The 56,490-nt window shown below is 59.2% G+C and carries 53 protein-coding genes (1 of these 53 running past the window's edge); 25 read left to right on the top strand and 28 right to left on the bottom strand.

The genetic code is table 11. From position 1 onward, the window contains the following. A protein-coding gene (locus E4631_RS17255; RefSeq protein WP_133657313.1) for an efflux RND transporter permease subunit crosses the window boundary here: on the top strand, nt 1-30 show its 3' end. Its footprint begins 3,225 nt before the window's first position; the window shows 30 of its 3,255 coding nt (coding positions 3,226-3,255); the start codon falls outside the window, past its left edge; it ends in the stop codon at nt 28-30. 47 nt (nt 31-77) lie between these two features. Continuing rightward, nucleotides 78-1,631 (top strand): efflux transporter outer membrane subunit, encoded by a 1,554-nt coding sequence (locus E4631_RS17250; protein WP_133657314.1) that lies wholly within the window; start codon nt 78-80, stop codon nt 1,629-1,631. A 5-nt stretch (nt 1,632-1,636) separates the two neighbouring features. Here E4631_RS17250 and E4631_RS17245 read toward each other — a convergent pair whose 3' ends face one another. From E4631_RS17245 to E4631_RS17220, 6 genes are all read right to left on the bottom strand, one after another. Beyond that, nucleotides 1,637-1,936 carry a type II toxin-antitoxin system RelE/ParE family toxin gene (locus tag E4631_RS17245; protein WP_133657315.1) on the bottom strand — a complete coding sequence of 100 codons (300 nt, stop codon included), beginning with the start codon at nt 1,934-1,936 and terminating at the stop codon, nt 1,637-1,639. After that, entirely contained in the window at nt 1,933-2,196 is a 264-nt protein-coding gene (locus E4631_RS17240; RefSeq protein ID WP_133657316.1) for an addiction module protein, read from the bottom strand. The genes E4631_RS17245 and E4631_RS17240 overlap by 4 nt, the downstream gene beginning before the upstream one ends. A gap of 59 nt (nt 2,197-2,255) precedes the next feature. Then, nucleotides 2,256-2,564, bottom strand: a complete 309-nt coding sequence (locus tag E4631_RS17235; RefSeq protein ID WP_133657317.1) for a SemiSWEET family sugar transporter — start codon at nt 2,562-2,564, stop codon at nt 2,256-2,258. 147 nt (nt 2,565-2,711) lie between these two features. Further along, nucleotides 2,712-3,326 (bottom strand): methyltransferase domain-containing protein, encoded by a 615-nt coding sequence (locus E4631_RS17230; protein ID WP_133657318.1) that lies wholly within the window; start codon nt 3,324-3,326, stop codon nt 2,712-2,714. A 79-nt stretch (nt 3,327-3,405) separates the two neighbouring features. Then, on the bottom strand, nt 3,406-3,861 hold the full coding sequence (locus E4631_RS17225; protein WP_133657319.1) for a peroxiredoxin: 456 nt from the start codon (nt 3,859-3,861) through the stop codon (nt 3,406-3,408). Nucleotides 3,862-3,952: 91 nt separating this feature from the next. Continuing rightward, nucleotides 3,953-4,903: an alpha/beta hydrolase gene (locus E4631_RS17220; protein WP_133657320.1), complete on the bottom strand. Its 951-nt coding sequence runs from the start codon at nt 4,901-4,903 to the stop codon at nt 3,953-3,955. A gap of 84 nt (nt 4,904-4,987) precedes the next feature. On the opposite strand from E4631_RS17220, the gene E4631_RS17215 reads away from it, so the two are divergent. Together E4631_RS17215 and E4631_RS17210 are read left to right on the top strand one after the other, a co-directional pair. After that, entirely contained in the window at nt 4,988-6,856 is a 1,869-nt protein-coding gene (locus E4631_RS17215) for a M2 family metallopeptidase (protein ID WP_133657321.1), read from the top strand. Between the two features lie 3 nt (nt 6,857-6,859). Beyond that, on the top strand, nt 6,860-7,732 hold the full coding sequence (locus tag E4631_RS17210; protein WP_133657322.1) for an alpha/beta hydrolase: 873 nt from the start codon (nt 6,860-6,862) through the stop codon (nt 7,730-7,732). A 7-nt stretch (nt 7,733-7,739) separates the two neighbouring features. Here the strand turns inward: E4631_RS17210 and E4631_RS17205 are convergent, their stop codons facing one another. Together E4631_RS17205 and E4631_RS17200 are read right to left on the bottom strand one after the other, a co-directional pair. Then, nucleotides 7,740-8,450: a GAF domain-containing protein gene (locus tag E4631_RS17205; protein ID WP_133657323.1), complete on the bottom strand. Its 711-nt coding sequence runs from the start codon at nt 8,448-8,450 to the stop codon at nt 7,740-7,742. Nucleotides 8,451-8,456: 6 nt separating this feature from the next. Beyond that, nucleotides 8,457-9,179: a pirin-like bicupin family protein gene (locus tag E4631_RS17200; protein WP_133657362.1), complete on the bottom strand. Its 723-nt coding sequence runs from the start codon at nt 9,177-9,179 to the stop codon at nt 8,457-8,459. A 356-nt stretch (nt 9,180-9,535) separates the two neighbouring features. Here E4631_RS17200 and aspA point away from each other — a divergent pair, with 356 nt between their 5' ends. Beyond that, on the top strand, nt 9,536-10,945 hold the full coding sequence (aspA, locus tag E4631_RS17195) for an aspartate ammonia-lyase (RefSeq protein WP_133657324.1): 1,410 nt from the start codon (nt 9,536-9,538) through the stop codon (nt 10,943-10,945). Between the two features lie 136 nt (nt 10,946-11,081). Here the strand turns inward: aspA and E4631_RS17190 are convergent, their stop codons facing one another. After that, on the bottom strand, nt 11,082-11,651 hold the full coding sequence (locus E4631_RS17190) for a DUF3109 family protein (protein WP_133657325.1): 570 nt from the start codon (nt 11,649-11,651) through the stop codon (nt 11,082-11,084). 228 nt (nt 11,652-11,879) lie between these two features. On the opposite strand from E4631_RS17190, the gene E4631_RS17185 reads away from it, so the two are divergent. From E4631_RS17185 to murA, 3 genes are all read left to right on the top strand, one after another. Further along, nucleotides 11,880-14,126 carry an ATP-dependent helicase gene (locus tag E4631_RS17185; protein WP_133657326.1) on the top strand — a complete coding sequence of 749 codons (2,247 nt, stop codon included), beginning with the start codon at nt 11,880-11,882 and terminating at the stop codon, nt 14,124-14,126. 101 nt (nt 14,127-14,227) lie between these two features. Next, nucleotides 14,228-14,983 (top strand): DUF4290 domain-containing protein, encoded by a 756-nt coding sequence (locus E4631_RS17180; RefSeq protein ID WP_133657327.1) that lies wholly within the window; start codon nt 14,228-14,230, stop codon nt 14,981-14,983. Between the two features lie 80 nt (nt 14,984-15,063). Beyond that, nucleotides 15,064-16,371, top strand: a complete 1,308-nt coding sequence (gene murA, locus E4631_RS17175) for a UDP-N-acetylglucosamine 1-carboxyvinyltransferase (RefSeq protein ID WP_133657328.1) — start codon at nt 15,064-15,066, stop codon at nt 16,369-16,371. Nucleotides 16,372-16,446: 75 nt separating this feature from the next. On the opposite strand, the gene E4631_RS17170 is transcribed toward murA, so the two are convergent. From E4631_RS17170 to E4631_RS17140, 7 genes are all read right to left on the bottom strand, one after another. Beyond that, nucleotides 16,447-16,785 carry a phage holin family protein gene (locus E4631_RS17170; RefSeq protein WP_133657329.1) on the bottom strand — a complete coding sequence of 113 codons (339 nt, stop codon included), beginning with the start codon at nt 16,783-16,785 and terminating at the stop codon, nt 16,447-16,449. Between the two features lie 53 nt (nt 16,786-16,838). Next, nucleotides 16,839-17,951, bottom strand: coding sequence for an agmatinase family protein (locus tag E4631_RS17165; protein WP_133657330.1), 1,113 nt, complete (start codon nt 17,949-17,951; stop codon nt 16,839-16,841). Between the two features lie 107 nt (nt 17,952-18,058). Then, entirely contained in the window at nt 18,059-18,685 is a 627-nt protein-coding gene (locus E4631_RS17160) for a chemotaxis protein CheC (protein WP_133657331.1), read from the bottom strand. An 84-nt stretch (nt 18,686-18,769) separates the two neighbouring features. After that, the gene (locus E4631_RS17155; RefSeq protein WP_133657332.1) at nt 18,770-20,425 is read right to left on the bottom strand and encodes a chemotaxis protein CheA; all 1,656 of its coding nucleotides are present in this window, start codon (nt 20,423-20,425) and stop codon (nt 18,770-18,772) included. Nucleotides 20,426-20,632: 207 nt separating this feature from the next. Then, nucleotides 20,633-21,013: a response regulator gene (locus E4631_RS17150; RefSeq protein ID WP_133657333.1), complete on the bottom strand. Its 381-nt coding sequence runs from the start codon at nt 21,011-21,013 to the stop codon at nt 20,633-20,635. Between the two features lie 62 nt (nt 21,014-21,075). Then, entirely contained in the window at nt 21,076-21,681 is a 606-nt protein-coding gene (locus E4631_RS17145) for a chemotaxis protein CheW (RefSeq protein ID WP_133657334.1), read from the bottom strand. Between the two features lie 76 nt (nt 21,682-21,757). Further along, on the bottom strand, nt 21,758-25,555 hold the full coding sequence (locus E4631_RS17140; RefSeq protein WP_133657335.1) for a HAMP domain-containing protein: 3,798 nt from the start codon (nt 25,553-25,555) through the stop codon (nt 21,758-21,760). A gap of 224 nt (nt 25,556-25,779) precedes the next feature. Between E4631_RS17140 and topA the strand changes: the two genes are divergently transcribed. Beyond that, nucleotides 25,780-28,263, top strand: coding sequence for a type I DNA topoisomerase (topA, locus tag E4631_RS17135; protein WP_133657336.1), 2,484 nt, complete (start codon nt 25,780-25,782; stop codon nt 28,261-28,263). A 289-nt stretch (nt 28,264-28,552) separates the two neighbouring features. Continuing rightward, complete coding sequence (locus tag E4631_RS17130; RefSeq protein WP_166648065.1) at nt 28,553-29,398, top strand: DUF4846 domain-containing protein; 846 nt, start codon at nt 28,553-28,555, stop codon at nt 29,396-29,398. Between the two features lie 14 nt (nt 29,399-29,412). On the opposite strand, the gene E4631_RS17125 is transcribed toward E4631_RS17130, so the two are convergent. Then, the gene (locus tag E4631_RS17125) at nt 29,413-30,075 is read right to left on the bottom strand and encodes an HAD family phosphatase (protein WP_133657363.1); all 663 of its coding nucleotides are present in this window, start codon (nt 30,073-30,075) and stop codon (nt 29,413-29,415) included. 108 nt (nt 30,076-30,183) lie between these two features. Between E4631_RS17125 and E4631_RS17120 the strand changes: the two genes are divergently transcribed. Genes E4631_RS17120 through E4631_RS17110 form a run of 3 tightly spaced genes read left to right on the top strand, consistent with a single transcriptional unit; the run spans nt 30,184 to nt 32,625 of the window. Further along, nucleotides 30,184-31,197 (top strand): VWA domain-containing protein, encoded by a 1,014-nt coding sequence (locus E4631_RS17120; RefSeq protein WP_133657338.1) that lies wholly within the window; start codon nt 30,184-30,186, stop codon nt 31,195-31,197. Nucleotides 31,198-31,252: 55 nt separating this feature from the next. Beyond that, nucleotides 31,253-31,921 (top strand): YggS family pyridoxal phosphate-dependent enzyme, encoded by a 669-nt coding sequence (locus E4631_RS17115; protein WP_133657339.1) that lies wholly within the window; start codon nt 31,253-31,255, stop codon nt 31,919-31,921. A 35-nt stretch (nt 31,922-31,956) separates the two neighbouring features. Further along, nucleotides 31,957-32,625 (top strand): alpha/beta hydrolase, encoded by a 669-nt coding sequence (locus E4631_RS17110; protein ID WP_133657340.1) that lies wholly within the window; start codon nt 31,957-31,959, stop codon nt 32,623-32,625. Between the two features lie 6 nt (nt 32,626-32,631). Here E4631_RS17110 and E4631_RS17105 read toward each other — a convergent pair whose 3' ends face one another. From E4631_RS17105 to E4631_RS17090, 4 genes are all read right to left on the bottom strand, one after another. Then, nucleotides 32,632-33,372, bottom strand: coding sequence for an SDR family NAD(P)-dependent oxidoreductase (locus E4631_RS17105; protein ID WP_133657341.1), 741 nt, complete (start codon nt 33,370-33,372; stop codon nt 32,632-32,634). A 46-nt stretch (nt 33,373-33,418) separates the two neighbouring features. Continuing rightward, on the bottom strand, nt 33,419-34,147 hold the full coding sequence (locus tag E4631_RS17100; protein ID WP_166648066.1) for a porin family protein: 729 nt from the start codon (nt 34,145-34,147) through the stop codon (nt 33,419-33,421). Nucleotides 34,148-34,194: 47 nt separating this feature from the next. Continuing rightward, entirely contained in the window at nt 34,195-34,923 is a 729-nt protein-coding gene (gene ubiE, locus E4631_RS17095) for a bifunctional demethylmenaquinone methyltransferase/2-methoxy-6-polyprenyl-1,4-benzoquinol methylase UbiE (protein WP_133657343.1), read from the bottom strand. A 138-nt stretch (nt 34,924-35,061) separates the two neighbouring features. Further along, the gene (locus tag E4631_RS17090; protein WP_166648067.1) at nt 35,062-37,296 is read right to left on the bottom strand and encodes an OmpA family protein; all 2,235 of its coding nucleotides are present in this window, start codon (nt 37,294-37,296) and stop codon (nt 35,062-35,064) included. Between the two features lie 413 nt (nt 37,297-37,709). Here E4631_RS17090 and yihA point away from each other — a divergent pair, with 413 nt between their 5' ends. The 3 genes from yihA (at nt 37,710) to E4631_RS17075 (ending at nt 39,430) form a co-directional block, all read left to right on the top strand. Then, nucleotides 37,710-38,327, top strand: coding sequence for a ribosome biogenesis GTP-binding protein YihA/YsxC (gene yihA / locus E4631_RS17085; RefSeq protein ID WP_133657344.1), 618 nt, complete (start codon nt 37,710-37,712; stop codon nt 38,325-38,327). Between the two features lie 64 nt (nt 38,328-38,391). Further along, complete coding sequence (locus tag E4631_RS17080; protein WP_240735009.1) at nt 38,392-38,844, top strand: energy transducer TonB; 453 nt, start codon at nt 38,392-38,394, stop codon at nt 38,842-38,844. Nucleotides 38,845-38,926: 82 nt separating this feature from the next. Next, entirely contained in the window at nt 38,927-39,430 is a 504-nt protein-coding gene (locus E4631_RS17075; protein WP_133657345.1) for a DUF5606 domain-containing protein, read from the top strand. Between the two features lie 106 nt (nt 39,431-39,536). Here E4631_RS17075 and fbp read toward each other — a convergent pair whose 3' ends face one another. Further along, the gene (fbp, locus tag E4631_RS17070) at nt 39,537-40,544 is read right to left on the bottom strand and encodes a class 1 fructose-bisphosphatase (RefSeq protein WP_133657346.1); all 1,008 of its coding nucleotides are present in this window, start codon (nt 40,542-40,544) and stop codon (nt 39,537-39,539) included. 91 nt (nt 40,545-40,635) lie between these two features. On the opposite strand from fbp, the gene E4631_RS17065 reads away from it, so the two are divergent. From E4631_RS17065 to E4631_RS17035, 7 genes are all read left to right on the top strand, one after another. Further along, on the top strand, nt 40,636-41,931 hold the full coding sequence (locus tag E4631_RS17065; RefSeq protein WP_133657347.1) for an aspartate kinase: 1,296 nt from the start codon (nt 40,636-40,638) through the stop codon (nt 41,929-41,931). 147 nt (nt 41,932-42,078) lie between these two features. Continuing rightward, nucleotides 42,079-42,660: a peroxiredoxin gene (locus E4631_RS17060; protein WP_133657348.1), complete on the top strand. Its 582-nt coding sequence runs from the start codon at nt 42,079-42,081 to the stop codon at nt 42,658-42,660. A 70-nt stretch (nt 42,661-42,730) separates the two neighbouring features. Continuing rightward, nucleotides 42,731-44,005 carry a 3-deoxy-D-manno-octulosonic acid transferase gene (locus tag E4631_RS17055; protein WP_133657349.1) on the top strand — a complete coding sequence of 425 codons (1,275 nt, stop codon included), beginning with the start codon at nt 42,731-42,733 and terminating at the stop codon, nt 44,003-44,005. Nucleotides 44,006-44,038: 33 nt separating this feature from the next. Next, complete coding sequence (gene rsgA, locus E4631_RS17050) at nt 44,039-44,965, top strand: ribosome small subunit-dependent GTPase A (RefSeq protein WP_133657350.1); 927 nt, start codon at nt 44,039-44,041, stop codon at nt 44,963-44,965. A 71-nt stretch (nt 44,966-45,036) separates the two neighbouring features. Continuing rightward, a complete protein-coding gene (locus E4631_RS17045; protein WP_133657351.1) occupies nt 45,037-45,813 on the top strand; it encodes an SDR family oxidoreductase in 777 nt (258 codons plus the stop codon). 111 nt (nt 45,814-45,924) lie between these two features. Further along, a complete protein-coding gene (locus E4631_RS17040; RefSeq protein ID WP_133657352.1) occupies nt 45,925-47,445 on the top strand; it encodes a hypothetical protein in 1,521 nt (506 codons plus the stop codon). 45 nt (nt 47,446-47,490) lie between these two features. After that, nucleotides 47,491-48,381, top strand: a complete 891-nt coding sequence (locus tag E4631_RS17035) for an NAD(P)-dependent oxidoreductase (RefSeq protein ID WP_133657353.1) — start codon at nt 47,491-47,493, stop codon at nt 48,379-48,381. Between the two features lie 86 nt (nt 48,382-48,467). Here the strand turns inward: E4631_RS17035 and E4631_RS17030 are convergent, their stop codons facing one another. Then, nucleotides 48,468-49,109, bottom strand: coding sequence for a fasciclin domain-containing protein (locus E4631_RS17030; protein WP_133657354.1), 642 nt, complete (start codon nt 49,107-49,109; stop codon nt 48,468-48,470). A gap of 167 nt (nt 49,110-49,276) precedes the next feature. On the opposite strand from E4631_RS17030, the gene E4631_RS17025 reads away from it, so the two are divergent. Continuing rightward, nucleotides 49,277-49,741 (top strand): peptidylprolyl isomerase, encoded by a 465-nt coding sequence (locus E4631_RS17025; RefSeq protein ID WP_133657355.1) that lies wholly within the window; start codon nt 49,277-49,279, stop codon nt 49,739-49,741. A gap of 59 nt (nt 49,742-49,800) precedes the next feature. Here E4631_RS17025 and E4631_RS17020 read toward each other — a convergent pair whose 3' ends face one another. The 3 genes from E4631_RS17020 to E4631_RS17010 form a co-directional block, all read right to left on the bottom strand. Next, a complete protein-coding gene (locus E4631_RS17020; protein WP_133657356.1) occupies nt 49,801-50,418 on the bottom strand; it encodes a hypothetical protein in 618 nt (205 codons plus the stop codon). Then, nucleotides 50,402-51,490: an ATP/GTP-binding protein gene (locus tag E4631_RS17015; protein WP_133657357.1), complete on the bottom strand. Its 1,089-nt coding sequence runs from the start codon at nt 51,488-51,490 to the stop codon at nt 50,402-50,404. Before E4631_RS17015 ends, E4631_RS17020 begins: the two co-directional genes overlap by 17 nt. A 73-nt stretch (nt 51,491-51,563) precedes the next feature. Continuing rightward, the gene (locus E4631_RS17010; RefSeq protein WP_133657358.1) at nt 51,564-53,081 is read right to left on the bottom strand and encodes a sigma 54-interacting transcriptional regulator; all 1,518 of its coding nucleotides are present in this window, start codon (nt 53,079-53,081) and stop codon (nt 51,564-51,566) included. 200 nt (nt 53,082-53,281) lie between these two features. Between E4631_RS17010 and E4631_RS17005 the strand changes: the two genes are divergently transcribed. Beyond that, nucleotides 53,282-54,235 carry a c-type cytochrome gene (locus tag E4631_RS17005; protein WP_133657359.1) on the top strand — a complete coding sequence of 318 codons (954 nt, stop codon included), beginning with the start codon at nt 53,282-53,284 and terminating at the stop codon, nt 54,233-54,235. Nucleotides 54,236-54,380: 145 nt separating this feature from the next. Here the strand turns inward: E4631_RS17005 and E4631_RS17000 are convergent, their stop codons facing one another. Both E4631_RS17000 and E4631_RS16995 read right to left on the bottom strand, forming a co-directional pair. Further along, complete coding sequence (locus tag E4631_RS17000; protein WP_133657360.1) at nt 54,381-55,490, bottom strand: VWA domain-containing protein; 1,110 nt, start codon at nt 55,488-55,490, stop codon at nt 54,381-54,383. A 112-nt stretch (nt 55,491-55,602) separates the two neighbouring features. Next, nucleotides 55,603-56,490: GNAT family N-acetyltransferase (locus tag E4631_RS16995; protein WP_167797036.1), on the bottom strand; the 888-nt coding region annotated here is incomplete at its 5' end.

Here is a 56,490-nt window from a genome sequence, read left to right as displayed (position 1 = left end):
GTAGAAGAATTGATAAATGAAAAGGCCTGAGGGTGGCCCTACCCCCACCACTGCGTACAAGCCTTAAAATTAGTGAGATGACCGCCAGCAACTTATCCCGATATTTCCTACCCCTGCTTTTGCTTGCGGCCGGCAGCGGCTGCGGCATTCTGCACCCCTACGGCCGACCCGATGCCACCACCACCGGCCTCTACCGCGACGTGGCGCCGACCGACACCACGACTCTGGCCACCCGCCCCTGGCAGCAGCTCTTCACCGACCCCTTCCTGCAAAAACTCATCGCCGAAGGCTTGGCCAACAACCGCAACCTGCAAGTAGCCGACGCCCGCATTGCCCAGGCGCAGGCCCTGCTGGCCCAGAGCCGAGCCGCTTTCTTGCCTAGCCTGAACGGACGCGCCACCACTACCCTCTCGCGGCAGGGCGGCACCCTCGTGAGCACCGGCACGGGTGGCAGCACCACTACTACCGGCACGGGCGGCACCACGGGTACCGGGGGGACGGGCACACCGGGCACGCCCACTACCCCTGGCACACCCACCGCGCCTGGCACCCCGGGCACGCCTACCACCGGTACCACCACCACCGACCAGTCGACCATCGTGACGGGGGGCGCGGCCCACCAGTACCTGCTGGGCCTGAGCAGCAGCTGGGAAGCCGACGTGTGGGGCAAGCTGCGTAGCACCCGGCGCGCCTATGCCGCCAACGTGCTGCAAAGCGAAGCCTACCGGCGCGTGGTGCAAACCCAGCTCATCGCCGATATTGCCGACAACTACTACGCGCTGCTGGCCCTGGATAACCAGCTCGCCATCACCCGCCAAACGGTGCAAAACCGCATCAAAGACGTGGAGGTGCTGAAGCTGCTGCTGGAAGGCGACGTGGTAAACGGCGCCGACGTGGCCCAGAGCGAGGCCCAGCGCTACGCGGTTGAAGTCACGATTCCGGACTTGCAGCGCAACATCCGGCAGGCCGAAAACCTGCTGGCTACGCTGCTCGGCCGCACGCCCGGCCCCATCGAGCGGAGCACGCTGGCGGCCCAGGCGCCGGCGCCGGCCCTGCTCACGGGCGTGCCCAGCCAGCTGCTGCGCAATCGCCCCGATGTGCAGCAGGCCGAGTACGTCTTTGCTACGGCCTTTGAGCAGAGCAACGCAGCCCGCACTTATTTTTACCCCAGCTTCACGGTCACGGCCAACGGCGGACTCACCAGCACCACAATTCAGAACCTGTTTTCGCCCACCGCCATTTTTGCCAGCGTGGTGGGCGGCCTCACCCAGCCCATCTTCAACCAGGGCCTCAACCGCCTGCGGCTGAACCGCTCGCTGGCCTTGCAGCAGGAATACCTCTACACCTACCAGCAAACCATGTTTACGGCCGGCCAGGAGGTGTCGAACGCGCTGTTCTCCTACCAGAGCGCCGCCGACAAAATGCAGATTCGGGCCCACCAGCTCGAAGCGCTGGAAAGAGCCGTTGACTATACCCACGAGCTGTTGCGCGCCGGCTTCGCTAACTACACCGACGTGCTCACGGCTCAGCAAAGCCTGCTGCAAGCCCAGCTCAACAGCGTGAACGACCAGCTCCAGCAGCGCCAGGCCGTGACCGACCTCTACCACGCGCTGGGCGGCGGCTGGCGGTAGGCGGCTTATGCGGGCAGGGCCAGCGAATCGGGGTCGCGCCGTACGTCAATTACGCCTACTATTTCGATGGCCGTAGGCTGCACGCGGTAGTAGAGGCTGACTGTGGCCAAAACCACGCAACGCCGTAGCATCGGGCGCAACGGGGCCACCGGATACATTTCCGGCATCTGTTCAATAAGCCGGACTTTGTCGGCAATGGCTACCAGCAAATTCGTGCGAGCTGCTGCTGAGTACTGACCGGCATGGGCAGCCAGCGCCTGAATATCGGCGGCGGCTTCGGGCAATACCACAATCGGCAAGCTCATACCGATTTCTTCGTTAGCGAGTCCATTACTTCGGCAAAAGGAATGTTTTTGGCAGGGTCGTATGCTGCCAGCCGGCGGTCCAACGCCTGTTGCCACGCCGGGCTAAGCTCTGGCTCGGGCGCTTCGAGGGCAGTTTGGGGCAGCAGCAACAGCAAGGCCGCCCGCAGCACGGCCTCGTCCTGAATCTGGTCGATAACTTGGTGCAGTTGGGCGCGGAAATCGCCCTCAACAAGCGAGGGGTAGGCAGAGATGGTTTCCATAAATCTAAAGTAAGCCCCAACCAGTAAATTACTTTCTCATTAAAACAGCTAGCCCACCATCATGTCTCTGGCGTGGGCGCCGGCTTTTCGGGCTCGCCCAACTGCTGAAAATGGTGCTTGAAAAACACCAGCAGCAGCGTAAAAAACAGGTTGACGCCGTTGCCAAACAGGATGGGCAGGTTGTGCTTATAAGCACCGTATACGAGCCACAGCACCATGCTACTGGCGCCCACCGCCAGCATGGGCCCGCTCAGGCCGTTGGACGAGCGGGTGCGCCACGTGTGCACCACCTGCGGAAAAAACGTGAGGGCTGATAGCGCGGCGGCTACCAGCCCAATGTCGCTGACGAGGCTCGGGGAGGGTTGCATAGCCAGCTGATACGCGGAAAAGTGCGGCCGGTAGCGCCTACCCCCTCTTAGCTGGGCCAACCCGCGCAGTACTTCTGGTGCTCATTCGCAAATTCGGCCTGCGGTTTCCTGACTTTAAAACGGCGCCGCCCTGCGCTATTGGGGCCGTTAGCGGTACATGAAGACAGTGAAATCGCCCTGCCAGTAGCCTTGCCGCAGCACTACTTTCGGGGCCAGCGTTTCGCAAAAAGCGACGATATCGGCCGGGTCGTAGGCGGCTAGCGGGCCACCGCCGGGCGGCTCCCAGTCGAGCAGGTTGAAGCCCAGGCCCAGGTGGCAGCTCGCAAACAGCAGTTCGATGGCTTGGTACACGAAGCGCGGCTCGCGGTGGCGGTAGCTGAGCGCGCCACTGGCCAGCACGTAGTCGCTGAGGGGTAGCGGCACGCTTAGGAAGTCGCCCTGGCTCAGGGTAATATCCGTGGCGTGGTAGTAGCGGGCCTGGGCTACGGCGAGCAGCTCGGCCATTTGCTCGATGCCGCTGTACCGCACACCGGCAAACCGTTGTTTAAGAAAAGGATACAGGTCGGAATAGCCGCTGCCCACGTCGAGCACCGAGCAGTGCGCGAGGTCGCCAATCTGGGCCAGAATCTGGAAGCGTACTTGCTGGCCTTCGGGGTGCCAGCCCAGCGCGCCAGGGCTACCGGCGCCGTACTCGGCAATGCGCGACCGATGGAAGCGGGAAACGGCAGCATTATCGAGCAGGCGCCCCAAACGTTTACGCATAAGAAATAGGGTGAACGAAAGTGGCCGGCTTTATCCACTCAGCCCAAAAGGAAATGTAAAAAAGAACGCCCTACCCCCCTTATTTCGCCAGCCCGCGCAATACCTCTTTCGTCTTACTGACGTGGTCAGTGGCACCGCTCATCGAATTGAAAATATAGGCGATTTTGCCATCCTTATCAATCACAAACGTGACGCGGCCGGGCAGCAGACCCAGAAACGCCCGCGGCACCTCGTACTGCTTGCGCAGCTGCCCGCTGGTGTCGGCCAGCAGCGGGAAGGGTAGGCGGTGCTTCTGGCTGAACTTCTGGTGCGACGCCTCGCTATCGGAGCTGACGCCCACTACCACCGCGCCCAGGTCCAGAAAATCAGCGTATTGGTCGCGGAAGGCGCAGGCCTCGGCGGTGCAGCCCGGCGTATCGTCCTTGGGGTAGAAGTAGAGCACCACGGGCTTGCCGTGCTGGTCGGCCAGGTGAAAGGTTTCGCCCTTATCGGTGGGCAAAGTAAAATCGGGGGCTTGGTCGCCGAGCTGAAGCACAGTTTTTAAGGACTAATGATGAATGACTAGTGACTAATGAACAGCTGGCGCCCCAATTGTTCATTAGTCACTAGTCATTCATCATTAGTCACTACTTCGTGAGCCAGCCGTTGGCATCCAGCCAATTCTGGAGGCGGTCCATCCACTGGTCCTTAGTGGTTTTGTTGTTTAGGCCGAAGCCGTGGCCGCCCTGGGGAAAAATGTGCATTTCGGCGGGCACGTGGTGGCGGTGCAGCGCCTGGTAAAAGACGAGGCTGTTTTGCACGGGCACGGTCTTGTCGTCTTCAGCGTGCACCAGGAAGGTGGGTGGCGTTTGGGCGCTCACTTGCAGCTCGTTGGAATACAGGCGGGTTTGCTCGGCCGAGGCCGACGTGCCGATGAGATTATCGCGCGAGCCCTTGTGCATAATACTGTCGGAGAAGCTGATAACCGGATACAGCAGCACCAGAAACGCCGGGCGCACCGAGGCCGGGCCAGGATTATCACCCACTGGCTGGGCAAAGTGCGTGCCCGCCGAAGAAGCCAGATGCCCGCCCGCCGAGAAGCCCATCATGCCAATGCGCTCGGGGTTGAGGCTGTACTTGGGCGCCAGCTGGCGCACCAGGCGCAGGGCCTGCTGGGCATCGAGCAGCGGCGCGATGGATTTATCGGTCTGGCTGCGGTCGTTGGGCAGGCGGTATTTGAGCACAAAGGCTGCCACACCCATTTCATTGAGGCGCTTGGCCACGTCGTAGCCCTCATGGTCGATAGCCAGCCGGGCGTAGCCGCCACCGGGGCAAATGATGACCGACGTACCATTGGCCTTGGCGCGGTCAGGCATAAAGACCGTGAGCGTGGGCTGAATGACGTTGGAGATGCGCACGCCGGCCGTTTCGGTCACGCTGCTTTCCTGCACCTGGCTGGGCTTGGAATCGGGGATGGCACCCGAATAGAGCGGTAGTACGGGCGCGGGCGTGCCGGCGGCCGTGGTTTGGGCGCGCAGGTGCGCGGGCAGGGCGAAGCTAAAAATTCCCAAGGCGAGCAGCAGGGTGGTTTTTTTCATAAATTGTAGGTTAACAGTAAAAGTAAGGGGTAGGGCAGCCGAAGGGCACGGCCGCACGGCCGGCGCGCCGCCTACCTTTCGGGCATGAAAACGCGCTATTCCGAATTTCGTTTTGCCCGGCCCTGGCCGGTGCTGGCCGCGCTGCTCACCGCCTGCGCCCCCACAGCTAAGGTGCCGGTGGCGACTACCCCCGCCCCGCCGGCCGCCGTAGTTGCCCCTACCCCTCCCAATTACCGCGCCCAGGCCGAGACCTTCCTGGCGCAGTATACCGCTGAATACGTGCGCCTCTACGCGCAGGCCAGCGAGGCCGAGTGGACCAGCAACACGCACATTGTGCCCGGCGACACTACCAACGCCGGCCGCACCGCCCGCGCCAATGAGCGCATGGCCGCCTTCGCCGGCTCGGCCCCCACCATTGCCCGGCTGCGCGAATTATTGGCCCACAAAGACCAGCTCACGCCGCTGCAAACCAAGCAATTGGAAACGGCGCTGTATAACGCCGCCAACTCGCCCCAGACCGTGGCCGACCTAGTGAAGCGCCGCATCAAGGCCGAGGCCGCGCAGACCGAGAAACTCTACGGCTTCGACTACAAGTACGCGGGCAAGAGCGTCACTACCAACGATATCGACGCGCTGCTGCGCACTGAGAACAACCCGCAGAAGCGCCAGCAAATCTGGGAGGCCAGCAAGGCCATTGGCCCCACCCTCAAGCCAGGCCTGCTGAACCTGCGCGACCTGCGCAACCAGACCGTGCAGGCGCTGGGCTACCCCGATTTTTTCTCGTACCAGGCCAGCGACTATGGCCTGACCCGCGAGGAGATGATGGCGCTGGTGCGCAAGCTCAACGACGAGCTGCGCCCGCTCTACCGCGAGCTGCACACCTACGCCCGCTATGAGTTGGCCAAGAAATACCACACTAAGCAGGTGCCCGACTACCTGCCTGCCTCTTGGCTGCCCAACCGCTGGGGCCAGGACTGGGGCAGCATGGTGACGGTAAAAGGCATCAACCTCGACGCGGCTATTGCCAAAAAAGGCCAGCAGTGGCCAGTGAAGCAAGCCGAGCGCTTCTACCAAAGCCTGGGCTTTCCGGCACTGCCCGCCAGCTTTTACGAAAAGAGCAGCCTCTACCCCCTACCCCCCGGCGCGGCTTACAAGAAGAACAACCACGCCTCGGCCTGGCACATGGACCTCGACCAGGACGTGCGCAGCCTGATGAGCGTGGAGCCCAACACCGAGTGGTACGAAACCACCCACCACGAACTGGGCCACATCTACTACTACCTCACCTACACCAACCCCGACGTGCCGCCGCTGCTGCGCCAGGGCGCCAACCGCGCCTACCACGAGGCCATCGGCAGCATGATGGGCCTGGCCGCGCAGCAAAAGCCCTTTTTGGTGGGCCTGGGGCTGGTTGACGCCAAAACCCAGACCGACCAGACCCAGCAATTATTGAAAGAAGCGCTACAGTACGTGCCATTCATCCCCTTCGCCTCGGGTGTGATGAGCGAGTGGGAAAACGCGTTTTATGCCGACAACCTGCCCGCCGACCAGCTCAACGCCAAGTGGTGGGCGCTCTGCAAGCAATACCAGGGCATGGTGCCCCCTACCCCCCGCGGCGAGGCTTACCTCGACCCGGCCACCAAAACCCACATCAACGACGACCCCGCGCAGTACTACGACTATGCTCTGAGCTACGTGCTGCTATTTCAATTGCACGACCACATCGCCCGCCACATTCTGCACCAGGACCCGCACGCCACCAACTACTACGGCAGCCACGAGGTTGGCCAGTTTTTGCAGGATATCATGCGCCCCGGCAGCAGCCGCGACTGGCGCGTGGTGCTAAAAGAAAAGACCGGCGAAGACCTCTCGGCCCGCGCGATGGTCGATTATTTTCAGCCGCTGATGACCTATCTGCAAGCCCAGAACAAGGGGCACAAATACACGATGTGAGGTATGCTAATTTCCTTATCCGGTCTGCTACGCGCCTGGCAGCAAGCATGTTTGGGCGCGTTGCTGCTACTCCTCGTTGCGCACGGCGCCCGCGCCCAAACGGTACTCAGCCCTACCCCCCTCTGCATCGGCGAAACGTTCACCATCGAGTCGAAGGTGCTGCATGAAACCCGGCGTATCAACGTGTATGCGCCGCCGGGCTACGGCGGCAATGCCAGCCAGCCGCTGCCCGTGCTCTACATGCCCGACGGCGGAATAAAGGAAGATTTTCTGCATGTAGCGGGGCTGGTGGAGGTGCTGGTGGGCGATGAGGCTATGCGGCCCTTCTTGCTGGTCGGCATCGAAAACACCGAGCGCCGGCGCGACCTCACCGGCCCTACCACCAACGAAGAGGACCGCAAAATAGCCCCGCGCGTGGGCGGCTCGGCGGCCTTTCGCGCCTTCCTGCGCACCGAACTGATGCCGGCCATCCGGGAGCGCTACCGCACCACCCCCGAAACGGCCATTGTGGGCGAGTCGCTGGCGGGCCTTTTTGTGGTTGAAACGCTCTTGCTGGAACCCGATTTATTCACCACTTACCTAGCATTCGACCCCAGCCTATGGTGGAATAACAACTACCTGACCAAGCAGGCCGACCACCTGCTGCGCGCCTACGCCGGCCCCGCCAAAACGCTGTACCTCGCGGCCAGCAGCCAGCCCGATATTGCCGAAGCCACGCGCCACCTGGCGGCTAGCCTGCGCACGGTAGCCCCGCCGGCCATTACGTGGCACTACGCCCCACTGCCCGCCGAAACGCACCAGACTATCTACCACCCGGCGGCACTGCAGGCGCTCAGAACGGTCTTCAAACTACCCCAGGTGCCGGCCAGCAAGTAAGCACACGCTACTTCAGCCGCCGCTCCAGCACCTGCGCCACGCTGGCGAGCCGCCGGATAATGGGCTGCATCACTTCCTCTTTGCTGAAATCGATGCCCTGACTGCGGGAAGCGAGGTAGCGGGCCAGGGCCGAGTTCTCGTCCAGGGCTTTCGTGAGTTCCTGCTGGGCGTCGTCCCACTCCGTGGCCTGCTTGGTGGCTAGGTAGTGGTAGCGTAGCTCAATGGTCTGGCTCACCAGGTAGGCCAGGCGCGTGAGCAGGTGTGCCTCGGCCGCCGTGAAGCCGCGCACCTCGCGGGCAATGATAGCCAGCATACCTAGGCGGGCGCCGTCTTTGGCAATGAGCGCCGCCCCAGCATAAAAATTAAGGCCAATAGCCTGCGCTACATCGGGCTTAATGAGGCGGCAGCTCTCAGGCTTGTAATCAGATAGTACGACTTGCTCGCCCACCAGAATGGCGGCCGAGCACATGCTTTCGTTGCGCGTCAGGCCCGGAATACCCGAAGCCCCGGCCAATGCCTTAAACCACACATAATCAGCATCAACGAGCGAAATAAGCGAGATGGGCACCCCAAAAAGCTGCGCTGACCAGGCCACGTAGTCGTCAAAAATCTGCTCCGGCGTGGTGTTCACAATCTGGTAGTGATGCAGCGTGCGCAGCCGGGCCGCATCGTGCGGCGGTATCAGTGAATCAGGAAAGCTGGTAGTCGTACTGGTCATCAATACTTAATAATTTGCCTCGCTGCCGGGCAGGTCTATTAAAATAAACTGGGCGTCCTTGGTGGCTTCTATCTCCAGCACATTTTCGGCGTCGATGCGGGCCTGGTCATTGGCATTCAGCTCCGTGCCGTTCACCGTAATGCTGCCCTGCTTCACATAAATAAAGGTAAGTCTGATTGGGAAAGTTTTGAACGTCAGCCCCTTACCACAGTCCAGATTACTCCAGTATACGGTGCTGTTCGAGTTCATATAGACTACGTCTTCCAGCACGCGCTGGCCGGTCACAAGGGGCACCAGCTCATTGCTTTTGCCTTTCAAAAAGCCCAAATCTTTTTGCTCATAGCTCGGGGCCAGGCCCTTTTGGCTGGGCATAAACCAGAGCTGGTAGAGGTGCAGGGGCTTATCCTGGCGGTTCATCTCGCTGTGAGCCACGCCGGTACCGGCCGTCATGCGCTGCACCTCACCGGCCGTGATGGCGGTGCGGTTGCCAAGGGTGTCTTCGTGGCTCACTTCGCCTTCGAGCACCAGCGTCACAATCTCCATCTCGGAGTGCGGGTGCTGTGGAAAGCCGTTTTGCGGCGCCACTGTGTCGTCGTTAAACACCCGCAATGGCCCGAAGTGCATGTTGTGCTTGTCGTAATAATCGGCAAACGAGAATAGAAAATACGAGCTAAGCCAGGCGGTAGGGGCGGCGTGGTGGCGGGCGGCGGCAGGAATGTGGGCGAGCATGTGGAACGAGAGATTAGAGAAAGAAGCGAGGGCCAGGATAGCCGGCAAGGTACAGCTAGTAAAACTGTAAATTGACCATTGGGGTTACTTCATAACGAAGGATTGGCCACCTGGCAGGGGTAGCAAGTACCGTTCAAAAGCCTGGGTATTATTCAGTAATTGACCAACTGCAATCCGCTACCCGTAGCCGACACCTGGCACCAACCGCGCCGATAGCTTCCGCGCCTTCCGAGGGCAACTTCGTTCGCGTCGACCGCAACGCCTGCTGCTAACCCCGGCGGGCTTTTTTGCGCTAAAACTCTCCCTATCGCAGTTGGCGCCGTAAGATTAAGCTCGCTTATTTTTCCCTACCCCCCATGCCAACTCCCACCCGCCTCGAACACGATTTCCTGGGCGAATTGTCCATTCCGAATGACGCTTATTACGGTATCCAGACCCTGCGGGCGCTGGAAAACTTCCACATTACGGGCATTCCAATTAAGGTCGAGCCGCTGTTTGTGCAGGCGCTGGCCTTTGTAAAAAAGGGCGCGGCGCTGGCCAACAAGGAGTTGGGCGTGCTCGACCCCACCATTGCCGACTACATTATGCAGGCCTGCGACCGCGTGGCCAGCGGCGAGTTCGACAATCAGTTTTTAACCGATATGATTCAGGGCGGGGCCGGCACGTCGGTGAATATGAACGCCAACGAGGTGATTGCCAACGTGGCCCTGGAGCTGATGGGCCACCAGAAAGGCGAGTACCAGTTCTGCCACCCCAACAACCACGTCAACTGCTCGCAAAGCACCAACGACGCCTACCCCACCGCGTTCCGCATTGCGCTGAATAACAAGCTGGCCGGCTACCGCGACACACTGTCGCAACTGGCCGACGCGTTTTTTGCCAAGGGCGAGGAGTTCCAGAACGTGCTCAAGATGGGCCGCACCCAGCTCCAGGACGCCGTGCCGATGAGCATGGGCGACGAGTTCAACGCCTTCGCCACTAACCTACGCGAGGAGCTGCTACGCATCGACGATTCGCGCCGCCTCATTGCCGAAATCAACATGGGCGCCACGGCCATTGGCACCGGCATCAACGCGCCTTCCGGCTACGCGGGTCTTGTTACCAAGCACTTGCGCACCATCACGGGCCTCGACCTGAGCCTGGCCGGCGACCTCATCGAGGCCACCTACGACACCGGGGCCTACGTGCAGCTTTCGGGCGTGCTCAAGCGCACGGCCGTGAAGCTGAGCAAGATATGCAACGACCTGCGCCTGCTTTCGTCGGGCCCGCGCTGCGGCATCAACGAAATCAACTTGCCCGCATTGCAACCGGGTAGCAGCATTATGCCCGGCAAGGTGAACCCCGTCATCCCGGAAGTGGTGAACCAGACGGCCTTCTACGTCATCGGTGCCGACCTCACCGTGACGATGGCCGCCGAGGCCGGCCAGCTCCAACTCAATGTGATGGAGCCGGTTATCTCCTTTGCGCTCTTCACCAGCATCTCCTACATGACTAATGCCTGCCGCACGCTGCGCGAGAAGTGCGTGCTCGGCATAACCGCCAACGTGGCGCACGCGGCCAATATGGTCTACAACAGCATCGGCATCGTGACGCAGCTCAACCCCGTGCTCGGCTACGAAACCAGCGCCAGCATTGCCAAGGAAGCGCTCGCCACCGGCAAGTCCGTCCACGACATCGCCGTAACCGAGCGCCAGCTGCTGACCCAAGAGAAATGGGACGAGATTTTCACGTTTGAGAATCTTATCCGTCCGGTGTTTATGCAGTAGCAGATTCGGCTAAAACACAAAAAAAGAACGTCATGCTGAGCTTGTCGAAGCATCTCTACCGCTTCATCCAACGATGCGGTACAAATGCTTCGACAAGCTCAGCATGACGTTCTTTTTAGCATCATAAACCAATAACTTATACCGTCGGATTTTCAATCTCGCGGGCCAGCTCGGCGAACCACTCCGCGCCATACTTGCGCTCCAGTGGCTCTTGCAGAAACTTATACACCGGCACGCCCAGCTTGGCCCCGAAGGAGCAGGCCGGCGAGCAAATGTCCCAACGGTCGTAGTTGAGGGCCTCAAAACCCTCGTACTTCGTGACCCGAATGGGATATAAGTGACAGCTAATCGGCTTCTTAAAGGTCGTAGCTCCGGCCAGATACGCCTGCTCGATGCCGCATTTCAGGATGCCGCGCTCGTCATAAAGCGCGTAGGCGCACTCGCGGTCGTTGATGGTGGTAGTGCTATAGTCGCCTTCCCAGTCTTCGATGTAAAGCCCCTGGGCCGCAATGGCTTGCTTGCCGGCCTCGGTCAGGAAAGGCTCGATTTTCGGGTACTCATTCTTCAGGATTTCCAGCTCTTCCAGCTCAAGGGGCGCGCCGAGGTCGCCCTCTACGCAGCAGGCGCCCTTGCAGGCATCGAGGTTGCAGACGAAGAAATTTTCGGCCACATCGTCGGAGATAACGGTATTCTGGATAACAATCATGGGATGGAGCGAATTTATCGGCGCTAGAATGCGGTTAGTAAAGAACCGCCGGGCGGGCAGTTTGCCTAAAAACGGTAGCACAAAGATACCGCCCTACCCCCCCTCCAACTTATCTTTGTCAGCTAGCCGCCCGCGGCACCGCGGGCTATTTTGGGCGCCGCCGCCTTTCGACCCGTATTTCTCCCAAAAGCTAACGGCTAGCAGCTAGTAGCTAACAGCTTACCTTAGATGGCTTTAGATTATCACGCGCTTTTGAACCCCTCGCAGGCCGCTGCCGTCCTCCAAACGGAAGGCCCCTGCATGATTATCGCCGGTGCCGGCTCGGGCAAAACCCGGGTACTTACCTACCGCATCGCGCACTTGCTGGAGCAGGGGGTAGACCCCTTCAACATCTTGGCGCTCACCTTCACCAACAAGGCTGCCAAGGAGATGCGCGCCCGTATTGAAAAGGTAGTGGGGCCGAACGCCAAAAATCTGTGGATGGGAACTTTCCACTCCGTTTTTGCCAAAATCCTGCGTTCTGAGGCCGATAAAATCGGCTACCCCCGCTCGTTTACCATCTACGACACGCAGGATACAAAAACCCTCATTGGGCAGATTGTGAAGGAATTGGAGCTGGACGACAAGCTTTACAAAGCCAGCACGGTGCTGGGCCGTATCTCGGCCGCCAAGAACAAGCTCGTGTCGGTGCAGCAGTACCTCAATGACCCAGTTATCAAGCAGGATGACGAGGCAGCGATGCGGCCCAAAATCGGAGTGCTGTACCAGCAGTACCAGCAGCGCTGCTTCAAGGCCGGCGCGATGGATTTTGACGACCTGCTGTTCCAGACCAACGTGCTGTTTCGCGACCACCCGGATATTCTCAATAAATACCAGAATAAATTCAGGTTTGTGATGGTGGACGAGTATCAGGACACCAACTATTCGCAGTATTTAATTACCCGCAAGCTCGCGGCTAAAGAGCGGAATATTTGCGTAGTAGGCGATGATGCGCAGAGTATCTACGCCTTTCGCGGCGCCGATATTACCAATATTCTGAATTTCGAAAAAGACTACCCCGAGTTAAATGTATTTAAGCTGGAGCAGAATTATCGCTCCACTAAAAACATTGTATGGGCGGCTAACTCAGTCATTAAAAACAACCAGGCACAATTACGCAAGGACGTTTTTTCGGATAACGAGGACGGTAATTTAATTGAGGTAATTAAGGCGGCTTCCGACAACGAGGAAGGCAAATTAATTGCGCAATCTATTTACGAGGACAAGATGAATCTGCATCTGTCCTACGATAATTTTGCCATTCTCTACCGCACCAATGCCCAGAGCCGGGCGATGGAAGAATCGCTGCGCAAATTAAATATTCGCTACAAGATTGTGGGTGGCCTGAGCTTTTATCAGCGCAAGGAAATCAAGGACTTAGTAGCTTATTTGCGGCTTACGGTAAACCCGAATGATGAGCAGGCCTTGCGCAGGGTAATTAATTATCCGAAGCGCGGCATTGGTGATACCACGATTAGCAAATTAATTAATTCGGCCGAGGAAGCCAACCACACTCTTTGGGAAGTGGTGAGCAATGCCGAGCAGTTTTTGCCGGCCCGCGTATCAAATCCGGTGGTAGGCTTTGCCGAAAAAATCAAGAGCTACACCGCCGTAGCAGCCAAGGAAGATGCCTTCGAGGCGGCCAAGTTTATTGCCAAAAACTCGGGTATGATTGAAGAATTGTACGCCGACAAGAGCATCGAGGGCTTGTCGCGCTACGAAAACATTCAGGAGTTGCTCAACGGCATCAAGGAATACGTGGACGACCACGAACGCGAGGACAAGTCACTGGGCGCGTTTTTGCAGGATATCGCGCTCGTTACCGACTCCGACCTCAAGGACGCCGCCCAGGAGGGCGAGGCCGTGACAATGATGACCATTCACTCGGCTAAAGGCCTGGAATTCCGTAATGTATACATCGTGGGCATGGAGGAAAATCTTTTTCCCAGCCAGATGATGATTACCTCGCGGGCCGACCTGGAGGAAGAGCGCCGGCTTTTTTACGTGGCCATTACGCGGGCCGAAAAGAAGCTAACGCTCAGCTACGCTACCTCGCGCTACCAGTGGGGCAACCTGCGCTCGTGCGAGAAGTCGCGCTTCCTGGATGAGATTGATCCGCAATATCTTAACGTAAAATTTGCGGCTGGTCCGGTGGTAAGCGAGTCACCATTTCAGCACGTATTTGAGCGCCGGTCGAACCTGATTGCTACTCCCCCTCGTAAGACGGTAGCGACCAAGTACGTGGCGCCGGCCGACTTCCAACCCTCCGACACGAGTAACTTGCAGGCCGGGCAGCGCGTGGAGCACGCTAAATTTGGTTTTGGCAAGGTGGCCACGCTCGAAAAGCAGAACGGTACTGTAAAAGCCATCATCCAGTTTGAGGAAGTAGGCGAGAAAACGCTGCTGCTGAGCTTTGCCAAGCTGCGGGTGCTGTAGCGCAGAGTTTCGCAGGGTTGACAGATTTTCGCGAAGTGATACTCTCCTCCGGACACTCTGCCGACCCTGCGAAACTCCGCGCTAAATTATCTTAATTATACATGCAAGAAATACCCCCTACCCTGCCCTTCCACCTGCAACTGCTGGTGCGCGAATACGGGCAAAGCACTTACCAGCTCATCCAGGGCCTGGCTCAGATTGAGGACGTGGCCGAGCGCACGCGCCGCGCCGCCGGCATCGTGCAGATGATGCTCCGCCTGCGGCCCAGCCTACGCGATGTGCCCGAGATTCAGACGCGCCTTTGGAACCACCTGCACGCACTGGCAGGCACCGAAGTGGCCCTGGATGCGCCCGTGCCCCTGACGCCACCGCGCCTGTACCAAGCCAAGCCTCAGCGCTTGGAATACCCGCGCCAAGCGCCCAAGCTCAAAGCCTATGGCCGCGGCATTGAGGCCCTCATTGCCAAGGCGCTGACCCTTACGGACGCGGCGGAGCGCGAGCAGGCCGCCACCCAGATTGGGCGCACGATGAAGTTTCTGTATCGCCAGCACAACAAGGAAAATGCTAAGGATGTGACCATTATCCGGCACCTGGGCGAGCTATCGGGCGGGCAGCTGAAGCTGGATGCGCAGGCAGTGGCGGACCAGGGGCTCTTTGAGCTGGCGGCGCTGCCAACTACGGCGGCCAGCCCTACCCCCCGCCCCAGCGGCCAAAGCAGCAGCCGCGATGCCCGGGACCGCCGCACCGACCGGCCCGAAGGCAGCACGAGCTTCGGCAATGGCGGTAGCAACGGAAAAAAGCGCGATAAAAAGCGCAGCAAAAAATTTCGCTCCGAGCCGCAACAGCCGCCGCAGTAGCTTTGCAGCCCAATTGGCCAAAGACTATCCGTCCTTAACCAGTTGCTGATTGCTCATTGTTAATTGTTAATTGAAAAAGAATGGCTGCATTTGAAGTGCGCGGCGGACAAAAGCTGCACGGGGAAATTATTCCCCAAGGAGCTAAGAATGAGGCGCTCCAGATTCTGTGCGCAGTGTTGCTTAGCGCTGAGCCCATCACTATCAGCAACGTGCCCAATATCCGGGACGTGAACAAGCTCATCGAGCTGCTGCGCGACATGGGGGTGAAAGTGGGCCGCCTGGCCCCCGATACCTACCGGTTTCAGGCCGAAGACGTGCACCTCGACTACCTCGACACGCCCGAGTTTGTGGCCCAGGCCCGCGAGCTACGCGGCTCCGTGATGATACTGGGCCCGCTGCTGGCGCGCTACGGCCGCGCCCAACTGCCCAAGCCCGGCGGCGACAAGATTGGCCGCCGGCCCCTCGATACGCACTTTGTAGGGCTCGAAAAGCTTGGTGGCCAGCTCACGCTGGAAGGCACTGACTTCTACCGCCTTAGCGTACCCGGCGGCAAATTGCAAGGCGCCTCGATGTTGCTCGACGAGGCCAGCGTAACCGGCACTGCCAACATCGTGATGGCCGCCGTGCTGGCCGAGGGCACCACGACCATCTACAACGCCGCGTGCGAGCCCTACTTGCAGCAGCTGTGCCGCATGCTGGTGCGCATGGGCGCTAAGATTCAGGGCATTGGCTCCAACTTGCTCACGGTTGAGGGGGTAGGGAGCCTGGGCGGCACCGAGCACCGCATGCTGCCCGACATGATTGAAATCGGCTCTTTCATCGGCCTGGCAGCCATGACGGGCTCCGAAATCACCATCAAGGACTGCCAGATTCCGGAGCTGGGTATTATTCCCGATACGTTTCGCAAGCTGGGCATTCAACTCGAATTTCGGGGCGATGATATTTTCGTGCCAGCCCAGGAGCACTACCAGATTGGCACGTATCTAGACGGCTCCATCCTCACGGTGAGCGACCATACCTGGCCGGGCTTTACGCCTGATTTGCTGAGCATTATCCTGGTAGTAGCCACGCAGGCCCGCGGCACGGTGCTCATTCACCAGAAGATGTTTGAGTCGCGCCTTTTCTTCGTGGACAAGCTCATCGACATGGGCGCGCAGATTATTCTTTGCGACCCACACCGCGCCACGGTTATTGGCCTCGACCGCCAAAAGCAACTGCACGGCATCACTATGTCGTCTCCCGACATTCGGGCGGGGGTAGCGCTGCTCATTGCCGCCCTCAGCGCCGATGGCACCAGCAAAATCCTCAACGTAGAGCAGATTGACCGCGGCTACCAGAACATCGATGAGCGCCTGAACGCGCTCGGAGCCGATATCAAGCGCGTATAGCGCAGCGTAGCTTAAACGAAGAAAGGCTCGCGGTAGCAACCGCGGGCCTTTCTTCGTTTAAGCTAGCTGGGTAAGCTAGTCGATTACCATGTCCACCACCGTCGTTACCAGCGACAGGGCCACGCTGAAAAGCAAGGCGCTTAGAAAGCCGCTAACGGCGAAGCTGCTCATCAGGAAGTCGGCCAGCTTGACGATGATGACATTGATAACGAGCAGGAAAATACCCAGCGTGAGGACTGTAATTGGGAAGCCGATTATCTTGAGAATTGGCTTCACTGTGGCATTGAGCAGGCCCATCACGATGACCAGAATGGCCGCGCTACCCACGCCATCGAGGCGCACGTTGGGAAGTACCTGCGCCAGGCCGTAAGTAAGCACGGCCGTGAGAATGAATTTGATAAGAATCTTGCCCATTTTTTAAGGTGCTGGTTTGCTGATTGATAGTAGCTGAAAAAGCAGTTTGCGCCTTACTTTTTAAGCTTCTTTTCTTCGGCGCCTTCCACGCCTTTAGCTACCAGGCGGCCCTGCGATACGGCCATCCAGTTGCAAAGCTGAAACAGCAGGCGCGCGCCCACGATGGCGTTCCACTCCGTATCGCCGGGCGCTACCTCGTTGAGGTCCAGGCCAATAATGGTACGGCCCGAGCGCACTATCATGCGCAGCAGGTAGGTAGCCTCGTCAAACTCCAGGCCGCCGGGCACGGGCGTGCCGGTACCGGGGCACAGCTTGGGGTCCAGCCCGTCAATATCAAAGCTAATGTATACTTTCTGAGGTAGTTGGGCAATTATTTTACCACACACCTTCTTCCAGGATTTCTTAGCGAATTTCTCTTCGCTCATAAAGCGCTGGCCGAATAAGGCCACCCTACCCACCGAATGTTCGATGAGGTCAGCTTCCTGCTGGCACATATCGCGAATGCCTACCTGCACCAGCTTTTTTACGGCGGGCAGCTGCAAGGCATTGTACATAATGCTGGCGTGCGAGTACTGAAAACCCTCGTAGGCCGGGCGCAGGTCGCAATGCGCATCAATTTGCAGAATGCCAAAGCCATCGGGGTGGCGCTCGGCCAGGGCGTGCAGGAAGCCCAGCGGGGTGCTGTGGTCGCCGCCGAGCACGGCTACGGCCTTGCCGGCGTCGAGCAGCGCACCGGTTTTGTTTTTCAGCCACTGAATTAGCTTGTCACCCTCAGCCGTGATGCGAGCGGGTACATTGCTATGGGTAGCCGCCCCTTCTTGGGGCTGCCCTGCTTCGAGCCAGCCAATATAATCGGCGGCAATAGGGCGCAGCTCGCGGCTGGTTTGGGCAATGGCCTCATCTTCGTCTTCCATAGCCAGGCCCAGCTTCCAGGCCTCGGGCAGGTCGGGGTCGTAGAGGTCCACTTGCAGCGAGGCCGCGCGCATAGCTTCTGGACCCAGGGCCGTGCCAGCGCGGTAGCTCACGGTTACCTCCCACGGCACGGGCACCACCACTACCTGGGCCTCTTCCGGGGTGAAGGGCAGGCCAAACAAGCCACCAGCGACATCGCCGAGTGCGTTAGGGTCAAAGTTGGCAATTTTTTGCGCGAGAGTTGATTCAGACACGGTAAAAAAGAACACCAAGCGCGGGGCACTTGGTGGCGTAAAAATTTAAAAAAATAGTAGTTGCCAAGCGTTTAAGTAGCCATTGGCGCTAAGTAGTACTCTTGCTACTAGGCTGCCGATTGGGTCTTACCTAAAAAATCGTAGGTCCGAATTATCTCCAGAATCTTCTCAAAAGTTGCCCGGTCAAAAAACAGCATGAGGGGCAGCTCGACCGAATTTTCTTTATCGGAGAACTGGGTAATAACAGAAAAAATGAGAGGTTGCAAGGCTTCGGGGTCTGGCATCAGGCTTTGCAGCGCAGTGGCCAAGTCGCCGGTAGGAGCTAGTGGAGGAGCACCGTAGATATTAGCCTTCAGAATATTAGCAAGCTGCGTTACCAAGGCACCCGTAATGATATTGCTTATTTCTAGTAGCAGCGACTCTTGTAATTCATCCAGCTGCAGCGAATCTGTCACTTGCATGCGCAGGCAGACGCGGGAGAGGCGCTGGATGTGCTGCCCCGAGAAAAACATGAACGTTGAGCCGTTGAAATCACCCCGAATGTCGCTCTGAATGGCCACGTAGCGCGTCTGATACTCGCGCACCCGCTCAATGATGCTAGTGCTGGGCAGCAAATCCAGGTTAGGTACTTCCAGCATTACCCGCTCCTGGGCAATAATAGCAAAGCTATCCGCCGCCCGCGCCAAGCCAATATTCAGAATTTCGCGAATAATATCGCGTTCTAACTCATTCATTGATAAAGTCATAACAGCTTGGTACGTAGCAGCGGCGGCCAAGGCCAGCAAGGTAATACGAAAAAAGACAGAGCGTGGCTAAAGTCAGGGTCGTTTGGCCAGAAATAGCCGGGTTAAGGCAGGTACGTCCAGCACCAGGCAGAGCTGGCCGCTGCCCAGCAGCGTAACGCCCCCAAAAAGGTCAATGGTATCGAGGGGCTTACTCAACGATTTTACCACGATATTCTGCTGGCGCAGGAAACGGTCGATGATTAGCCCTAGGCGCCGGTTGCCGTAGCTCACCACCAGCACTTGCAGCCGGCTGCCATCGGTGGGCAGTTCGGTGCGCGTAGCACGGGGTAGCTGCTCGTCGCCTTCAGCGTAAAGCAGCTGCCGCAGGTTCACCAGCGGCACATTTTCTTCCTGGACCCGCGTCATCAGCATGCCCCCGACTGCGAATATCTGGTCGTTGGCCAGAGCCAGTACCGTGTCAGTGTGCAGCAACGGCACGGCGTAGGCGCGGGCGTCCAACTCAATAAGCAGGGCACCCTTTACGGCAATGGAGGTGGGCAGGACCAGCGTGAAGGTAGTGCCTTTGCCCAGTTCCGATGCTACGCGCAGGCGGCCGCCCAACGAGTCAATGGCCAGCTTCACTACATCGAGACCCACGCCCCGGCCCGAGATTTCGGTTATCTGCTCTGCCATCGAGAAGCCCGGCTCAAACAGCAGTGCCCACACGCCTTCCTCGTCGAGCAGGGCAGCGGCTTCGGCCGTTACTACCCCCTTGCGAATGGCCTTTTTACGCACGGCTTCGGTGTTGATACCCCGGCCGTCGTCCTGCACCTGCACCAGCACATCATCACGCTCCGTTAGGGCCGAGATGCTTAATTGGCCGATGGCGGGCTTGCCGGCGGCCTTGCGGTCGTCGGGGCCTTCGAGACCGTGGCTAACGGCATTGCGCACAATGTGAAGCAGCGCATCGGTGATGAGCTGCAATACGTTGCGGTCAATCTGCACATCCTGGCCCGCCAGCGTTAGCTCGACTTGCTTTTCTTCGGAGGCGGCGACGTCGCGCACTACCCGCGGAAATTTGTTGAGTAGCACCCCGGCCCCTACCAGGCGCACATCCATCACGGAGTACTGCAAATCGTCGGAAATGCGGAACAAGTGCTGGGCAGTGGCCCGGAGCGCCGGGCTGTTCAGCTCGGCCGCGAGGGTTAGAATCCGGTCCCGGTCAATGACCAATTCCCCCACCAGGTTGAGGAGTTTATCGAGCTTTTTGACCGGGATGTATACCAGGTCCGACAGCTCCAGCTTGCGGGCGGCATCGGTTTCGGCCTCTTCCTCGGTGGGTTTGGCCTGGGTTTCAATAGGCTCCTGGCCCTGAATAAAGCGCTCCAGGTTTTCAATCAGCGCCTTATCATCAACTGATTCCTGGCCCGCGCCCACGGCCCGAATCATATTGCCCAGAATGTCGACGGCCCGGAAGGTGAGCGTTACCAGCGTACCGGTAAAGGCGCGTTCCTGCCCCCGAATCTGCCCAAACAGGGTTTCCATCTTGTGGGCAACTTCGCCCATATCGACGAAACCCATGGCACGGGCGTTAGCCTTGAGGTTGTGCATGAGCCGAAAAAGCTCATTGAGCGCAGCCACATCCTGCGGGTTGCGCTCCAATTCGCTGAGGTGCCGCGACATAGCGTCGTAGTACTCCAGCGCTTCGGCCATGAACAACTCCCGGTATTCCTGCTCGCGTGATTTCATAGCCAACAGGTTAGGGAGTGGCTACAAAAAACCCCTACCCCCCTCACCAGGCCTGGGCCGGCCGCAAGAGGCCACCTGAGGCTACCGGGCACGCCGGGCCAAGTGCTAGCAAGAAGAGAAGCGGGCAGAGATGGAAGCAAGACTACTGGTAAGTTAGAGAAGATGAGCGGGTAATGAGCTACCCGCCCAACTACTGGCAGGGGTACGTTAGGCAAGCGAGCCGTCGCCTTGCAGGGCGCTGCCCACAATCTCCAGCACGCGCTCTTCCGAGAAGGGCTTCACGATGTAGGCCAAGGCGCCATTTTCAATGGCCTCATTCACAATGGTTTCCTGGCCCACGGCCGAGCACATGACCACTTTAGCATCGGGCTGCTGCTGGCGAATGCCTTTGAGCACGTCCAGGCCGGTATTATCGGGCAGGATAACGTCGAGGGTAATCAGGTCGGGATTCGTAGCCACGGCCATTTCCAGGGCCTGCTGGCCGTTGGCGGCCTCGCCCACTACGTCGTAGCCGGCATCGGTGAGCATATTCTTGAGCATCGTCCGCATATAGAACGAGTCATCGACGATGAGAATGCGCTTATTCATGTACAATCAGAATCTTGAAGTGAAAAATAAAGGGAGCCGGCAACGTGGGCCGGCTGGTCACTCTACGGCGTTTCGGGGGCCGAGGGTGCATCGGGGCCGGTGGCGGCTTTTTTGGCCGACTTGGCCGGGGCCTCGGCCGGGCCGCCGGGTAGGCGCATTATCTCGCTAGGGGTAAGGAGCTTGGGCATGTCCAGCACGATAATCACGTCTTGGCTACCAGGTAGCTTGGCAATACCCTCCAGGTATTTTTCGCGCTGGCCGCTGTCCTGCACAAATTCCGGGGCCGGCTCGATGAGGCTCACTGGAATCGTAACCGGGCGGGGCACCTCGCGCACCATCAGGCCCAGGATGTAGTCGGGCGCCTCCACGGCCAGGGTGTAAGAAAATTCGGGTACCGGCCGACCGGCCGGCCGCAGCTGAAACCGCTCTTCCAGGTCCACAATGGCAATAATATCGCCGCGCAGGTTGGCAATGCCTTTAATAAAAGGCGGCGTTTTGGGCATCCGCACTACGTCGGGCGTAATCGTTACCTCCTTTACTTGCTCGATACGAATACCGTAGTCTTCATCGCCCAGGCGAAAGACGATAAGCTGGACGACTGCTTCGGGAGCAGCCGGAGCTGCCCGGCCAGCAGTAGCCGCCGGGCGGGCAGCAGCAGAATCAGCCATGAGAAAAATTTAAATCAAAAAACTTGCTTGCCCTACCCCAGCGGGGGTAGGAGCAGCCGTAGAGGTACACAAAAACTTAATTGCCCGACCGCTTGACTTTGGTGCGAACGCGCGTCGGAGTGGTAGCGGCCTCTTTCTCCTGGGCCGGGGGGGTAGCGGCTGTCGCGGCATTGCGCGCCCGGCGGGCAGTGGTTTTGCTGCTAGTGGTCGTGGCCGCCTCGGTAGCAGGGGTAGGGCGGTTGGCCCGGCTCACGCGGCCATTGCTGGCGGGCACTTCAGCGGCTGGCGAGGGGGTAGGCGCCGGCGCGCGCCGGCTGCTAACCCGCTGGCTGGTGGCCACCGGGGCCGGGGCCACAGCTACCGGGGCCGGGGTAGCGGGCATGGGCCGGCGCACGCGGCGGCGAGCGGGCTCGGGTTCGGGCTCCGGCTCGGGTTCAGGCAAGTAGTCGAAGAGCTGGAAGGTTTCGAGGCCGTCCTGCAGGTCGTCGGCAATGTCGGAGAGGCGCTGCGAGGAACTGGTAAGCTCCTGCATCGACGATGACAGCTGGCGGGCCGTGCCGGCTACCTGCTGGGTGCCGGTGGCGGTCTGCTCCGCAATGGCTACTACTTCCTCCACGTACTTCACCACGTCGCCAATCGAGGTTTGCTGCACGGCCGTGGCCGTGAGAATGTCGCGCGAGGTGCGCAGCGTTTCGCCGCTGCTGGTAGCAATATTCTTAAAGGCCGCGCTGGCTTCAAAGGTGGCATTCTTGCCCTTCAGCACCCGGCTTTCCATCGCGCTGATGGCGCTGGCGGCGCTGGTCGTGTCCTTCTTCACGTCTTCCACGAGGGTAGCAATCTCGTTGGCCGACTTGCGCGAGCCTTCGGCCAGCTTGCGGATTTCCTCGGCTACTACCGCAAAGCCCCTACCCGCCTCGCCGGCGCGGGCCGCTTCGATGGCGGCGTTGAGGGCCAGCAGGTTGGTCTGCGAGGCAATGTCGGTAATTACGCCCAGCGACTTGCTGATTTCCTGCGAGCGGGTGCTTAGCACCTCAATGGTGCGCGAAGTCTGAGTGGCGGCGCTGGATATCTCTTCCATGTTCTTCACCACCTCAGCCACCGTTTTGAGGCCTTGCTGCGAGGTCTGCTCACCCATGATAGCCGACTTGTTCACCACGTCGGCCTTGTTGGCCGTTTCCTTGGTGGCCGTCATGATTTCCTCAATCAGCTTAAAGGCCTGGTCGGTTTTGAGGGCCTGGTTCTGGGCGCCTTCGGCCATCTGTTGCATGGCCAGGGCCACATCGACGGTTACGCGGCTCATTTCCTGACCTTTGTCCACCATCTCTTCCGAAGAGGTGCCCACTACCTGCGCCGAGTCGTTGATTTCACCGAGCAGCGCATTGAGCGTTTCCACGGCTTGGTTCAGCGAGCTGGACATCGACAGAATATCGCCGGTCGTCTGAATCTCGACCATCTGCGTCAGGTCGCCTTCCGAGATAGCGCGCACCACGCGGCTCACTTCGAGCACCGGCAGGGCAATGCTCTCAATCAGTGCGTTGAGGGTATCGACCAGCTCTTTCCACGAGCCCGACACGCCGCCTACCGTGGCGCGCTCGGTGAGCTTGCCCTCGGCGCCGGCCACGCGGGCCACGCGGCTTACCTCCGAGGCCAGGCGGTTGAGGTCGTCCACCATGCGGTTGATGGTCTGGGCCAGGTCGGCTACTTCGCCGGCGGCTTCCAGCATCAGCTTCTGGGTCAGGTCGCCCTGCGACACGGCCGTTACGATTTTAACGATGCCCCGCACCTGGGTGGTGAGGTTGGCGGCCATCGTGTTCACGTTGTCCGTCAGGTCTTTCCACACGCCGCTCACGTTGGGTACGTTGGCTTGTCCGCCCAGCTGGCCTTCGGTGCCCACTTCCACGGCCACGCGGGTTACCTCGCCGGCGAAGATATTGAGCGAGTCTACCATCTGGTTGATGTTGTCCTTGAGGTCGAGCAGCTCGCCGCGCACGTCCACCGACACCTTCTGGCTGAGGTCGCCGCGGGCCACGGCCGTCGTTACGTTAGCAATGTCGCGCACCTGGCTGGTGAGCGAGGCGGCCATCGTGTTTACGTTGTCCGTCAGGTCTTTCCAGGTGCCTTTCACGCCCGGCACCACGGCTTGGCCGCCGAGCTTGCCATCGGTGCCCACTTCGCGGGCCACTCGGGTCACCTCGTCGCCGAATACGTTCAGCGAGTCTACCATCTGGTTCAGGTTTTCCTTGAGCTGCAGCAGCTCGCCGCGCACGTTTACCGTGATTTTCTGGCTGAGGTCGCCACGCGATACGGCCGTGGCCACGTTGGCAATGTCGCGCACCTGGCTCGTCAGGTTCGAGGCCATCGTATTCACGTTGTCCGTCAGGTCTTTCCAGGTGCCCGATACGCGGGGCACGTTGGCCTGGCCGCCCAATATGCCCTCGGTGCCCACTTCGCGGGCCACGCGGGTTACCTCGCCGGCAAAGATGTTGAGCGAGTCCACCATCTGGTTCAGGATGTTCTTCAGGTCGAGAATCTCGCCCTGCACATCCACCGCCATCTTCTGGCTGAGGTCGCCGCGGGCCACGGCGGTAGCCACGTTGGCAATATCGCGCACTTGGCTGGTGAGCGAGGCGGCCATCGTGTTCACGTTGTCCGTCAGGTCTTTCCACACGCCCCCTACCCTCGGCACTACGGCCTGGCCGCCGAGCTTACCCTCGGTGCCCACCTCGCGGGCCACGCGGGTTACTTCGTCGCCGAAGATGTTGAGCGAGTCCACCATCTGGTTCAGAATATTCTTCAGCTCCAGAATCTCGCCCTTCACGTTCACCGTCATCTTCTGGCTGAGGTCGCCGCGGGCCACGGCAGTAGCCACGTTGGCAATGTCGCGCACCTGGCTGGTCAGGTTGGCGGCCATGTTGTTTACGTTGTCGGTCAGGTCTTTCCAGGTGCCGCTCACGCCCGGCACGCTGGCCTGGCCGCCGAGCTTGCCCTCGGTGCCCACGTCGAGGGCCACGCGGGTTACCTCGCCGGCAAACAGGTTGAGCGAGTCCACCATCTGGTTGAGGTTCTGCTTGAGCTGCAGCAGCTCGCCCTTTAGCTCAACGGTTACTTTCTGGCTGAGGTCGCCGCGGGCTACGGCCGTGGCCACGTTGGCAATGTCGCGCACCTGGCTCGTCAGGTTCAGAGCCATCGTGTTCACGTTGTCCGTCAGCTCTTTCCACACACCGCCCACGTTGGGCACCACGGCCTGGCCGCCGAGGCGGCCTTCCGTGCCCACTTCCTGCGCCACGCGGCTTACCTCACCGGCGAACACGTTGAGGTTGTCGATGGTGCGGTTGATGGTTTCGGCCATCACCTTAAAATCGCCAGACACCGGAATCTGAAAGCTCTCGTCCAGGTTGCCCCGGCTGATGTTTTTCAGTACTTTGCCCACCTCCAACACCGGCACGGCAATGCTGTCTACCAGGCCGTTGATGTTGTTAATCATATCGCGCCAGAAGCCGGCCGCCCCATCGGCCGAGGCGCGGGCCTTGAGGTTTCCCTCCACACCGGCCACCTTCGAAATGCGCGATACCTCGCCGCCTACCCCCCCAATCATCTCCACCATCGAGTTGTAAGCCTCGGCGATTTCGGAGAAGATGTCGTCGTTTTGCTTGGTCAGGCGCACCGACACGTCGCCTTTTTTGAAAGCGTCGAGAGCGAAGAGCACCCGGTTGAGCTGCTCGTTGACGTAGTCGGTATCAGTCAGGTCCGCGTTGCGGCCGGCCCCGCGCTTGCGGGTTTGGTCGGTACGGCCCACGGGGGGCACCAACTCAGCGGTTGGGATTTCCCCGTTGAGTGGAGCGTCAGGAGAAGTTGCTTTTTTGGCGGAAGCCATGGGCAAAGGGGCAGTGAGGGTGGGGCGAACGAAGGTTCGCGGGGGACAGTCAGCAAAAGTAGGGCTGCGGGGCAATCCGGCAATGCAAACATTTTCGAAGGTAGCTTGCCGGTTGCAGATGAAGTCAGCGATGCATCTTTGTGGCCGCTTTTAACTTTTCGGGCACTGGCTGCGTTCACTACACAATTAGCAAAACCGCACTTCCTGCCCTATTCTGCTGCCGCATGGTCAAAAATCTAGTTATCGTCGAGTCGCCCGCCAAGGCCAAAACCATTGAAGGCTACCTCGGCCAAGATTACATAGTGCGCTCCAGCTACGGGCACGTTCGCGACCTGCCCAAGGACAACAATGCCGTGGACGTGGCCAATGGCTTCAAGCCCACCTACGTGGTGGATGCCGACAAGCGCGAGTTGATTTCGCAGCTTAAAAAGCTGGCGAAAGAGGCCGAAACCGTATGGCTGGCGAGTGATGATGACCGCGAGGGCGAGGCCATTTCGTGGCACCTGGCCGAGACGCTTAATCTAAAGGCTGACAAGACGCGGCGCATTGTGTTTCGCGAGATTACCAAGACCGCGATTCTGGCTGCTATTCAAAACCCGCGCGAGATAAACCTCGATCTGGTGAATGCCCAGCAGGCCCGCCGCGTGCTCGACCGCCTCGTGGGCTTCGAGCTAAGCCCCGTGCTGTGGCGCAAGGTGAAAGCCGGCCTGTCGGCGGGCCGCGTGCAGAGCGTGGCCGTGCGCCTAGTGGTGGACCGCGAGCGCGAAATTAACAAGCACACCGCTACCAGCGCCTACCGCATCGTGGCGCGTTTCGATGTGGGCGAGGGCACCACGCTGGAAGCCGAACTGCCTACCCGCTACAAAACCCGCGAAGAGGCCGAGGCTTTCCTGGCGCGCTGCATCGGGGCGACATACAGTATTAATAGCCTCGACAAAAAGCCGGGTAAGCGCAGCCCCGCGCCGCCCTTTACCACTTCTACGCTGCAGCAGGAGGCCTCGCGCAAGCTAGGTTTCTCGGTGGCCCAGACCATGACGGTGGCCCAGAAGCTGTACGAGGCCGGCCGCATCAGCTACATGCGAACCGACTCGGTGAACCTGAGCGAGGAAGCCCGCAAGGGCGCCCGCGAGGCCATCGAGGCCGCCTACGGCGCCGAATACGCGCTGGAGCGCCACTTCAAAACCAAGTCGGCTTCGGCCCAGGAGGCCCACGAAGCCATTCGCCCCACCGATTTCAAGCAGTTGAAGGCCGGCGCCGATGCCTCAGAGCAGCGCTTATATGACCTCATTCGCAAGCGGGCCATGGGTTCGCAGATGGCCGACGCGCTCATTGAGCGCACCACGGCCGTTATCGGCATCAGCACGCAGCCGGGCACCACGTTTTCGGCTACGGGTGAGGTTATTACGTTTGAGGGCTTTTTGAAAGCTTACGCCGAAAGCAAGGACGACGACGACCAGCCCGCCGACGGTGAAAGCTCGTTTTCGCGCGGCCTACCCCCCCTCAGCGTGGGCCAAAACCTGCCGCTGCAAACCCTGACCGCCACCGAGCGCTTCTCTACCCCCCCTGCCCGCTACACCGAGGCGTCGCTGGTGAAGAAGCTAGAGGAAATGGGCATCGGCCGACCGAGCACTTACGCGCCGACTATCAGCGTGGTGCAGAAGCGCGGCTACGTGGAAAAAGACTCGCGTGATGGCAAGGAGCGCAAGATTTACACCTTGGCGCTAGTGGGCGATGAGGTAAAGACTGAGCAGCGCACCGAAACCTACGGCGCGGATAAGGCCAAGCTTTTCCCGACCGATACAGCGCTGGTAGTCACCGACTTTCTGGTTGACCACTTCCCTGACATCGTGGACTTTCAGTTCACAGCCAAGGTAGAGGACGAGTTTGACCAGATTGCCAACGGCCGCGAAGAGTGGGGCCACATGCTGGCGGGCTTCTACGAGCCGTTTCACGCCAGCGTAGAGCGCGGGCAGGACATTGAGCGCAGCACGCTCAGCAGCACCCGCGAAATTGGCCTGCACCCCGAAACGGGCGAGAAAATAACGGCCCGCCTCGGCAAATATGGCCCCTACGTGGCGCTGGGCGACACCGAAGGCGAAACCAAGCCCGCCTACGCCAACCTGCGCAAAGGCATGTTTATCGAAACCATTACGCTCGAAGAGGCGCTGGATTTGTTTAAGCTGCCGCGCGTGGTGGGCGAGTTTGAGGACAAGCCGATGGCCGCCGCACTCGGTCGCTTTGGCCCCTACATTCGCCATGACAGCAAGTTTTACTCGCTCACCAAGGAGCAGGACCCGTACACCATCACGGGCGACGAGGCCGTGGTGCTGATTGAGGCCAAGCGTAAATCGGATGCTGAGCGCCTAATCAAGAGCTTTGACGAAAACGCGGATATTCAGGTGCTGAACGGCCGGTTCGGCCCCTACATCGTGGCAGGCAAGAAAAACGTGAAGATTCCGAAGGGCGAGGAGCCCGCCGAGCTCACGCTGGAGCGTTGCCTGGAGCTAGCCGCCGCTACCCCCGACAAGCCCGCCAAAGGCGGCCGCTTCGGCAAGAAAGCTGTTGCTGAGAAGCCCGCCAAAGAAGCAGATGCTCCCGCCAAAAAGGCGGCTAAAGCACCGGCTGCCAAGAAGAAAGCCCCGGCCAAAAAGCCTGCGGCAACTGCTAAGAAGGCCGCCGCGCCTAAGAAAGCGGCCGCCAGCAAGTAACCGTAGCACTTGGCGCTACCGAAAAATCCCGCCCGTAATGGCGGGATTTTTTTGCTTATACTAACTCAAGTTGCAGAGCAGCTTGCTGCGGAGGAAAGTTTCAGTTGGCGGGGCCGCCTGGCCGGTCCGCCGGCGTGAGCCGGCCGACCGGTTATCGTTGCCAGCTGCGGCCCATGTAACGACAACCGGTCGGCCGGCTCGCTCCGGCGGACCGGGGAGCATGCCTCGCAACTTGGGTTATACTGGCCAGCTCAATCTCAGCTTTAGGCAGCCTATATACCTTTGCTCTATGCAAGTTAATTCTCTGGTAAGTGGTTGTTTGAGTTCGCTGGTTGCGCTGGCCCCTACCCCTCCTGGCCCGGCGTATCCGTGGCTGGCGACGCAGCCGGCGCTGGCGCAGCGCCTGGCCCAGCGCATGGCCCCGCCAGCGGGCAGCCAGCGCGTGGCCGTAGCGGCGGGCTCGTGGGGCGAGTGGCTGCGCGGGCTACCCCTGCGGCCGGCCGGCACGCCGGCGCGGCTGTATAATGGGCAACTAAAAGATAATCAAGCAGTAGTAGCCGCGGTGGTGGATATTGACCCAGGCACCAAAGACTTGCAGCAGTGCGCCGATGCCGTGATGCGGCTGCGGGCCGAGTATTTATTCAGCGTAAATCCCAATAAGATTCACTTTCACCTGACGACCGGCTACGACGCTTGGTTTTCGGATTTTGTGGCCGGACGCACGTTTCGGGTGAAGGGCGAGGACGTGCTACCCGCCGATAAGCCGACCGAAGCCCCGACCCACGCGGCGCTGGGGCGCTACCTGCTGCCAGTGTTTGGCTACGCGGGCACGCTGTCGCTGAGCCGCGAAGTGCAGCCCGTGCCGCTGGCCCAGGTGCAGCCCGGCGACGTGCTGGTACACGGGGGCCGCCCCGGCCACGCCGTGCTGATAGCCGACGTGGCTACCAATGCACGCACCGGCCAGCGCTATATACTCTTGGCTCAGAGCTATATGCCGGCCCAAAATATCCATTTGCTGCGCAACGTGGACCAGCCGGCGCTGGGCGCGTGGTTTGCTGTGCCGGGCCCTGGAGCTACCGAATTTGATACGCCGGAATGGACGTTTGCCTGCACGGAGCTGGGGCGTTTCGACTAGCCAAACGCAGCGCCCTACCCCCCTACTATTGCCTGAATGCCCGCGGCCGAAAGCTCGGAGAAATGCTGGATGACGCGGTCGGCGAGGTGCAAATCTTGGCCGGTTGAGTGCGGGCTGGCGTAGCCAACGCAGTAAATGCCGGCCGCCTTGGCCGCTGCCACGCCATTGGCCGAGTCTTCGATGACAATGCACTCGGTCACGGGCGTTTCGGCCACGGCCGCGGCGTGCAGGAAGATGGCCGGATGGGGTTTGGACCGTGGAAAGTCTTCACCACTAACGATATGCGAGAAATAAGGCCCCAGGCCGAAGCGCTCAAACACCCGCCCAATCGTGGCTTTGGAGGCCGACGAGGCTACTACCAGCTGCACCCCGTGCTGCTGCAAATCTTCGATGAGCGTGCGGGCACCGGGCAGCAGGTCGAGGCTGGCATCTTCGTCAAATGCCTGGTTGAACAGCTCGCGTTTGCGCAGCAGCAGCTCGGCAACTTCCTGCGGTAAGCCATGCTCCAATTTGAGCCGCTGGAAGATATTGCGCGTGGAAGAGCCTAGTAGAGAGGCATATTCGGTATCGGTGACCATAATGCCGAGCTCGGCAAAATGCGTAACGAAGGCCTGATGGTGCAGAGGCTCGGTGTCGATAATAACACCATCCATGTCAAAAATTACGGTACGAATCATGAGGCCGGCCGCGGGGGCATTGGGTTCGGGCAAAGGTACCCCGCGCGGGCCGGGCTGCCCGCTGGTGTTGGCCGCCGGGCGTAATTTGCGCCTCCTGGCCGTTTTTGCATGAATCTATTTTCCTACGCCACCCTGGCTGGCTACGAGTGGCAGCACCCGCGCCTGCTGCTGCTGCTGGCCCTGGTGCCGCTGCTACCGCTGCTGCGCTGGCTGCTGGCCCGGCGGCGGCGGCAGGTGGTGGTGGCCTTTGGGCCGGGCGGCATCCGGCCCGACTGGCGCGCCGGCCTGCGCTTCCTCCCTACCCTCGTGCTCAGTCTGAGCCTGGCGCTGCTGGTAGTGGCGGCCGCGCGCCCCCAGCGCCCCAGCGAGCACCTCACCCAGACCGGCCGCGGCATTGATATCGTGCTGGCGATTGACGTATCGGGCAGCATGGAAATCGAGGACCTGAAGCCAACCCGCCTGGAAGCGGCCAAGCGCCTAGCTGGCCGGTTTGTGGGGGGTAGGGCCGGCGACCGGCTGGGGCTGGTGGCCTTTGCCGGGCAGGCCTATTCGCTGGTGCCCTTGACTACCGACTACGATTTGCTACTCAGCAACCTGCGCAGCCTGCGGCCGGGCCTCATCGCCGACGAGGGCACGGCCATTGGCACGGCGCTGGGCGTGGCCATCAACCGCCTGCGCGATTCACGGGCCAAATCCAGGGTGTGCGTGCTGCTCTCGGATGGCGAGAGCAACGCGGGCAGCCTCGACCCGCAGCTGGCCGCGCAGCTGGCCCACGCCTACGGTATCCGGCTCTATACCATTGGGTTGGGGGAGGATGGCTTCGTGCCCTACGGCCGCGACTCGCTCACGGGCAAGCCCCGCTACGTGCAAACCCGCCTCGACGAAACCACTATGCGCCAGCTGGCCCAGGCGGCCGACGGCCGCTTCTTTCGGGCTGCTGATAATGCCGCGCTCAAGCAGGTTTTTGGCGAAATTGACCGGCTCGAAAAGTCGGATATTCGTACCCAGCGCTACCGCAGCGTGCAGGATTTTTACCGGTCCTACCTGGGCTGGGGCCTGGCGCTGTGGCTGCTGTGGCTGGCCCTGAAAGGCACCTTTATGAGCAACGTGCTGGAAGATTAGCCCAGTTATTTGTTGTGATAAGCCACGCATTTTATACTCCCTACCCCCTCCATTCGTGTCCATCGCTTCCAACATCGCCACCTTCGAGCAGCAGCTCGTTGGCACTAGCGCCCGCTTAGTCGTCGTTACCAAAACTCACCCCGTCGAGCGGCTGCAAGAGGCTTATGCGGCCGGCGCACGCATTTTTGGCGAAAACCGGGTGCAGGAAATGGCCGCTAAGCAGCCCGAGCTACCCGCCGACGTGGAGTGGCACCAAATCGGGCAACTGCAAACCAACAAGGTGAAATACCTGGCGCCCTTCGTGCACACCGTGGAGAGCGTGGACAGCCTGCGCCTGCTGCAAGAGCTGGATAAGCAGGCCGCCCGGCACGACCGGGTTATCCGCGGGCTGCTCCAGTTTCATATCGCGCAGGAAGCGACCAAAACCGGCCTTAGCTTGTCTGAAGCGGAAGAAATGCTGCAATCGGCCGAGTACCAGGCCCTGCGCCACGTGCGCCTGACCGGCGTGATGGGTATTGCGACCAACTCGCCCGATGAGGACCTGGTGCGCGGTGAGTTCCGGCAGCTGCGCGGGTATTTTGAGCACTTGAAAAAGACATATTTCGTGCAGGATGAGGAGTTTTGCGAAATCTCGATGGGCATGAGTGCCGACTACGCCTGGGCGCTGGCCGAGGGCAGCACGCTTATCCGGGTGGGAAGCGCCATTTTTGGCAGCCGCGCCTAAGCAGCTTTTTTCAAGAATTTACGATTCAATTGCTATTGGAACGGCATATCTCCGTGGCGCGCACGGCGCGCTACCAACAGCTAGGCGAGCTTTCGCCGGCTACTACCCAGCTGTGGCTGGTGCTGCATGGCTACGGGCAGTTGGCTGAATATTTCATTCGGCACTTTGCGCCGCTGCACGCGGCCGACCCTGTCGGTACCGTTATCGTGGCTCCCGAAGGACTTTCACGGTTCTACCTCACGGGCACCGGGGGCCGCGTGGGCGCGTCGTGGATGACCAAGGCCGACCGCCTGGCCGAAATCGACGACCAGGCCAGCTACCTCACTACCCTGCTTCGGCACCTGCAAGCGCAATGCCCCGCTACGGCGCGTCTCACGGTGCTGGCCTTTTCGCAGGGCACGGCTACCGCAAGCCGCTGGCTGGCGCGCGAAGCGGCCCAGTGGCGCCCTGACCAACTCGTGCTGTGGGCCGGCGATTTCCCGGCGGATATCAATGCGGGGGCGGCCCAGCAGCTACTCAACGGCTTGCCCGTAGCGATGGTAAGCGGTGACCAAGATGAGTATGTGAGCCTTACCAAGCTGCACGAGTTGGCGGCCACCTTACGCCAGCACGGAGCGCTGGTAAGCACCTACGGCTTTGCGGGCGGGCACACGCTGCAGCCTGACATCCTGCGTCAGCTGCACGCTACCCCCCTCCCCGCGTAGTAGGCGCTACTGCCGCTTTACGGTAGCAGCGGCGGCCTGCGCAGCGGGGAAAATGACGGCCTCGGCAATCTGCACGTGAGGCGGGCGCGTCACGATAAACTGAATCAGGTCGGCAATATCAGCGGCTTGCAGGGGCTGCACGCCTTTGTAGACGTTGGCGGCCCGCTCTTCATCGCCCTTAAAGCGCACTTCCGAGAACTCGGTTTCGACCATGCCCGGCGCTACCTCGGCCACTCGGATGCCACGCGGCAGCAGGTCGATGCGCATGGTGCGCGTGAGCATGGCCACGGCCGCCTTGGAGGCGCAGTAGACGTTACCATTAGCGTAGGCCTCGTAGCCCGCAATGGAACCCAGGTTCACAATGAACCCGCCCTCGCCCATGCGCGGCAGCACGGCGCGGCTCACGTAGAGCAGGCCCTTCACGTTGCCGTCGAGCATGGCGTCCCAATCGGCCGGGTCGCCATCTTGGATGGGCGACAGCCCGTGAGCGTTGCCCGCGTTGTTGATGAGCACATCGATGTGGGCAAACGCGGCTGGCAGCTTGGAAATGGCCGCTTCCACGGCCGCCCGGTCGCGCACGTCAAATGTGAGGCTATGGACGGGGGTAGGGGCCAATTCGCGGGCCAGCTCGTCGAGGCGCTCGGCCCGGCGGCCGGCAATTACTAGTTGAAACCCAGTTTTGGCCAGGGCCACCGCCGTAGCGCGCCCAATGCCCGAAGAGGCGCCCGTAACAAATGCAGTTTTCATACTATCAGGTTAGTAAGCGCACGTAGCCAAGCTAAGCACACTTCGCTTATTCAATATTTAAGTAAAGCGTTACCGTATTGGTACGCAGGCTTTGCAGACTGTTGCTGTAGCGGTTATCACGCGGGCTCAATACGTTGCGCAGGCCGTGCGAAAAGCGTATTTCCGGCCCAAATTTGAAATACGGATAGAACAAATCCAGCCCTACCCCATACTCCAGCATCAGGTCGTCGCGGATAACACTGATTTGATTGATGGCCGGCGTGTTCTGGCGCTGCGTCACGGCAAAGCTGGGCTTAATGCCGCCAATCATGTAGAAGCGGGTGTTGCGGCGGCGGTTCGACTGGTACTTCAGCAGCAGCGGCAACTCCAGTTGCGTTGTGCCCACTTCCTGGTTACGAATGGTATCGGCTTGGCCCGCGCCGGCGCTCGTAAACTCTACGCGGCGCGTCAGAAAGTTGAGGCCCGGCGCGAAGCGCAAGTGAAAGGGCGTGCCCGGGTTGCCTAAGCGGATATCGCCGATGAAACCTACCCCAAAGCCGGGGCTGATAATAGCATTGGCAGCGAGGCCCCTACCCTGCTGCGCCAGCTGCAAGTAGCTGGCCGACTGCTCAATAAAAAACCGCGAAAAGTTGGGCGCGATATAAATGCCCGGCCGAAAAAAGCGGTCGTTGTAGTTGGGTAGGTTATCAACCGTTATGCCTTTGATATGGCCTTTGCGCCCACGGTCAATGGCATCGCTCCGCTTGCGCTGCGCAAGGGCGGGGCCGGCAACCAACAGCAGGAGTAGTAACGGCAGTAGCTTCTGCCAGCGGCTGGCACGCCTTATTTGCGAGCTGTGTAGATGGAGCTGATACCGAACGTAAGGGGTTGCCATGCAGGATTAGTAAAGCCGACGCGGCGCAGAATAGCCACGAACTCGGCACCATCGGGAAACGCCTGCACCGACTCGGGCAGGTAGGTATAGGCACTCTGGTCTTTGGAAATCATTTTTCCAAAAACCGGTAACACCCGACTGAAGTAAAAATTGTAGGCTTGCTTGAGCGGAAACGCCGTGGGCTTGCTGAATTCCAAGATAACCAATTGCCCACCCGGCCGCATTACCCGGTACATCTCGGTTAGCCCCTTTTCCAGGTGCGCAAAGTTGCGCACACCGAAGGAGGCCGTTACGGCGTCAAAGTCATTATCGGCGAAAGGCAGGCTTTCAGAATCGGCCAGCTCCAGTCGAATGCGGTGGCTGAGCTTCTTATCGAGTAGCTTCTGGCGGCCCACTTCCAGCATGCCCGCCGAAATATCGACGCCGGTTACCTGCGCGTCGGGCGCGGCGGCCCGCAGAGTTTCGATGGCAAAGTCGGCCGTGCCGGTAGCAATGTCCAAGATGCGGGCCGGCCGCAGGGCTTTTAGCTCATCCACGGCTTTGCGGCGCCAATAAATATCGGTGCCCGCGCTCAGGAAGTGGTTGAGAAAGTCGTACTTGCCAGCGATGTTGTCAAACATGCGGGCCACCTGCGATTTCTTATCGGCGGCGTCTTCTTTGTAGGGTACTACGGCCATAGAGGAGTGCAAAGAACGGCATTGCGCCGCGAAAATTGCGCGTGATTTGGCTAACTGCGAGCAGTTGCTAGCTACTAGGACAAAAAAACGGCCGGACTGTTCGTCCGGCCGTTCTCTTTTTTCATAAAGTGCGAAACCCTACTCAGGCTTTATTTTCACTTTGGCTTTCTGGCCCGAGGCATCTTTTGCTTTCGAGTCAAGCTCACCTTCTTTCGACACAGTTTTCGACTTCGAGCCGTTCGGGCCCTTGGTTTTCACCTTGACCTTGTCGCTGTCCTCGTCCACCTTAGTTTTAACCTTCGTGCCGTCGGCCATGCGCACTTTGCTCTTGCCAGGCAGCGGCGGAGCCGGCTTCACTGGTACAGCAATAATGGTAGTGGTAGTAGTGGTAGCAGGCTGCATAACCGGCATTTTCTCGCCTTCCTTCAGCACTACCCGGAACTCGTCGCGGCGGTTAAGCTGCATGTTCTCCGGTGAATCGTTGGGAGCAGCGGGGCGACGCTCGCCGTAGCTTACCGTGGTGAGGCGGGCGCTAGCTACGCCTTGCTTCACGAGGTACTTTTTGGCAGCATCGGCGCGATTCTGGCCCAGCACCATGTTGTACTCGTCGGTGTTGCGCGAGTCACAGTTGCCCTCAATCGAGATGTTGATGCCGGTGTTAGCTTTCAGGATAGCAGCGGTGTTATTCAACGCCACAACCGACTCAGGACGAAGCTTGTACTTGTCCGTATCGAAGTAGATTTTCGCGAAACGACCATTACCGCTCGATGTCGTGTCGATGTAGTCAACGTAGAAGTTCTTAACAATCGACGTTGAGTCATTAGTGGAAATCGGAACCGCGAATTCCTGCGTTTCGATGTTCTTACCGTCTTTGTTAACAGCTACTTGATACGTACGGGCCGAAAGAACTTTCACGCCGTAAGTACCGTCTTCCTTGGTCACATCGCGGAAGCTGATGGCCGTTTTGTCAGCCTGTGTACCGTTGAACACCAACTCTACGCCTGGGATAGCCTGGGTGCTGTCACGCTTCGAGAATACCGTACCCTTCACGGTGATATTCTTGATGTAGCTGATGGTGTAGATGTCTTTCTCACCGTAGCCACCAATGCGGTACGAGCTCAGGTAAGCATACGTGCCATCGGGAGCCAGGCGGTAGTACGAGTCCGCATCCGGCGTGTTGATGGGGTAGCCCATATTCTCGGGGCGGCCCCACTTGTGGCCAATGCTGTCGTACTTCGACTGGAAGATGTCGTAGTCGCCCATCGTGTTATGACCGCGCGAACTGAAAAACAGCGTCTTGCCGTCACGGCTAATGTAGGGGCTATCCTCGTCGTATTTGGTGTTAATGGTGCTGCCCAGCGACTTGGCCGTTCCCCAATCGCCCCCGGCGGTGCGGGTGCTGTAATAGAGGTCCAGGTTGCCGTCTTCCGAGTACTTAGCCGTCGAGAAGTAAAGCGTCAGGCCGTCCGGCGTGATGTAGGCATCACCTTCATAGGCTTTCGAGTTGATGTTGCTGTTCAGCTTAGTGGGCGCGCCCCAGTCGCCGCCAGTCTGCTTCGAAGCCACGAATACGTCGCCGTCCTCGTCGCTACGGTACATGAGCAGCTTGGTATCGTTGTCAAACAACTGGTCCGAAGCGTCGTGGCCTTTGCTGTTGAGCGCGGCCGACAATGAGCGGGGCTTTTCCCAGTTATCGGAGTCGATGCGGTGCGTTTCGACGATACCCTCGTAATACTCACCGTCAGCGGCCGTCTTGTTACGGGCTTTGCTGTCGAGGCCGGGGATATCGGTAGGGTTAGCGCGGGTAGTGAAAATCAGCGTTCTGTCATCCGAAGAGATAACCGGGCTGTGCTCCGAGTACTGCGTGTTCACCGTCGGGCCCAGGTTCTTCACGAAGATATCCTTGGGCGAGTTGAACAGAATTTTAGCGTTTTTGCTGTGCTGAATCAGCTGCGCTACTTCTTCGCGGCGGGTGTCGTTACGCTTTTTCAGCGTTGCGTTGTAGGCTTGGTAGTGCGTGATAGCCTCGTCGAAGTTGTAGTTAAGGTGGTCTACGCGACCCAACCAGTATTCAACATCTTTCGATACTTTCGGCTTTACCTTTTGCGCCTTATAGATATAGTCGCTCGCTTTTTCCTTATCAAAGGACAAGTAAGCTACCCCAGCCCGAAACAGCGCGGTGGCGTTGTTGGGGTCTTTGGCCAGTACCCGCTCATAGTAAGGGATGGAAGCGCGGTAGTTTTCCTGGTTGAACAGCTTGTTGCCGGTTTGCAGGTCCTTACGCGTGCTCTGAGCGTGAGCCGAGGTAGCCACGGCTGTGGTCAGGGCTAGCGCATAGGAAGCTTGCAGCAGCCTTTTGGATAGGTTGTCCATTGAAAAAAGGGTGTTTGGAGAATTTAAAAAGAAGAGCGGAAAAGTAGTATTTGTACCGCAATAATATCAACTGGCCGTAGGGCTCTTACTTTAGCGACTTATACTAAAATTTGGCAACAGGGTTGGGCTTACTAAGCAGTGCATACTTAAAAAACACAATTGCCTGGGGCCTTAGCGCAGCAAATATACCTAATAAAGTAGTGGTGAGCCGTGCAGCACCGGGCACTAATACCGACGAAATATTGTATAAGGTGGTTTTGGGAATGCAAAGGGAGCTGGTAATAAACCTCACAAATATAGCAGCAGGTTCTAGAAGGCAAGTAGTTAGGCAAGTTGCTTTACCGTTATTGACCTCTCATACTTATAGCCTGCCGCATCTTTGTACCCGCATTGCCCCTTAGGTAACCCACAATATGCTAATTCGTGAAGCAAGTTTTTTGAGCAGCAATACCCAACTAGCGGCCTGCCCTACCCCCAACCGGCCCGAGTATGCCTTCATTGGGCGCTCCAACGTGGGCAAGTCGTCGCTGATAAATATGCTCACGAGCCGCGCGGGGCTAGCCAAAACGTCGAGCACCCCTGGTAAAACACAGGTTATCAATCATTTTAACATCAACGACGAGTGGTACTTGGTCGACTTGCCGGGCTATGGCTACGCCCGGGTAAGCAAAAGCTCGCGCGCCGAATGGGGCAAAATGATAAACGCCTACCTGGCCAAGCGCGAAAACCTGACGTGCGTGTGCGTGCTGCTTGATTCGCGCCACGCGCCGCAGGCGGCCGACCTGGAGTTTATGACCAAACTGGGCGAGGCGGGCGTGCCGTTTATCATGATTTTTACGAAGACTGACAAGCAATCAACCAGCCAGACCAAGGCACTGCTGACGACCTACCTGGCCAAGATGGGCGAAACCTGGGACGAGCTGCCGCGCTACTTCGTGACGTCGGCCGAAACGGGCCTGGGCCGCGAGGAAGTGTTAGATTTTATTGAGGAGATAAACCGGCAGGTGGCAGCCGATGCGGCGAGAGCCTAGTTACTTTTGGCCTCTCAATTGCCTATTGGCAGGGTCTACTCGTCTTTATATTTAGTACCTACCCATGAAAAAAATGTTGCTAACGCCGCTGGCCCTGTGCGGATTGCTAGCCACGGCCCAAGCCCAAACGCCCAAGCCCAACACCCCGCCCATGCCCAAAGACCACCCGCAAACGGAGCAGGGTGCCGGGCTCAACCACGTGGCAGCCGATATTCCGGTGGCGGCCTACTACGAGGGGGGGCAGGAGGCCATGTACGCATTCATTGCCAAGGAGCTGAAATACCCGCTGCTGGCTAAGCGCAACCGCATGCAGGGCCGCTGCATCATCAGCTTCACGCTAAACCCGGATGGCAACATTCAGGGCCTGCGCATTGTGAAGCAGGTAGGCGGCGGCACCGGCGACGAAGCAGCCCGCGTGGTGCGCCTGCTCAAGTTTAAGAAGCCCGAATACCCAATTTTGACCAGCCTACCCATCGATTTTAAGCTCGGGATGACCGGCGCGAACACGGTAGAATAATTATGAATTATGAGTTGATTTTCTCTTACTCGTAATTTTAACTCATAATTCATAACCCATAATTCATAATTACCCCAAAAGAATGCCCTACGATTTGAAAGAACTGGCGGCCATTAGCGGCCAGCCCGGCCTCTACCGCCTGGTGCGCCCGGCCCGCCACGGTGTATTGGTTGAAAGCCTGGATGCTAAAGCTACCCGCTCGCTAGCCCCGGCCAGCAACAAAGTATCGCTGCTGAGCGAAATCGGGATTTATACCCAGGACTCGGACGAGACGGTGTCGCTGACGGAGGTGTTTGAGCGCATTCACCAGAAGTATGGCGCGAGCTTGCCCGTGACGAGCAAGTCGTCGGAAGATGAGCTGACCAGCTTTTTGGGCGAGGTGCTGCCTGAGTATGACCGCCAACGCGTGTACCAGTCCGATATCAAGAAGCTCACGAGCTGGTACGGCATCGTGAGCCAGCACGTGCCCTACGCCGAGGCCACCGCAGATGAGCCAGCGGCGGACGAGCCCCTGAGCACCGGCGGCGTAATTGGCGAGGCCGACGAGGCCTCTACCCCCTCCGGCAACCCGGAAGTAACGAAGTAAGCGTTTTTGCTTGACGCAAAAAGGCCGTTCCTGGTGGCAGGAACGGCCTTTTTTGTAAGGTAAGCTTTAGCTTGCCGGGATTGTGCGGGCGGAGGCAAGCTAAAGCTTACCCTACATCTTCCTTGGCCAGGAAGGCTTCGGCTTGCTCGACCAGCTCTTTGCTGCCGATGAAGACGGGGCAGCGCTCGTGGCAGGTTTTGGGTTCGATTTCGAGGGTGCGCAGGCTGCCGTTTGTGCTTTTACCACCGGCCTGCTCTACAATGAAGGCCAGCGGGTTGCACTCATACATGAGACGCAGCTTGCCGCCGGGTGCTTTGGCGGTGGCGGGGTAGATGTAGATGCCGCCTTTGAGCAAGTTGCGGTGAAAGTCGGCCACCAGCGAGCCGATATAGCGGGCCGAGTATTGCTCGTCTTTGCAGTGCTTGATAAACGCGGCTACGCCGGGCGAGAATGACTCGGACGAGCCCTCGTTGATGGAGTAAACAACGCCGGTTTTGGGCGTCTGGATGTCGGGGTGCGAGAGGAAGAATTCGCCCAGGCTGGGCTCGTAGGTGAAGCCGTTGACGCCATTGCCGGTGGTATACACGAGCATAGTGCTGGAGCCATAGATGACGTAGCCGGCCGCCACCTGGTGGGTGCCGGGCTGCAGGCAATCGGCGCTGGTGCCCTCGCGGCCGGTGGGCGACACGCGCCGGTAGATGCTGAAAATGGTACCGATGCTGACGTTTACATCAATGTTCGACGAGCCATCGAGCGGGTCGATGGCCACCACATACTTGCCCTGGTTGTTGCCGGTTTGGATGATGTCCTCGTCCTCTTCGGAGATGATGGTGCACACCTCGCCACCGTTGCGCAGCGCCCGGATGAAGCGGATGTTGGCAATCACATCGAGCTTCTGCTGGTCTTCGCCTTGCACGTTGCGGTTGCCGTAGGCGCCGGCAATGTCGATGAGGCCCGAGCGGTTGATTTCGCGGTTCACGATTTTGGCGGCCAGCGCGATATCGCGCAGCAACTGGGAGAGCTCCCCGGTGGCGTAGGGAAAGTCTTCCTGCTTGCGCATGATGAAGCGGTCGAGGGTGGTACCGACAGGTAGGGCAAATTTATTCTGGTCCATGAAGAATAGCTGATGGCAAAAGGGCTTAGCGCAAAGCTACCATTGCCGGGGCGGTGGCCCAAACGCGCCCTACCCCCTAGTTTTGGGGCGTATGGAAAAAGAATTGACCGGCTTGCAAGTCTATAAATTTGGCGGCGCCTCGGTGAAGGACGCGGCGGCTATTTTGAACCTCTGCTGCATTGTGAAGGAATACGGGGGGGTAGGGCCGCTGCTCATCGTGGTTTCGGCGATGGGGAAGACGACCAACGCGCTGGAAGAGATTTATGACCTGGCGTATCACGGGCAGGACTACTCGGCGCAGTTGGCGGCGCTAGAAACATTCCATTATGCTACTACACAAGGCCTGCTGACAGATGCTGGGCCGTACTTAGCAGATGACTTAAGAAACGGGCTGTTAGATGCTTTTTATGACTTGAAAGAGCACTTGACGGCGGTTAATACAGCTGACTCTTATGACGAACAGTATGACCAAATTGTCAGCTATGGTGAACTCTTAGCTTCGGAAATAGTAGCCCATGTGCTCAACGACACACGCCTAACGAGTTGGGTAGACTGCCGTTCACTGATTCGAACGAATGATAACTGGCGAGAAGGCTATGTAGACTGGCCAACTACTAAAGCTGCTGTTCAGACAGGCATACAGAAAGGGTTTGTTTCTGGGAAGCTTATAGTTACCCAAGGCTTCGTAGGTGGCACAGCCGATGGACGCACGACCACCCTCGGCCGCGAGGGCTCCGACTACTCAGCGGCCATCTTCGCCTACTGTTTAAAAGCCGAAAGCGTAACCATCTGGAAGGACGTGCCGGGCCTGCTCAATGCCGACCCCAAGATTTTTCCTGACACGGTGCTGTACCCCGAAATCAGCTACCAGGAAACCATCGAGATGGCGTTTTACGGGGCCAGCGTCATTCACCCCAAGACGTTGAAGCCGCTGGCTGAGCGCGGCATTCCGCTGCGGGTACGCTCCTTTCTGGACCCGGCCGCGCCGGGCACGCTCATCCACGACTGCCAGCACGCGCCGCTGGTGCCAGCGTTTATCCGCAAGGCGGGGCAATGCTTGATTTCGTTTGAGAGCAAGGATTTCGCATTTATTTCGGAGGAAAACCTGGAGGTGATTTTTGGGGCACTGGCCCAGGCGCGGCTTAAAATCAATCTGATGCAAAACTCGGCCATCAGCTTTTCGGTGTGCGTCGATTACGTCGAAATGCGCGTGCAGCGGCTGCTGGAGTTGCTGCAAGGGCAGTTTCGGGTGCAGTATAATGCGGCGCTCACGCTGTTTACCATCAAGCATTATGATGAGGGTAGCATTGCGCGGCTCACGGCCGGGCACGAGCTGCTGCTGGAGCAGCGCACGCGCAGCACGTTTCAGTTTTTGGTGCGCGAATAACTGTAGAGCTCATTTTAGAGTACTAGCGTCAGCACCCATTTTTAGCGGCGCACCTACCTGTTCAACGTCGGTTCCCGCAGAGGGCGCAGAGGTTTACGCAGAGCGCTTGCGGCGCAATTTTTAATTTTTAACTCATACTTAACTAAAATGCCTGTTCTTGTTGGGAAGCGTGCCCCTGCTTTCAAGGCCCACGCCGTGATTGGCCAGCAGATAGAAGCCGAGTTTTCGCTTGACCGCTATTTGGGCAAGCGTTACGTGCTGTTTTTTTTCTACCCCGCCGATTTTTCGGGCCTGTGCCCCACCGAGCTGCTGGCGTTTCAGAAGCTGCTGCCCGAGTTTGAGCGCCGGGGCGTGGCCGTTATTGGGTGCAGCACCGACTCGCACCAGGTGCACCAGGCGTGGCTGCGCACGCCCATTGATGAAGGCGGCATCACGGGTGTGACCTACCCCCTGGTAGCTGATGCAACTAAGACTATTTCAGCTAATTACGATGTGCTGGCCGGTCACTTCGACTACAGCGAAACCGGCGAGATGGTATTTATTGGCACGCCGCAGGCCTACCGCGCCTTGTTTTTGATTGACCGCGACGGCATTGTGCGCCACCAGCTTGTGAACGACCGGCCGCTGGGCCGCCGCATTTCCGACGCCCTCCGCATCGTTGATGCCCTGCGCCACTTCGAAGAAAACGGCGAAACCTGCCCCGCCAATTGGGAGGCGGAGGAAGAATAGGCCTGGGCCGTACGCTTTACCGTAATTTTGGGGCCGCACTCGGGCATTTTGTTACCGGGTGCGGCCTTTCTTGCGCTTTCTGTATTCTCTAGGTCTTTCGCTTTATGCGCTGCTGCTGCGGCTGGTAGCGCCATTTGTGCCCAAGGCTGCCGCCTGGGTGGCGGGCCGCGAAGGGCTGCTACCCCGCATCGGGCAGGCGCTGGCCGCCGACGCCGCGCCGCGCTTGTGGGTGCACTGCGCCTCGCTGGGCGAGTTTGAGCAGGGTAGGCCGCTCATTGAAGGGCTGCGGCAGCAGTACCCCACGCACAAGATTGTGCTCACGTTTTTCTCGCCTTCGGGCTACGAGGTGCGTAAAGGCTGGCCGGGGGCCGATTACGTCTTCTACCTGCCGCTCGATTCGGCCGCTAATGCCCACGAGTTTGTGCGCCTGGTGCAGCCGCGGCTGGCTATTTTCGTGAAGTACGAGTTCTGGTACTACTACCTGCGTGAGTTGCGTGAGCAGGGCGTGCCGGCGGTGGTAGTGGCGGCTATTTTTCGGCCCAGCCAGATTTTCTTTCGGCCCTGGGGCGGTTTTTTTCGGAAGATATTGGGCCAGCTCAGCCACATTTTCACCCAGAACGAGGCCTCGGCCGAACTGCTGCGCGGCATTGGGCTGGCGCGGGTGACGGTGGCCGGCGACACGCGCTTCGACACCGTAGCGGCCACGGCGCTGGCCCCCGCCCGGCCCCTACCCCTCGCCGAAGCCTTCGTGGCCGACGGCGCGCCCACGCTGGTGGCCGGCAGCATCTGGCCCGAGGACCTGCCCGCGCTGGCCCCGCTGCTGCGCAAGCACGCCCGCGCCATGCGCTTTATCCTAGCGCCACACGAAGTGAGCGAGGCGCACTTGCAGGAGATTGAGGCGGCGCTGCCGGGCCTCACGGTGCGCTACTCGCGCGCTACCCCCCTCGCCGTGGCCGACGCCCGCCTACTGCTCATCGACAACGTGGGCATGCTGAGCCAGCTCTACCGGTTTGGACGTTTCGCGTACATCGGCGGGGCGTTTGGGGCGGGGCTGCACAACACGCTGGAGGCGGCGGCGTTTGGGCTGCCGGTATTTTTTGGGCCACGCTACGAGCGATTTCAGGAGGCCATTGAGCTGGTGGAGCTGGGCTGTGCGTTTTCGGTGGCCTCGGCCCGGCAGCTCGAATCGGCCTTCGACCGGCTTTATTACAATGAGGAGGCTCGCCTCAAGGTGCAGGATATGAGCCTGGAATACGTGCACACGCACGCCGGGGCAACGGCGAGAATTCTCTCGCAATTAAGAATGAAGAATGAGGCACGAAGAATTATTTCTTTCGACTCTTGATTCCTCATTCTTCATTCTTAATTCCAAATTAATATGAAGGGTGTTGTTGTTAAATCTACCGGTTCGTGGTACGTGGTGCGCGAAACGCCGGGCGGGCAGCTGCACCGCTGCCGGCTGCGCGGCAAGTTCAAGAACCAGGGCCTGAAGGTGAGCAACCCGCTGGCCGTGGGCGACGTGGTGGAGTTTGAAGTGCCCGAGCAATCGGAGGGCGCGGGCGTGATTCACACCATCACACCGCGGCGCAACTACATCATCCGGCGCTCGGTGCACAAGAGCGAGCACGCCCACATTGTGGCCGCCAACCTCGACCAGGCGCTGCTGGTAGTCACGCTGGTGTCGCCGGCCACGTCGTTCGGGTTTATCGACCGCTTTCTGGTCACGGCTGAGGCCTACCACCTGCCGGCTATGCTGATTTTCAACAAGTCCGATTTATACGACGAAGACACGCTCGACTACCAGCAGCAGATAGCCGGCATGTACGCCAGCCTGGGCTACCCCAGCGTGCTGTGCTCGGCTGAAACCGGCGCCCACGTGGCCGACGTGGCGGCGCTGCTGCCCAACAAAGTATCGCTGCTTTCGGGCCACTCGGGGGTAGGGAAGAGCACGCTCATCAACGAGTTGGTACCGGACTTGGACTTGAAAACGGCCGAAATCAGCGCCTTTTCGGACAAGGGTAAGCACACGACCACCTTCGCCGAGATGCTGGAAGTGGTGCCCGGCACCTACCTCATCGACACGCCCGGCATCAAGGAGCTGGGCCTCGTGGATGTGCCCGCCGCCGAGCTGGCGGGCTACTTTCCCGAGATGCGCGCCCTGCTGGGCCAGTGCCGCTACCACAACTGCCAGCACGTGCACGAGCCCGGCTGCGCCATCATTGAGGCCGTGGACCAGGGCCGCCTGGCCGTGCCCCGCTACGAGAGCTACCTCAGCATGCTGGCCGACGAGGACAACCGCCATTAATGCCTCTCGCGCCAGACAAACCCACCGCTGAGCGGTTATTCTTCCTTTACCCTGCATTTTGAAAGAAGAATATGACTGGTTTGACTGAACGCTGGCAGCTGACGGGCCGCCGCGCCCTCGTGACGGGCGCCACCAAAGGCATTGGCTGGGCCGTGGCCGACGAGCTGCTGGCGCTGGGCGCCGAGGTGCTGATAGTGGCCCGCAACGCCAATGAAGTAGCCGCCGCCGTGGCCGACTGGGCCGCTCGCGGCCTACCCGCCACCGGCCTCGCCGCCGACGTGAGCACCGAGGCCGGCCGCACCGCCATTCTGGCCGCCGTGCAGGCCCGCTGGCAGGGGCTTGATATTCTGGTGAACAACGTGGGCACCAATATTCGCAAGAAATTCGTCGATTATACCACGGCGGAATACGAGCGACTGTTTCAGGTTAATTTATTCAGTGTCATTGAGATGTGCCGAGCCGCCTACCCCCTGCTGCGGGCCGCAAGCCAGGCGTCGGTGGTCAATATCGGCTCGGTAGCAGGACGTTTCGACGTGGGCACCGGCGCCTATTACAGCCTGACTAAGGCCGCCGAGGAGCAGCTGGGCCGCAACCTGGCCGTGGAATGGGCCGCCGACGGCATCCGGGTCAATACGGTGGCGCCGTGGTTTATCCGCACGCCGCTCACGGCGGGGCTGCTGGCCCAGCCCGAATTTGTGGACAAGCTGCTGGCGCGCACGCCGCTAGGCCGCGTGGGCGAAGCCGAGGAAATAGCTGCCGCCGTGGCGTTTTTGTGCCTGCCGGGCGCCTCTTACATTACCGGGCAGTGCCTGCTGGTAGACGGTGGCTTGAGTGCCAAGGGCATGTAAAGTACTTTTTACGAGTATTTTATCGGTATTACTTAACTGGATTAGGAGGCCTCCTGGGTGCGTTGGTTTCCACTGGGCACGCGCAGTGCGTGGCCGTACGTTATTTGCAGTATGGTCCACAGCTTTCTTCCCGTGCCGTTTGCCGATGCCGCGCGCCAGCAGCTTTTTGCGGCTGTGCACGCCGCGCTGCTGGCCGAGCCCAGCGCCCCGACCACGGTGCTGCTCGGCAACCTGGGGGCCTTCACATCTATCAAGGCTGATGCGCTACTGGTGCGCCCCGGCGGGGCAGTGCTGGTGGTGCTCACGCCCCGCGGCGGGCGCCTGACCATGCCCGCCCTGGCCTACGGAGCCTGGCAGCTGGACGGCCTACCCCTCCCCGACCGCGCCGACGCCGATAACCCGTTTGAGCAGTACCGCCAGCAGCGGCCGGCGGCGCTGGCTTGGCTCAACAGCCAGCCGGGGCATGATTTTTTTGATTTGCAGGGCATTGCGCTATTCGCTGGGCCGCTCACTTTCGGCCCCGAAGTGGAGAGCCACTTGCACCAGCACTTGGCGGCCGATTTTCAGCTGGCAGGTGGCGCCACGAGCCTGCCGATACGCTTACGCGCCCAGGAAGCTACCCCTGCCGACGAACTACCAGAGGCAGCGCTGCTTGCCTGGGCCGACCAGCTGGCCGCCGATTTAAGCACTGACAGTGAGCCTAATGCTTACTTATCAGTCAATTATTTAGAGCAAAAGCTCCGGCAGCTGTGGCGCTGGTTGGGGGCCGAGGATATTCCCGACGACCCGCCCTATGGTGGTGAGCCCACCGACCCAGCAGACCAGCAGGAGCACGCCCGCCTTCAGCAGCTACGCCACGAGCTGCAAGCCGAGCTGAGCCAGCAGCGCCAGGAAGCGGCAGCCCGCGAAGCCACGCGCACCCAAGAGCTAGCCCAGCTGCGGCAGCAGCTGGCGCAAGTCGGGTTGTCGGCCACCGAGCGCCGCGCCGAGCAGCAGGCCACTGCCGCGCTGGAGGAAGACCTGCGCACGGCCCGCGCCGAGCTGGCGGCCCGCAACCAGGAGCTGGACACCCGTATTCAGCAACTTGGGCGGGTTATTATCCAGCTACAAGCCGCCGACAAGCCCATGCCAGTGCCCGTATCAGCCCCCGCCCCGCCGGCGCTTGCTACGGCCATCGAGCAGCGGCCTATCCCTAAGGGGCCGGCTTTTCGGGCGGCGAATTCTCCTACCCCCTCCTTTCGCCGCCTGCGCCAAGCCGAGCGCTGGGGCATTGCTTCGTTGGTTTTGGTAGGGGTAGGCATGGGTACCTGGGGCGCGGCGCGGCTGATGCTGCCCCACCAGGCGCGCCCTGCTAGCCCGGCGGCGCAACACCGGAACCGTGTTTTTCAGCCACAGGAAGCGCCGGAGCCCAACGTTGTTTATGTAGTTGACAGCACCCTGGCGGCCCCTGCGCAGCCTGATACTACGACGTCTTCCTCCGTTGGCGCGGAGCCGGCTGAAAACGGCCGGCCTGCCTTTACTCCAGCCAAGCAGTCTGCTGATAGCGCAACCACTCCTACCGCTCCTACCAGTGCCGCTCCAATACCAGCCAACGTGCCCGATTCCATCGCTACGCCCAGCCCTACCCCCTGACTTTTGCGTACACGCGGTTGTTTTGGTACGTTCACTTATCTTTTCATGGCTGATAAAATTGCCTTCTTAGGCTTGGGCAGCATGGGCGCGGCGATGGCCGCCAACCTGCTCAAGGCCGGCTTCCCCCTCACCGTTTATAACCGCACCGCCGAAAAGGCAGAGCCGCTGCGCCAGCAGGGCGCCACGGTGGCCCCTACCCCCGCCGCCGCGGTGCAAGACGCCGCCATCGTCTTCACGATGGTCACCGACGACCACGCGCTCGAAGAGCTGACCACCGGTCCCGATGGCATCCTGAGCACCCTACCGAAGGGCGCCATTCATGCCTCGTGCAGCACCGTGGCCCCCGATACCAACCGCCGCCTGGCCAAGGCGCACGCCGCCCACGGCTCGGTGCTGGTGGCCTCACCCGTATTTGGCAAGCCCGATGTGGCGGCGGCGGGCAATCTGTGGGTGGGCTCGTCGGGCCCAGCCGATGCCCGCGAGCGGCTGAAAGCGTCGCAGGCGGCCATCGGCCAGGGCACGCACGATTTTGGCGACGACCCCGGCGCGGCCAGCGTGGCCAAGCTCTGCGGTAACTTCCTGCTCGGCACCGTGATTGAAGGCATGGCCGAAGCCCTGACGCTGGCCGAGAAATGTGGCCTTGACCGCGTGGATTTCTACAACATGCTCACCAGCACGCTTTTCAACAACCCGGTGTACAAAGGCTACGGCAAGCTCATTGCCGAGCAGCACTACCAGCCGGTGGGCGCGCCGCCCGCCATCATCCGCAAGGATATGAACCTGGTGGTGCAGGAAGCTTACAAAAACGAAGTGCCTATGCCCTTCGCCAACGTCATCCGCGACCGCCTCACGGCCACCGTAGCGCTCGGCGAGCCCGACGTAGACTGGGCCAGCTTCGCCCAGCGCGTATCGGAAGACGCGGGCCTCAGCAAGTGAGTAGTTGAGTAAATGAGTAAGGGCTGCTGACAACCTATACGGTGTCAGCAGCCCTTACTCATTTACTCAACTACTCACTTACCGTTTTACTTGGCCAGCGGCAGCACTACGGTATCGATAACGTGGGTTACACCGTTGCTCGAAATAACGTCGGCAATTTGCACGGTGGCGGGGGCGTCTTTGCCGTTGCCAATCATCACTTTGCCATCTTTAATCATTACGTGCAGCTTCTCGCCGTTCACGGTGGTTAGCTCCTGACCATCTTTGAGGTCGGCGGCCAGCAGGCGGCCGGCGATTACGTGGTAGGTCAGCACGCCTTTCAGCTTGGCAGCTTCGGCGGGCGCGGTGAGGGTAGCCACGGCCGCTTTGGGCAGCTTGTCAAACGCGGCGTTGGTGGGGGCAAAAACCGTGAACGGGCCCGCGCCTTCGAGGGTCGGCACCAAGCCAGCCTGCTTCACCAGCGATACGAGCGTGCTCACGCTTTTGGCGGCCATCGCGTTCTGCACGATGTTTTTGTCGGCCGTCATGGCCACGCCGTCTACCATTACGCCGCCGGGCTTAGCCATGCGAGCCGAGTCGCCGGCCATAGCAGCCACCGAATCAGCCGGGTTAGCAGTGCTGGTTTCGGTGGTGGCGGTGGTAGTTTCGGCCGTTTTGTCGCTGCCGCAGCTGGTGAGGCCAAGGCTAAGTACGAAGGCGGTGGCGAGGGGGAAAAGAAGCTTCTTCATGGAGAAAAGATAAAAAGGGGGGGGTAGGAAAAACCTGGCCCAAGCATACGTAGTAGCTGAACCGTTCGGTTGTGCAAACCCCACCTGCCGCCGCTTGTTTTACCTTCGTAGTGCCTAAGCCAAAAAAGCTGGGCTGTTTCCCCACCCTTTACGCAGGTTATTTTCTGATGAAAACCGCTGAAATCCACACCCCCAAAGGGGTAATGAAAGTTGAGTTCTACGAGCAGGACGCTCCCAACACCGTTAAAAACTTTACCGACCTGGCCAGCAAAGGCTTCTACGACGGCACTAAGTTTCACCGCGTTATCCCGAATTTCATGATTCAGGGCGGCGACCCCAACACCAAGCCCGGCGCCAAAGGCCAGCCCGGCACCGGCGGCCCCGGCTACAAAATCAAGTGCGAAACCAGCGGTGGCAACCAGCACCACGAGCGCGGCGTGCTGAGCATGGCCCACGCCGGCAAAGACACCGGCGGCTCGCAGTTCTTCATCGTGCACGACCGCCAGAATACTGCTCACCTCGACCGCGTGCACACCGTATTCGGCAAAGTAGTCGAAGGCCTCGACGTAATTGACCAGATTCGCGGCAATGATGAAATCACCAAGATTGTGGTGAGCGACGACGCGGCGTAGCCCTACCCCCCGTATAAAAGTTGAAGCCGTCTCAGCGTAGCTGGGGCGGCTTTTTTGGTTTATGGCAATTCCGTCACGGTCCAACCGCAGCGGGCGGGCAGGTTGCCCACATCAGCTAAATGACTTTTGATGCCCAGTGGCTTTAGGTCGTTCTGCATTTTTGCTAGAATACCCAGCCGCTGCTTGCGACGCGTATCTTCTTTCTGGCGAGTATCGCGTTCGTTTGGCGACTGGCTAATGGGTGTTTGGGCTAGAAAAAGCACCACTCGTAGCCGCTCGGGTGGGCGCAGGATAGCAGCCCGTAGGTCGGGCAGCAGCAAATCGTCTTTGTGGCGAGCTCCCAAGCAAAGCGCGCCCCAAGTATGGAGCGTTTTCAGCAATACTTCCGCGGGCATTTCCCCGGTACTCACTTTCATACGCAGCCCCGGCTCATCCTCCCGAAAATCCTTTATTTCCAGCAAAGTCAGGTCATCCATTGTGGGGCGAATACCCGCCACAATATCCACGCCTTTGAGCCCTTCGCCCGGCTTACCTACTTCACCCTTCCACTTGATGGTTTCAATGCGCTCTCGGTAAAAGCCGGGTTGGGTCGGGTCTATTTCATCGTATTTAAAGGCGTGCCAGCCATCAACATCAGGGAAGTTAAACAGGTGCTTTCCCTCAATTATCACCGGCATAATCCTGGTCTAAAGCGGCTTCAAAATCAAACGTCTGCGTCAATTCTGCATCCAGGGCAACCAGATGCCGCAATTGCATCAAATCATCCTGTTGCTCCACCCGAACATCGCCTTCCTCGCTGGTATACAGTCCAAAATAACGCACCGGCTTCTTCTTTTGCTGCGCCAGAATATGTAATTCGCGCATCAAGAACAAGCTGTGCGTAGCCAGAATAATTTGAAAGCCAGCCTGCGCCAAATCAGTCAGTACGGCGGCTAGTTCCTTAAGTAGCGCCGGATTCAGGTTGGCTTCCGGCTCATCCCAAAAAAGGGTGGTTTCCGGCGTAAGGGTACCGTTAGCGAGCAGTTTGTAAAGGGTGGCAAATTTGCGCATTCCTTCGGCTACGAGGTTCATTTCCAAACCTTGCTGGCCAGAGTTATTAAGGAAGAATCTCCCTCCTGCTTCATCTACTTTGCCACCAATGAGTTGTGATAATTTTTCCGTAATATGAAAGGGCTTAGGTTGTCTTAGGGGTGGACCAGATAACAATGTTAATAAGTCGGGATATGTTTCATCAATGGGTATTTCGCGACGTTCATACAGAGAGGATAACCATCCCATCGTTAGCACTTCCTTAGCGGGAATAAAAACAGGAGGTATGAAGTCAATGTCATTTTCCCATTCTTGTGGCAAAATAAACAATGGACCGTTGCTTACACTGTGAGTAAATTTCATGGAACTATTGACCCGTCCACCAGGGTAAACTACTACCATTTCGATTACAGATTCGGACACCTTTGCATCACGTCGAATTAATTCACTAACCTTGAAAGGATACGGCTGAAATACATTTCTCAGCTTATCAAACATAAATTCAGAATTCCTCTGCTCAGCTATAATTTGTTGACCAGTTTCATCATTCTTTTTCTGTTGTATGGCCTGAAATATTTCATAAACTATCACGTAACCCAATTTTAGTATATTACTTTTTCCTGCACCATTCTTACCGACAATCACATTCAGCCTTTCACCAAACTCAAATTCGGCATCGGCGAAGACAGTAAAATTGCGGAGGTGCAGGCGTTTTAACATAGGGCGAATCTACGTAAAAAGCCCCGCGTATCGGCCGATACGCGGGGCTTCGTGCTAGGTGAGGGGGGTAGGGCTAGCGGCGCTTGCGCGGCTTTTCCTCCTCGTCGTCGTCGTCGTCGCCGAAGCTGGGCATGGTGAACATCGACGCCAATAAGTCTTTGAACTGGGCACCGCCCGTGAGCTTGTTGCGCGAGATGAGCGAGTGCTCGGCCAGGCCGTGCAGCAGGAATTCCATGAGGAAATACGTCGTTTCGGCGTCCTCCTTGGGGTGCAACTCAATCACGATGTCGCGCAGGCCGGGTACTTTGTCGAGGGCGGCGCGGTAGTCGGCGGTGCTGGCGTCGCTGAGGATATCGAGCGTATTGCCGTTGCCAAACCACTCCTGCACCGTTTTGTAGGGCGAGGGGCGGTTCTTGAGCTTCTTCGACTTATCGGGGTCGGGGAAATAGTTCAGGAATAAGGTCCGAACGGCCTTACCCATGAGCTTTTCGGCCACGATACCCGCGCCTTCCTGCTCACCTTCATACACCAATTCTACCTTACCCGTGATGGCGGGCACGGCCGAGATAAAGTCGGCCACGCGCACGTAGGTTTTGTTTTCGCCGTTGATGAGGGCGCGGCGCTCGGCGCCGGCAATCACCTGCTCGTAGGCCGAGATGGTGAGGCGGGCCGACACGCCCGACTTAGCATCGACGAATTCCGAGCCACGGGCCTCTATAGCCACCTGCTCCACAAGGTCGTGGGTGATTTCGTTGGTCGTTACCATGCCTTTCTGCTCCTCTTTAATGCGGGCTTCCTGCTTGGTGATACGCTTGCCGATTTCAATCGTTTTGGGATAGTGCGTGATAATCTGCGCATCAATCCGGTCCTTGAGCGGCGTTACGATGCTGCCGCGGTTGGTATAGTCCTCGGGGTTGGCCGTGAACACGAACTGAATATCGAGGGGTAGGCGCACCTTAAAACCCCGAATCTGGATGTCGCCTTCCTGCAAGATATTAAAGAGCGACACCTGGATGCGGGCCTGCAAGTCGGGCAATTCGTTAATCACAAAAATACCCCGATGGGCCCTGGGAATCAGGCCGAAGTGAATCACGCGCTCATCTGAATAAGGCAGCTTGAGCGTGGCGGCCTTAATGGGGTCGGCGTCGCCGATGAGGTCGGCTACCGTCACATCGGGCGTGGCCAGCTTCTCGGTGTAGCGGTCGTCGCGATACAACCAGTCGATAGGCGTATCGTCGCCCTTCTCGGCAATGAGGTTCTTGGCGTAAATCGACAGCGGCTGCAACGGGTCATCGTTCAGCTCCGAGCCCTTCACCACCGGCACGTAGGCGTCGAGCAGGTTGATGAGCAGGCGCGCAATGCGCGTTTTAGCCTGGCCGCGCAGGCCCAGCAGGTTGATGTGGTGCCCGGCCAGGATGGCGCGCTGCAACTCCGGTATCACGGTTTCTTCGTAGCCGAAAATGCCGGGAAACACGTCTTCCTTGTTTTTAAGTTTAGAAATGAGGTTCTCCCGCAGCTCTTCTTTGACGGTGCGGGGCTGGTAACCGCTGGCGCGCAATTGGCCCAGGGTGCGGATAGTTTCGTGCTTCATTAGGCCTTAAACCCACTGAGGGGCCTTGAGGTTCAGCCCGCCGGGCGAGAGATTTTAGCAATCTGCTGCGCGCTGCGTCAACCCGCCGGGCAGGGGTAGGAAATGAGGGGCAGAGCCACTGTTATTTCTTATACCAGCCCCTTTTTTATTTTCCAAAATTTACTGTAATTACAGGATAACTCGCTCTTTCTCTTACAGCTATGAAAACAACCCTAAAGTTTCTGGGCGGCTTGCTCGGCTTGGTGGTAGTCGTGGCGCTGGCGCTGGCACTCTACGTGCAACTGCGCGGCATTCCGCATTATCCGGTACCGCAGGTGCCAGTGGTGGCGGCCGTGGCCGGCACGCCCGCTCAGCTAGAGCTGGGCGAAAAGCTGGTGCAGGCCAGCTGCGCCGACTGCCACCTCAACAGGCAAACCAACGCCCTCACGGGCCACCAGCTACTCGATACGCCCCCGGAGTTTGGCACCATTTACGCCGCCAACATCACCCAGGACCCTACCCATGGCATTGGCGCCTGGACCGACCAAGAGCTGGTGGGCCTGCTGCGCACCGGCATCGGGCGCGATGGTCGCTACCGCCTCATCATGCCGCACTTCGTGTATATGTCGGATGAAGACGTGCACGCCGTGCTGGCCTTTCTGCACTCGGGCCACCCGTGGGTGAAAGCCAACCCTACCCCCACCCCCGCGCAGCAAAGCTCCTTCTTACTAAAAGCACTCACGAATAGTGTGATGAAGCCCACGCCGGTGGTATCTGGGCCGCAGATAGCGCCTGCGCCTGCCAATGCCGTGGCCTACGGCCGCTACCTCGTGGTGGGCCGCTACGTGTGCTACGACTGCCACTCCAAGGCCTTCAAAACCAATAATGCCCTGCATCCCGAGCAATCGGTGGGCTACCTGGGCGGCGGCAACATGCTCCTAGACCAGCAGGGCCAGCCCATCGGCTCGCGCAATATCACCGGCGACGCCGATGCCGGTATCGGCGACTGGACGGCCGCGCAACTGGCGGCGGCGCTCAGGTTTGGGCAGTCGCCGCACGGCCCGCTGCGCGCGCCCATGCCGAAGCATTCGACCATGACGGATGAGGAAACCCAGGCCATTTACGCCTATTTGCAAGCGGTGCCCAAGCTAAAAAACGTGGTAGCAACGCGCTAGCTCAAGTACTTACCATAAGCCAACGATGACCCGGCAAAGAGGGGGTAGGGAACTCCGAAAGCCAGGAAGCAAAGCATAAAAAAGCCGCCGAAGCTTTCCTGCTTCGGCGGCTTTTTTATGCCAATAAATCGACTTGCCAACTAGTTTACAGCGACTTGCGGCGGTTCTTCTTGTAGTCTTCAAACACCAGCTGGCCCAGTCCTTTCAGGCCCGAATAGTAGGCCTTGCCCTGGTTCACCTCCGTAAACTCCTCCACGAATTTCTGCAAATACGGGTCGGAGGTAATCATGAAGGTGGTAATCGGAATCTTGATGCGGCGGGCGGCGGCGGCCAGGTTCAACGTTTTGTTCACCACCTTGCGGTCGAGGCCAAACGAGTTTTTGTAGTAGCCATTGCCTTCCTTGAGGCAGGTAGGCTTGCCGTCGGTAATCATAAAAATCTGCTTGTTCGGCGTTTTGCGCTTGCGCAGCAGGTCCATCGCCAGCTCCAGGCCGGCCACGGTGTTGGTGTGGTAAGGGCCGACTTGCAGGTAGGGCAAATCCTTGACCTCAATCTGCCAGGCGTCATTGCCAAACACAATCACATCGAGCGAATCTTTGGGGTACTTCTGCTTCACGAGCTCGGCCAAGGCCATCGCTACCTTTTTGGCGGGCGTGATGCGGTCTTCGCCATAGAGTATCATCGAGTGCGAAATGTCAATCATCAGCACCGTGCTGGTCTGCGACTTATGCTCGTTCTCGCGCACTTCGAGGTCGCCTTCCGTCAGCATGAAGTTATCGTCGTCCATGCCGTGGTTGAGCTGGGCATTGCGGATAGATTCGGTCATCTGAATCTGCTCCAGCGAGTCGCCGAAGCGAAACTCGCGCAGGTCGGTGCTTTGCTCGTCGCCCTGCCCGGTGTGGGGCGTGCGGTGGTTGCCGCTGTTGCCACGCTTAAGCTTGCCAAACACCTCTTCGAGCGCCGACTTGCGGATTTTCTGCTCAGTCTTGGGCGTGATTTTCAACTCGCCCCGCTCCTGCTCATTCTCATCGATGTAGCCTTTTTTCTTCAGGTCTTCGATGAAGTTGCCCATGCCGTAGTCGTTGTCGGTGAGGCCATACTGCTTGTCCAGCTCATTGAGCCACTGCAAAGCCTCACCCACGTCGCCGCTGGTAATGGTAATGAGCTGCATAAACAGCTTAAACAGCTGCTCAAAGCCCTTATCGCCCGCATTTTCATCGGGCACAAAATCACGAAAGCGAACGCCAATAGCCATAATTTTCCAAGTAATAAGTGAGATGCCCGGTGAATTTTGCCGTGGTGGCGGGCACCCGATAAGCTACTGCGGCCAACAACGCCCGCGCCGGTAATGTTTCCCTATCCCTCCCTCAAGCGCCATTAGCGGCCGGGCGCGGGCGCAGCCGGCGGTATAGCGCCACGCGCGCCGCCTTGAGCTGGCGTACCGGCCAGGGCAGGCGGTCGGCGGTGATAGTTAGAAACGGGGCTTTCTTCGACCCGAAGCTACTGTAAAACTCGATGAGACCCGGCACATCATGGACTTCAAAATCAAAACACATATCATGTGTCGCGTATTTCCGAAATGTTTCGTCGAGCAACACCGAAATAGCGCCAGCTGCTTTTCCGGCAGCCGAGGCCCCACTAAATAAGTAAATGATTTTTCTATTGAACTTAAATAGTAGAATCATTGCAATAACATAGTCGGCGCTGCTTCGCGCCTGCCAGAGCTCCGCCATGCCAGCTTTCTCAGCTTGAGCGTAGAGGTCCCGGAGCATCCGGTATTCATAGTCCTCCCCAATAAGGCCATAGATTTTCGGCGCCGTGTTTTCAGCAAAAAGCCGCACCAACTGGTCAATATCGTTACTTGGTTCAATACGCAGCCCCCGGCGACGCGCCTGATTGAGGCGCCAGCGTCGGTTGGGCTTATAGCCGGCCAGCAACTGTGAATAAGCAGGTTGCATAGGTAGATGATACGTAGTGAAGGCTACCCCAGTCAGTCCTGGCTGGCCTACTCCCAGCAGCTCGGTATTGCCTGTGTTGAATGCATACTGCGTAATAACCCAAAAATGTTGATGTAGCAACTCACCTATCTTGGCCCAATCGGCGCTAGTGGGCGGAGTGCTTGGGGCATAAAACAACCCTAACTGCTGCGCAAACGGCGGTTGCTGTAAGTAGCGCAGGCCAAACTTGCGCCGCACCGGCAGCGGTAACCCAGCCACGTAGCGCCCACCCTCCTCTTTAACGAGTGCCTCCCAGCC

It is taken from the genome of Hymenobacter sp. UV11, assembly GCF_004684095.1.
Classification (GTDB): Bacteria; Bacteroidota; Bacteroidia; order Cytophagales; family Hymenobacteraceae; genus Hymenobacter.
Note: the sequence above shows the minus strand (reverse complement) of the source record. Positions and strands in the feature narration are given on the sequence as shown.

What these genes read in the sequence shown, in the direction of transcription:
- E4631_RS17130 (WP_166648065.1), top strand. Translation starts at nt 28,553, where the DNA reads ATGCAAGTTAATTCTCTGGTAAGTGGTTGTTTGAGTTCGCTGGTTGCG.
- E4631_RS17090 (WP_166648067.1), bottom strand. Translation starts at nt 37,296, where the DNA reads ATGGACAACCTATCCAAAAGGCTGCTGCAAGCTTCCTATGCGCTAGCC.
- E4631_RS17000 (WP_133657360.1), bottom strand. Translation starts at nt 55,490, where the DNA reads ATGGCTATTGGCGTTCGCTTTCGTGATTTTGTGCCCGATGAAAATGCG.
- E4631_RS17005 (WP_133657359.1), top strand. Translation starts at nt 53,282, where the DNA reads ATGAAAACAACCCTAAAGTTTCTGGGCGGCTTGCTCGGCTTGGTGGTA.
- E4631_RS17020 (WP_133657356.1), bottom strand. Translation starts at nt 50,418, where the DNA reads ATGCCGGTGATAATTGAGGGAAAGCACCTGTTTAACTTCCCTGATGTT.
- E4631_RS17015 (WP_133657357.1), bottom strand. Translation starts at nt 51,490, where the DNA reads ATGTTAAAACGCCTGCACCTCCGCAATTTTACTGTCTTCGCCGATGCC.
- E4631_RS17210 (WP_133657322.1), top strand. Translation starts at nt 6,860, where the DNA reads ATGCTAATTTCCTTATCCGGTCTGCTACGCGCCTGGCAGCAAGCATGT.
- E4631_RS17040 (WP_133657352.1), top strand. Translation starts at nt 45,925, where the DNA reads ATGGTCCACAGCTTTCTTCCCGTGCCGTTTGCCGATGCCGCGCGCCAG.
- E4631_RS17045 (WP_133657351.1), top strand. Translation starts at nt 45,037, where the DNA reads ATGACTGGTTTGACTGAACGCTGGCAGCTGACGGGCCGCCGCGCCCTC.
- E4631_RS17205 (WP_133657323.1), bottom strand. Translation starts at nt 8,450, where the DNA reads ATGACCAGTACGACTACCAGCTTTCCTGATTCACTGATACCGCCGCAC.
- E4631_RS17185 (WP_133657326.1), top strand. Translation starts at nt 11,880, where the DNA reads ATGGCTTTAGATTATCACGCGCTTTTGAACCCCTCGCAGGCCGCTGCC.
- E4631_RS17065 (WP_133657347.1), top strand. Translation starts at nt 40,636, where the DNA reads ATGGAAAAAGAATTGACCGGCTTGCAAGTCTATAAATTTGGCGGCGCC.
- E4631_RS17220 (WP_133657320.1), bottom strand. Translation starts at nt 4,903, where the DNA reads ATGAAAAAAACCACCCTGCTGCTCGCCTTGGGAATTTTTAGCTTCGCC.
- E4631_RS17245 (WP_133657315.1), bottom strand. Translation starts at nt 1,936, where the DNA reads ATGAGCTTGCCGATTGTGGTATTGCCCGAAGCCGCCGCCGATATTCAG.
- E4631_RS17145 (WP_133657334.1), bottom strand. Translation starts at nt 21,681, where the DNA reads ATGGCTGATTCTGCTGCTGCCCGCCCGGCGGCTACTGCTGGCCGGGCA.
- E4631_RS17105 (WP_133657341.1), bottom strand. Translation starts at nt 33,372, where the DNA reads ATGAAAACTGCATTTGTTACGGGCGCCTCTTCGGGCATTGGGCGCGCT.
- E4631_RS17025 (WP_133657355.1), top strand. Translation starts at nt 49,277, where the DNA reads ATGAAAACCGCTGAAATCCACACCCCCAAAGGGGTAATGAAAGTTGAG.
- fbp (WP_133657346.1), bottom strand. Translation starts at nt 40,544, where the DNA reads ATGGACCAGAATAAATTTGCCCTACCTGTCGGTACCACCCTCGACCGC.
- murA (WP_133657328.1), top strand. Translation starts at nt 15,064, where the DNA reads ATGGCTGCATTTGAAGTGCGCGGCGGACAAAAGCTGCACGGGGAAATT.
- E4631_RS17215 (WP_133657321.1), top strand. Translation starts at nt 4,988, where the DNA reads ATGAAAACGCGCTATTCCGAATTTCGTTTTGCCCGGCCCTGGCCGGTG.
- E4631_RS17080 (WP_240735009.1), top strand. Translation starts at nt 38,392, where the DNA reads ATGAAAAAAATGTTGCTAACGCCGCTGGCCCTGTGCGGATTGCTAGCC.
- yihA (WP_133657344.1), top strand. Translation starts at nt 37,710, where the DNA reads ATGCTAATTCGTGAAGCAAGTTTTTTGAGCAGCAATACCCAACTAGCG.
- E4631_RS17150 (WP_133657333.1), bottom strand. Translation starts at nt 21,013, where the DNA reads ATGAATAAGCGCATTCTCATCGTCGATGACTCGTTCTATATGCGGACG.
- E4631_RS17180 (WP_133657327.1), top strand. Translation starts at nt 14,228, where the DNA reads ATGCAAGAAATACCCCCTACCCTGCCCTTCCACCTGCAACTGCTGGTG.
- E4631_RS17035 (WP_133657353.1), top strand. Translation starts at nt 47,491, where the DNA reads ATGGCTGATAAAATTGCCTTCTTAGGCTTGGGCAGCATGGGCGCGGCG.
- E4631_RS17075 (WP_133657345.1), top strand. Translation starts at nt 38,927, where the DNA reads ATGCCCTACGATTTGAAAGAACTGGCGGCCATTAGCGGCCAGCCCGGC.
- E4631_RS17170 (WP_133657329.1), bottom strand. Translation starts at nt 16,785, where the DNA reads ATGGGCAAGATTCTTATCAAATTCATTCTCACGGCCGTGCTTACTTAC.
- E4631_RS17155 (WP_133657332.1), bottom strand. Translation starts at nt 20,425, where the DNA reads ATGAAATCACGCGAGCAGGAATACCGGGAGTTGTTCATGGCCGAAGCG.
- rsgA (WP_133657350.1), top strand. Translation starts at nt 44,039, where the DNA reads ATGAAGGGTGTTGTTGTTAAATCTACCGGTTCGTGGTACGTGGTGCGC.
- E4631_RS17060 (WP_133657348.1), top strand. Translation starts at nt 42,079, where the DNA reads ATGCCTGTTCTTGTTGGGAAGCGTGCCCCTGCTTTCAAGGCCCACGCC.
- E4631_RS17190 (WP_133657325.1), bottom strand. Translation starts at nt 11,651, where the DNA reads ATGATTGTTATCCAGAATACCGTTATCTCCGACGATGTGGCCGAAAAT.
- E4631_RS17235 (WP_133657317.1), bottom strand. Translation starts at nt 2,564, where the DNA reads ATGCAACCCTCCCCGAGCCTCGTCAGCGACATTGGGCTGGTAGCCGCC.
- topA (WP_133657336.1), top strand. Translation starts at nt 25,780, where the DNA reads ATGGTCAAAAATCTAGTTATCGTCGAGTCGCCCGCCAAGGCCAAAACC.
- E4631_RS17160 (WP_133657331.1), bottom strand. Translation starts at nt 18,685, where the DNA reads ATGAATGAGTTAGAACGCGATATTATTCGCGAAATTCTGAATATTGGC.
- E4631_RS17125 (WP_133657363.1), bottom strand. Translation starts at nt 30,075, where the DNA reads ATGATTCGTACCGTAATTTTTGACATGGATGGTGTTATTATCGACACC.
- E4631_RS17030 (WP_133657354.1), bottom strand. Translation starts at nt 49,109, where the DNA reads ATGAAGAAGCTTCTTTTCCCCCTCGCCACCGCCTTCGTACTTAGCCTT.
- E4631_RS17010 (WP_133657358.1), bottom strand. Translation starts at nt 53,081, where the DNA reads ATGAAGCACGAAACTATCCGCACCCTGGGCCAATTGCGCGCCAGCGGT.
- aspA (WP_133657324.1), top strand. Translation starts at nt 9,536, where the DNA reads ATGCCAACTCCCACCCGCCTCGAACACGATTTCCTGGGCGAATTGTCC.
- E4631_RS17200 (WP_133657362.1), bottom strand. Translation starts at nt 9,179, where the DNA reads ATGCTCGCCCACATTCCTGCCGCCGCCCGCCACCACGCCGCCCCTACC.
- E4631_RS17140 (WP_133657335.1), bottom strand. Translation starts at nt 25,555, where the DNA reads ATGGCTTCCGCCAAAAAAGCAACTTCTCCTGACGCTCCACTCAACGGG.
- E4631_RS17250 (WP_133657314.1), top strand. Translation starts at nt 78, where the DNA reads ATGACCGCCAGCAACTTATCCCGATATTTCCTACCCCTGCTTTTGCTT.
- E4631_RS17240 (WP_133657316.1), bottom strand. Translation starts at nt 2,196, where the DNA reads ATGGAAACCATCTCTGCCTACCCCTCGCTTGTTGAGGGCGATTTCCGC.
- E4631_RS17230 (WP_133657318.1), bottom strand. Translation starts at nt 3,326, where the DNA reads ATGCGTAAACGTTTGGGGCGCCTGCTCGATAATGCTGCCGTTTCCCGC.
- ubiE (WP_133657343.1), bottom strand. Translation starts at nt 34,923, where the DNA reads ATGGCCGTAGTACCCTACAAAGAAGACGCCGCCGATAAGAAATCGCAG.
- E4631_RS17120 (WP_133657338.1), top strand. Translation starts at nt 30,184, where the DNA reads ATGAATCTATTTTCCTACGCCACCCTGGCTGGCTACGAGTGGCAGCAC.